This window comes from Pseudoalteromonas sp. BZK2, assembly GCF_014349195.1.
GTDB lineage: Bacteria > Pseudomonadota > Gammaproteobacteria > Enterobacterales > Alteromonadaceae > Pseudoalteromonas > Pseudoalteromonas simplex.
Map to the genome: position 1 here is coordinate 1 of NZ_JACSOG010000026.1, position 57,671 is coordinate 57,671.

The window sequence follows — 57,671 nt, forward strand, 5'->3', positions numbered from 1 at the left end:
TAATTCGAGCTGAAGAAATTATGGCTTAAAAAGTTAGGCAAGGATCAGTGCGTTTAACTTGACTGTGGGAGTCATACCAACGCCCGCATAAGTGGCGCATTAAAGCTTGGCTATAATAGCAACGAAGTGACGCAGCCAAGCTTTTTGCGTCCACCCTTAATGCGATTGTTATATGCCGTTCATCTAAAATGGTTTAGGTATATACTTTCGCAACATTTCTGGAATTAAAAACTCTTCGTACTGTTTTGGAATACGACCGTTAAAAGATTGAGCATAAAGACTAGCCCAATCAATAAAGTACCCCAATTTAATTGCATAATCTCTAGCTTCATCGAAATTCAATTCAAGATGTTGAGCAATATTTTCATAAATAGCACGGTACTCAAATGGTGGTTCATCATATGCCATTCCAAAAACAGCACTCTCAGTATACCAATTTTGATGGCTTACTTGCTCGTCCGAAACTTCACCATTGATATAAGACTTTGCTGTTTCTAACGCTATTTTAAAATATTCCTGAGGCAATAGCCCAATGTATGCTCTGCAACAATCAATATAGAATAGTTGCAATTCTTTGGTAAAACTGTCGAACTTTTGTTCATCGCTTTCTCTTAACGCATTCAGCATTGCTAATGCATTTTTACACGAATTCCACTCCAGGTTATTCATAGGCATATAACATGTTTATAGCGAGCAAATTGCGCGTTTTTCTTATTGGTTTATTTTTAACAAACTTGTTAACTAATTGCTAGTGTTATAAAAATCTAGTCGTGCTAGCTTTTTAACTGTATAAAACGAGCGAAAGGGTCGTTTCTTGACTATGCGAGTGATTAAATTGTAGCTTTACGTATATACAGTTAGAAGGATTGTAAATGAAAAACTCTCTCCGTATTTTAATTACATTGAGGACTATATACTCTATCGACAGTACTCATTAAGAACTACAAGTACTTAATTTAGATGATTTTACGGCGGAGGGTTATTCGCTATCTCAATTATGTTCCCCTATGGCTTTAGACAAAATAAAGGTTAGGGTTTCCTATCAACCTCCAATAGGTCCAAACGGTGAGCTGACATTGTGTTTATCTACTAAAGAATTTATGCTTTCGGAGTTGAGGGGTTTATAACGAGCCACTAAAAAAGATAAATAGTGTTTACCAAATTCTTGCAATGGTGTTTTACTTTCAGGAGATACAGTGAGATTTCTAGTATTTTTACTTTCATTAACTTCCTTTTTTAGTATTGCTTGCTCGACTGAAAATTCGAGTGGGGTATCAGCTTTTAAAACTCAAAGTATTTACGGTGAGATATCGCATATAGAAGTTTACTACCCTTTGGATTACGGCGACGCTCAAGCTTTTCGAACTGAAATTTCGTTTGAAAGCAATTTTGATCAACCTGTATTAACTGTTCCCACATTTGTTAATGAACCATTAGATCTAGAACACAGTCCAGAATTGAGACCTTATAGAGTTTCAACTTTCCAGCTTGCTACTAATATGCTAGATAAAGCTTCTATAGCCATTTATTATAAGTTTCCGAAAAGAGATGATGGTTTAATAACATTTTGTATGGGACCAAGAGTGATATACAAAATAAGTGACTTACCTGAAAAGTCTCTATAACAAACACATTAATAAATGAATGTTTATAGGCTAGCTTATGTATACAGAACGTTAACTTTAGCCAGTCATAGAGCATAAAGTGTTTTATAATTTTGATGGCATTAAATGATCTAACATTAATTTTTCTCACCTTTAGCGAGATTATTTTTCTGATTAGGGCTAGTTATAGGTTTTCGAACACTTACCGATTTTACTTTTAGTTTAGTTGATTGATTCGTTTAAAATGAAAATTACGCAATGATGAACACCCCATCAACTTGAGCCCTTGTCGATGGGATGTTTAGTTTTATTACTCAATGAGTGAATTGGCGTACATTAAACTTTTAGGTTATTGCTAGATTAAGGTTGTTGACGGGTAGGAGCAATCTGTAATTCACGAACACACACATGTTGTGGTTGCTCTTGAATAAATAGCGCAGCACGAGCGATATCATCAGCAATTAGTACTCCACCCATAGCTTTTTTCCATTCGTTGTAACCTGCTTTAATATCGTCAGATGTTGTGTGGCCAAGCAATTCTGTCTCAACGGCACCAGGGCAAATACTTGTTACGCGTACCCCAAAGTCGGCCACTTCTTCTCGAACATTTTCTGTAATTGCTGATACGGCGAACTTTGAGCCGCAATAAGCTGCATGATTAGCAAATGTCTTTTTACCAGCTATTGAACTAACGTTAATTATGGTGCCACTATTACGTTTTTTCATAGCAGGTAAAACAGCTTGCATACCATTTAGTAATGCTAAAACATTAACATCGAACATTTTTTGCCATTCAGTAGACTCTTGTGTATCTATTTGGCCTAATAACATGACACCTGCATTATTAATTAAGCACTCAACAGGGCCGTATTGTGCCTCAGCTTTTTCTATAGAATTAGAAAACGCTTCTTTATCAGTAACATCTACCTGTTCACAGATGCAATTTTGAAGATTCAAAGCCTTTAATTTTTCAACTCGTCTTGCAACAAGTAAGAGTGGGTAACCGGCTTCGCTAAAGTGCTTAGCAATAGCTTCACCAATGCCTGAACTTGCTCCAGTAATCACTACTAACTTTTTCATTTATTACTCCTCTAGGTGAAATTAATTTAAGTTTTAACTATCTATTTCTAATGATGTTTTTCTGAAGCTTATTTTATTTATTAAAGATTTGATGATATATAGTCATTAATTCACAATACTGTTTACAGATTTGAGCGAATCTATGTGGTTAAGTTGATTTTAATGGGTATAAAACATGAAAAAAGACATCAATTATGCTGATATCAATAGCTTTCTTATTTTGGTCGAAGAGGGAAGCTTTACAAAAGCAGCCAATAAATTAATGTGCTCTCGCTCACAAATTTCTAAACAACTATCTCAATTAGAGGCTGGTCTAGGTGTCAGTTTGTTAGTTAGGACGACGCGTACGCAACATTTAACACCATCTGGTGAGCTTTTTTACGATAAATGTAAAAAAGCTTTTGAGCGCATTGAACATGCTATAGATATAACATCAGATACTGCGTCACATACATCAGGTGAAATTAGAATAAATTGTGTCGGGGGGTACATTGGTGAAAATGTTATTGGCCCAATGGTTACTGATTTTATGCAGAAGTACCCACAAATTAATGTTGTGTTAGATTTTAGTAGTCGAAGAGTCGACTTAGTAGCAGGCGAATTTGATTTTGTATTCAGAATGGGAGACTTAACAGATTCATCATTAATCGCAAGAAAGTTAACTGAGCTTACAATAGGCATTTATGCGAGCCCAGAGTACATTAAAAAGCATGGAGAACCATTAAACCCAAAAGATTTAATTAATCACAAGTGTATAGCAGGTTCATTGAATACATGGACTCTATTAAGTGAGCATACAAATGAGAAGCAAGAGGTCATCGTCCAAGGTGATCTTGAGTGCAAAAATGGCAAAGTAATGGTGTATTCTGCATTGCGTGGTAATGGCATAATTCGAGTTCCAGAAGTTTACTGTAATTCGGAGTTAAATGACGGCACCTTGATCCCTGTTTTTAAGCATTGGCACCCTAAGGCAACGCCATTCTATTTGGTCTTTTTACGAGATAAACATCAACCAATGAGAATAAAAGTATTTAAAGAGTTTGTTTATAAAAACTTTATGCATTATCTAAATGGTGGCTCTGGCTCAAATTGCTAGCTCAGCTATTTTTAAGTGACATAGTTTACTGAATTTAGCAAAAGGGCTAATTGACAAGAAACTTTGGGCAACAAGACTGGTAGCTGTCAAGAATAAGGAAAGAGTTGTTTATGTCACCTTATGTAAATCATCCCCGTTATGGGTGTAAGCCGATTCGATCTGGATACCAATACTCTGTAACAGAAATAAAAAATTCTTATTGGCGATATAAACACGTTAAGTTTCTCGTTGGGACAGCTATACCTGCTAATACAGAGAAACAGAATTATGGGGTTTATCCGAGGGAGAAATACATTGATATAGAAGAGTTGTGTGAGGTATGTAATAGACCTTTTATTTTCTTTGCCTTGGAGCAAAAGTATTGGTTTGAGGTACTCAGATTTTATATTGATGCGCACTGCACAAAGTGTATTGATTGCCGTAAAAATGAACAAAAAATAAAGAGGTTACAAAAGTCTTATTGTGATTTAGTTACAAATAAAAACAGGACTTCAAAACAAAATGAAACATTAAAAAAATTGTTTGTAGAGTTAACTAGGCTCGGAATAATCAAACATAAAAATAACCCTAGTTTTTGAGATAAACTTTAACAATCAATTACGGAAACATTGCTACCTGGTAGATTAGACTTACGCTTAATATGGCAATTATAGGGATTTAGTTACAGAGTCTAGGGATGATATTTAACTATTCTAACAATATAAAAGCCCAGCTTAACTGGGCTTTGCACTCTCACAATTTAATGCTTTTTCATTTTACTCATTTCAGCATGACAACTTTGAATTGTCAGTAGGGTTTTTGATAACGCGGCTTCACAATCATGGGGTTGTGGCTTTTTAAGCGCGTGCTTGATTTCGGCTAGTGTTTTATCTTCAACTTCTTCAAGCTCGCTAACATAGGTGGCGTTTTTGTCGGCACCGAGTTTGGTGATAACTGATGTATAAGCTTTACGCACTTCTACAGCAAAGTCAGAACCATTTTCGCGCTCGCCATTTTCGTTAATAGCATAAGGTTGTAAGCGCTCAACACTTACTTTGCGAGCATCTATCATGCGTTGAAATAAGGCAATAATGCTTGGGTCGGTTACTTTTTCCTGAGCTTTTTCATAAAAATCGATACCGCTATTCATAACTTGGATGATATCTGCAATATGATGAACGTCTTGTCCTTGATGAGTATTCATAATGACCTCTTTTTGAATATTAAAAACAATGCAATTAGATACTTGCAAAGCATATTCCAGTTCATTACTTAAATATAAAGTTATTGTATTTCAGTTGGTTATTGGTTTTTAATAGGAGGATGCTGCTGATAAGCTAAGCTAACACCTTGCTTATCAGCAATAATTACAACTGGTTGGTAAAATCTTACTTAAGCTCGTCGGCTACTTCTGCAACCTTTTGGCGTAACCAAATATGGCTTGCATCACGGTGTAATAGCGGACTCCAAATCATATCGAGCTCAAACGGCGGAATAGGGAATGGCGGCTCAAGAATTTTCAGGCCCGGATCATCTAAATAAATATTTGCGGCTTTTGAAGGCAACGTTGCAACCAAGTTTTGTTCTTTCGCTAAGTGAATGGCTACGTGGTAGTTACGGGTAAAGGTGGCAATATTACGGTGTTTACCAAAGTGAGCGAGCGCCTCATCAACCCAACCTAGTTTTTGCACATCTTTAGGGTCCATACCAACACCTACACCAAAGCCTGTTTTACTTACCCAGATATGGCGGGCTTTTAAATAGCTGTCGAGGCTGAAGTCTTTGATAATCGGGTTATCTGCTTTTACTAAGCAGCAAAAGCTGTCTTTCCAAATTTGTTTGTAGTGAAACGATTGCGGTAAGTTTTCAAAGCGGTTGATAGCCATATCTACCTTACCGTTTTCAACGTCGTGGAAGGTTACATCACTTGGGGTCAAAATATCGAGTGTTGTATCGGGCGCTTCTTCGTGTAATTTACTTAATAAGCGAGGAGCAAGGGTACTTGCTGCATAGTCACTGGCCATGATACGAAAAACACGTTTACTTTGTGATGCTTCAAACTCGCGATTTGGGGCAAGTGTTTCTTCAAGGGTCATTAAAATGCCGCGGATCACCGGCTGTAGCTCTTTTGCGCGCTCTGTAGGTACCATACCTTCGCTGGTACGCACTAAAATAGGGTCGTTGAATAAATTACGGAGTCTTTTTAGGCCATTACTCATGGCAGGTTGCGTAATGCTTAGCTGGTTAGCAGCTTTAGTGACATTACATTCCCTTAGTAAAGTATCTAGGTAAACAAGTAAGTTTAAATCTATTTTACTTATATTCATTGTGTGTCCTTGGTGTTTACCAATAATGGATAAATCGTTGTGCAGCAGGGTATGGATAAATGTGGCTAACTACACCTTGCTTATAATTGTATTGTGCTTGTCGCCAATAGGCTGGATCTTCAAGCTCTGGGTGTGTACTCAATAAATATTGTTTATACACCGGGTTTGCTGTCACAAAGGTACATAATTGCTCTGGAAACACATCTTGTGGTGCCACAGAGTAACTTTGCTCATTGGTTAAGTAATCATCGTACGACTTTGCTTTTGGTAAGGCGCGAAAGTTCATGTCTGTTAGGTACTGAACTTCATCATAGTCGTAAAAAATAATGCGATTATGTTTACTTACCCCAAAGTTTTTCAACAGCATGTCGCCTGGGAAAATATTTACGGCGATCATTTCTTTTAAAGCTTGGCCATATTCTTCTATTGCTTCAAACGCTTGTTGTTCACTGGCATTTTCAAGATACAGATTTAACGGTGTCATGCGTCTTTCAATATACAAATGCTTGATGATTAACCATTCGCCTTCAATAACCATCGAAGAACCAATGGTTTTATGTAACTCTGCAAGTAATTTACTATCAAATCGGGCTAGTGGAAATACGACGTTCGAATACTCTATGGTATCGGCCATGCGGCCAACACGGTCATGACTTTTTACTAATTGGTAGCGTTTTAATACGGTATCGCGGCCAAAGGGTTTGCTTTCTCCAAAGGTGTCTTTAATGACTTTAAACACATATCCAAACGACGGCAGGGTAAATACCATCATCACCATACCCGGTGTTCCAGGGGCAATTACAAGCTGATCGTTTGAATGATCTAAATGACTTAAAAACTCTCGGTAAAACTCGGTCTTACCTTGTTTATGAAAACCTATTGCATTGTAAAGCTCTGCCAGGGTCTTGTTTGGCATAAGTTGATTTAAAAAGCGTACTAACGCAGATGGCGCGTGGGTTTCCACCATAAAATAAGCACGGGCAAAACCAAAGATAACCCGCATTTGCGATGATTTGGTGAGTAGGGCATCGAGGTATAACCCTTTGTCTTCATGGTGTAACACCGCAATAATAAATGGCTGTACGCCACTTTCTGATACCACACGGCCAACAATATAAGCCGCTTTGTTTCGGTAAAACGGGGCTTGCAGTATATCAAAGCGCATTTGCCATGCTTGGTGATGTGTATCGGGCGCTTGTTTATAAAAGGCTTTTACCAGCAAGCGAATATCGCGTTCTAAATCAACAAAGGGCGCTTTAAAATCAAACTGATTAATAATTTTGCGTATCGTGGGTCTTAAGCCATCAACAACAGGGTGGTAACTGCGGTATTCAACCTCCATTGGTAGTGCAGGGGCATCCGCAAGCGTCGCTTTTACAAAGATAAAGTCATTATTAAAATAACGACGATGAAATAAACGACAAAAAACAGAGTTGTAAAAGGTTTCGGCAAGTTCTGCCTGAGGGTGAAAGCGCAAAAATTGCTGATAGAGCTGTTTGGTTTCGAGCCAGCAGGTTTGATCTAAGGTAATAATTTGCTGCTCGTTGAGCGACTTGAGCTTAGCAATGGTTTCGTTAACCCGATCATCGTAATGGCTAATTCTAAGTTTGCTAATCTCATTTATCTTTTGCCAATCACGATGCGCAAACGCAAGTGGTGCTTTGGCTGTAATTGCTTGAAAGAGTTTATAGTGATTGCGAAACCCAGATAAAATTAACTCTGCAATGTGTTGTGGCTGCATATAAACTCCTTACTTATACCAATGTAGAGCAATAACTCTATTAGTGTTAAGAATATGTTATTTATTCTTCAAACCCAATAGTAAAGTGTATTTAATTATAGCGAGCGAGTTTTTTCTCTAGATTTGCGAGTTTCTTATTAACGCTTTTTACGTCGCGCCCGTATTGCTTGTTAATTGCTTTTAGTTGCTTGTTGATGTCTTTACTAATTTGTTTAGCTTCTTTATCAGACAAAATTCGGTTTAAGCGTTGCTCTTGATGGTACTGAGCTCGGTCTCGATCACGGCTTAAAATATCTAAACGGTGTTTATAGCTGCGAATTTCAGCTTCGAGGTTTCTGATAATTTGCTGGCGTTCAAGCTCGTTGAGCTCTTTAACAAAGTTTTGCGGTGCTTTTAAGTCTGGATCGGTTACTTGAATTTTATGTTTGGTTGCACGGCTACCACAGGGGAACTCACTAAATACCGTGCCTCTGTCTGTGACACATTTATAGTATTCTGTGGTGGCAGCAAGTGATGTGTTGGTAAAACAAAGTAGTGTAAGTGATATTAGATAAATGATTATGGCTTTCATGACGTCCGTGTCTCCTAATCAATTAAGGTGTCTAATATCTAAAGCTAGCTTGAAATAATGATTTATCAATAAGCGCTAGGGCGTATATCGCTTCAGCTTTTTAATGCTTTGCACTAAGAATGGAATATCGAGCCCTTGTTCAATGGCAAAGCCTTGTGCTGCTGAAATGTTTTTAAAATTACCGTCTGAATCAATCAGGGTAATTCTGTCTTTCTTGAATGCGATAAATACATTTTGCGAGTAATTAACACCCGTGTCGTCATGGCGTTTGTATAAGTTGCTACCCAACATGCTTTGTTTAGCTAGGGTTTTGCAACCTAAATAATGGCCTACGCTGGTGGCGATAATATCACTTGGTTGAATAAGGCCTTCGGTTTGTACAACTTTTTTATCTGAGCTGTATAAGCGAGAGGCTGTAACAATACCATTGCTCTGCTGTGCAAGACTAAAGGCAAACACGGCATTAGCAGATTCACGCGCTTGTGTTGTAGCGTCTGCGCGTACAAGGCGAACCGCTGGGTTTTGGTCGTCGTTATTAATAAACTCGAATTGCTCAAAACCATTAATTTGAATTGAGCGATTATCAGCAAGCCACACAGGCAGTTGCTGTTTGTCTAGAATAGGGGCTTTGTAAAATGCTGGCAGGCCATACACTAAACTAAATAACGTATCTTCTGTTTCTACAGGTTGTAAGAACAAGTCTGTTTTACGTAGTGCTGGCTCAGTGGCAACAAATTGCTCAAGGTCAGCATTATTTTCAAATACTAAAATATCGATAGTCGCACTCGACTCAGCTTTACACTCGGCAAGTGGAGTAGGTGCTAAGTAATCGATATTATGTGGGTCAAGCCTCACATCGTGCGCTTCTTTGTAGCTTTCTAAATCAAGCAAATCGTTTTTAGCTAATAAGCTTTTTGCTGTAGTAGGGTAAGACAACGGCAATACATTATCTTGTTTAGTGATATCAAATTTTAAATTGGCATCTGCCCAAATATGAATACTGTGGCTAAGTGCAAAGCACACTAAAATAGTGCTGGTTGCATAGCGCGGGAACTTATATTGCTTTAAACGCGCTAGGTGGTGCCAAGTGTAGTTACTGACTAATAACTGGAACGCTAAAATTAGCAGCACAATACCGCCCGCAAGAATCGTTGTTAATGCCGGTGAGTTTGTTAAGCGGTGCCACAACAAAGAAACGATTTCAGGTAGCGCAGACGTGTTTAAGTGATAACCCAAGTTAAAATAAACATAGGCATCAAGCGTTAAGAATGACGCGCCGAGGGTTGCAATAATGGCTGCCATCCCTCGGATATGCCGAGGGTATGGAAACACTAAGCTTAATGGAAATATCGTTAAAACAAAGGCAATAAAAGTAATAAAGCTGGTGTGGCTTAACCAGGTCACGAGCATGTATAAATAGCCCATGAAGGTTGTCGGTGCACTGTCTGCAACTAAGTAGCTTAAGCTAATAAATAGCACTAACCCTATGTTTGCAAAGGTGAACCAATGGCCCCAACTTAAAAGCTGACTTACTTTTGAAGAAAACTGACTTTGTTGCGATAAATTCATAAATCTTATTTAACCGACTGCGCTAATGCTTTGGCAAAGTTGTCGGCAACAGCTTGTCTTTTCTCTGATGGTACATGCTCTTTTAAAATATGCGTGATAGAATTTCCTAAACACATAAGGCTTAAATCAACAGGCGCTTTGTGCTCTGTTAGTACATCAATCAGCTGATCAACGATTTGTTCTACTTGCTCATTAGAATATTTTGATATGATAGGCATCAGTTGGTTCGATAAAAAGAGTTATATTCCCGTATTTTAACACCAGAGGCGTGAAAAACAAAGATGACAATAGATGTTAAAAAATTAGTCGTTCATTATGTAGACAAAAAAGATGACGATACAGATATTCATTTACGCAATGATGAGATGGTTGTTAACGATAAAGTAGCCGTTTTTATAGAGCAGCTACACCATGCATATAATGGTAAGCCTGGTAAAGGCTACTGTGCATTCAGCGGCGAGAAAAACAGCATTGTTGCTTCGGCAATGCAAAGTTACCGTAACGACGAACTTGGCTTTTGGCACATGACAGAGCAAGCAACGAATGTGCTAAAAGAAGAGTTAAATAAGTATGCCTTTAACGAAACGGGTTATTTAGTTTTTTGCCATTATCAATATGTTGCAAGTGACTTCTTGTTAATTGCGATGATCAATATTAAAGAGCATTACTCAATTACTTCTGAGCTTGATTTAGCTTCATCTCGTCACTTAGATATTTCGCGTATGCAACTAGCTGCACGTGTCGATTTAACTGCGTGGGATACGCAACCAGAAGATAATCGCTATGTGTCGTTTATTAAAGGTCGTGCAGGTCGTAAAGTAGCTGATTTCTTTTTAGACTTTTTAGGCTGCGAAGAGGGCATTGATCCTAAACAGCAAAGCCAAGTTATGCTTAGTGCTGTAGAAGATTATTTATCTGAGCAACAATACGACAAGTCAGAAAAAGATGAGCTACGTAAGCAAGTTTTTGATTACTGTAATGATTGCGTAACCACAGGTGAAGATGCCAGCGTTAAAGAGCTTTCTGCAACCTTATCGAAAAATGACGACAGTCCATTTGAAAGCTTCTGCCAAGAGCAAAGTTATGACTTAGAAGAGTCGTTCCCTGTTGATAAGAAAACAGTCACTAGCATGGTGAAGTTCTCTGGCATGGGCGGCGGTGTTAGCGTGAGCTTTGAACGTAAACACTTAGGCGAGCGCGTCATGTATAACGAAGCAACCGATACACTGGTGATCAAAGGTATTCCACCTAATCTTAAAGACCAGCTTCAGCGCTTTATGGAGCAAGACGAAGGTTAATCGGATTCAAGCTTCAAGTTTTAAGCTTCAAGCGATAAGATTATAAATACTCGTTTTATAGCCCAGCACTTGCTGGGCTTTTAGTTTTAGGTGCTTGAAAACACAATCACTACAGGAAGAAACGTTGCGTCAAACTATAAAGACATTTCGGTTTAGGGCCTTATACGAATGAAGAATTTACAGCTTTAGAATTTTAACTCGCTTTACCTAAGCTTAAGTAAAAATTTACTTCTAATATTTTCTTTGCTTTTATAGAAAAATTAGCAACCATGTTTCTAAGCTTCAAAATAGTAAAAGGATATTCAGTATGATTGTTTTAGCCATATTTTTAATTGTGATTGGTATTGTTAATTTTTTTAATGATCATCATTTAGCTTTTGCATGGCCAGCCCTAGTCGTGGGTATTTTGTTATTAGGGATAGGCATTTCTAGAAAATCGCCATCAAGTGGAAGCTCCTCCACAGGGAGTAGCTTTAGTTTATCAGACAGTTCATGTTCTGACGGCGGCGGTGATTGCGGTGGCGGTGATTGCGGTGGCGGAGATTAGATAAAGTACTTCCATTTGCCATCATTGATTTAGTAAAACATCTACTGATGGTTTTAAGCATGGTTAATATAAGAATTCGAATAGTGGAAGGCGTAAAAATGCTTTTCTTTTCCTTCTGTATCGCTTAGTTTTAAGACATTAAAGGTACAAATTCCCCCGATGGCTAAGGAGAGTCATAAATGAAACTTGCCCAACTAAATATTGCTCTTGCTAAATATCCATTGGATGCCCCAGAAATAAAAGACTTTGTTGATAATCTTGATTTAATAAATGGCGTTGCTGAAAACAGTGCAGGTTTTATATGGCGATTAAAAGACGAATCAGGCGATGCCACAAATATTAAATTGTTTGATGATAAGAATATGATAATCAATATGTCTGTGTGGGAAAGCGTTGAAGATCTTAAAAATTTTATGTTTCGCACCCACCACAGAGATTTCATGCGCAGAAAAGGTGAATGGTTTCAGCGCTTATCAGAAGATAGCTATGTTTTATGGTGGGTTGAAGATAAGCATATTCCAACACCTCAAGAGGCATTAGAAAGGTTGCAATATCTGCGAGATAACGGCGACACACCCTATGCTTTTACATTTAAAAGTAATTTTACGGCTGAAGAATTTAAAAAATATAAATAACAATAGACTGCAATAAAAATAAGGAAAAATTATGCATGTTGTATTAGGTGTTTTAGGTATTGTAGTGACCATTTTGGTGTTACTGAATCGACTTCAAGAAGGGGGGATAGATATTGGTTGGTTGAATCCTTTTAGCTGGTACCGACGTCGTAAATTCAGGAAACACCATGATTTAAATCCTGCATTTAAGTTAGATTCACCCATGGATGTAGCTGCGTTATATATGGTCGCAGTAGCCAAAATAGACGGTGAAATGAGTAAAGAACAAAAAGAAAAAATCTTATCACTTTTTAACAGCGAATTTCATTTAACTATGAAAGAAGCAACTGATTTATTACGCTCAAGTACGCATTTATTAGGGCATACTAGCGACGTTTACGATAAACCTCACAAAGTAATTGAGCGATGCTTAGATAAAGTAACAAAAGAGCAAGCAGCTTCAATTTGTTATCTCGTCGATGAGGTAGCGATTGTTGAAGGTGAACCGACTGCTCAGCAAAGAAAGCTTGTGGCAGAGATAAAAAATGCATGCCCTCCGGAGGCCTCAGGCAAGTGGTAACTCATCCACAAAACCAAACAGCTGAAAATTAAAATGACAATTATAACCCCTTAACTGATTTTGAAACGTTTTAGTGAATATCGTGAAGGTGTAACTACTTATCAAATCTTTAAAGGTGTTTATAAGGGAGTTTTTATGAAAAAACAGTTATCGGTGGCTTTTTTGGTTTTATCGTCTTTTGCTAACTCAACAACTTGGGGAGAGTTAGAAGTAGATGACCCAATAGTTAAGGATGCAAAATGCAAGGTTGCAGAGCCTGCAAGCTATGGTGGTTATATTTACAGTTGGCCATCAAAATATGATCAGGTGTTTTGGCCGCATACGGATAGAAATGGCATTTGGTTTTGCGAGACATCGGGTTTTATAGCTTTAATTGGTGATTTTGACGAACTTAAACCTGCAGAAATTGAGAGAATAACGGAATTTCTTGCGTCTCAACACATTTCGAAGCCAACTCTTGAGCAAAAGTTAGCTTTGCTCGAGCAAACTTACGCACTTCGCGAAAAAGATGAATTTTTTAAAAATAAGTTGCTAAGGATCCTTGCTCGTTGGCAGCAGTCTTTAGGGAACCTTGATAAGGCAAATAATTATCGAGCTAGAGCATTTAAAGATATTCAACATGCCCTTAATGGAGATTTAAATGGATATAAACGACTTGAATATCTTTATTTGGCGACGAACTACTCAAAGCAGTTTGCAGAGCAAAATAAAAATGTAGGTTACTTAGACGATTTGGAAACAGCATTGAAATCGGTGACTGATCCTGAGTTAAAACGCTATGCTGAGTACTTGTCGGAATTGATAAAGGACAGCCTTTATATCAACGAAGGCGGGAAGCTCGACCCTGACTTACCGAAACAGTAAAAATTAGAAGAAACATCAAGGATGAGGTAACAGATGAGGGACACGACTGTTATTAAACGTAACAAAGCTAATACTGGGCTATTTTTTTATCGGTGCTGCTATTGGATTTTCAATTTTCATTGCATACCGGCAACTGCTTATAGGTCTTTTATTTGCTGTAATAAGCGTTAGTGTTGCAATCTTAGTTGTTTCAAATAAATGGTCTATGTAATAAGTTATTTTACTATTGCTTTTACTAGGTGATGAAAAATGAGTTTATCTTTCACTACGAAAAGGTTAAATGTGATTGAAATAAACGCAAGCTCGTCAATGGTTGAGCATCATCAATTAACGATTGCCTTACCAGCGATATTAACACCTGCTGTAGTTGCAAATTTACCGGGTTATTTTCAGGGGATAGATTCTATAGCTGCTGCTGAAAAGTGGCTGGCTAACATGCTTGACGAGTGCCGTTTACTAATGCTGCAATCTCAACAGCAAGAAGTTGTTGGCCTTTTATTTATCTATACCGAAAAGCATGATGCTCATATCGGTTATTTGTTAGCTGAGCAATATTGGGGGCAGGGTCTTGCATTTGAATTATTGCAGGGATTTATAAACCTCGCTGGTACTCAGTCACAATGGCATAAGCTCATCGCAGGTGTTGATGAGTCAAATACACCATCAATTAAGCTTTTAAAAAAGTTGGCTTTTGAAGAGCAAGCATCTAAGGAAAATGGCATGTTGTTTTTTGAATTTAATTTAAAACAAGGCACACAATAATGACAATAACCGCATTTTTAGTTAACTCTTTTAGTGCAAATAATTCAGGCGGCAACCCAGCAGGTGTCGTGTTGAATGCAGATAAACTCACAAACGCAGAAAAACTGACGATTGCAAAAGAAATTGGCTATTCAGAAACCGCATTTGTGGCGCAAGATCATGAAGTTGATTTTGCTGTGTCATTTTTTACGACAACTGAAGAAGTTGATTTTTGTGGCCACGCAACCCTAGCTGTGTTTGCTACGCTCTTCGAACAAGGGTTATTAAAACCTGGCTATTACACTCAACAAACAAAAGCGGGCTTGTTAGGTGTAACAATTGCCGAAGATGGGCAAATTACCATGGAGCAAGCCTTGCCAAAATACCTAGGCAACTTTGCTTATGACGACCTTGCAGGCTTATTAGGGCTTGATGAAACGACTCTTGCAGAAACTGGCTTGCCGATCGATGTAATAACTACAGGATTGCCGGATATTATAGTCGCTGTGCCGAATGGCTACTTAGATAAAATTGTTATTGATGAGGCAGCGCTTAGCGAGTTCTGCCAACAGCATAATGTGATTGGTGTGCATGCCTTTGAATTATGTGAAGAGCAAAGTGAGCTGACCGCAAGTTGTCGTAACTTTGCGCCTTTGGTTGGTATACCTGAAGAGTCAGCAACCGGTAGCGCCAGTGGCGCGCTTGCATGCTACTTATCAAAACACGTATTTGTACAGCAAGAAAACCATTTCAAGTTTGAACAAGGCCGAGCAATGGGGTGCAGTTCACATATTTCTGCCAGTGTTTATTCGGATGAGCAGGGGGTTTATAAGGTTCTTGTAGGTGGCTATGCAAATCACCTAGGTATACAAAATATTGCTTTATAAGAAGAATACATACAAAAAAGCCGCGTTATAAACGCGGCTTTTTTACTTAAGCGACTAAATTAATCAGCCGCTAAGGTTTTTGCCATATCAGCACGGGCTCTGCCAGCAGGTTTAATTGAACCTGCACGAAGGCCGCTATCTGGAATAGCTGTACGCTTGTCATGCGCCATAGCCGCTGGTGTTGGCTCTGGCTCACTATCTGCAACTGGCGTAGGTTTTGCCATTGCAGCACTTGCTGAACCTTTTACTAAAATAGTTTTTTCATTTTTAGCAGGTTCTACAGCTTTCACTAACTCTTCAGCTTGTGCTGGCTCTTCAGCTTTCACTGGTTCTTCAGCTTTTACTGGCTCTTCAGCTTGTACTGGCTCTTCAGTTTTAACTGGTTCTTCAGCTTTCACTGGTTCTTCAGCTTGCACTGGTTCTTCAACTTTAACAAGTTCTTCAGCTTTAACTGGCTCTTCAGCTTTCACTGGTTCTTCAGTTTTAACTGGCTCTTCAGCTTGCGCAGGTTTTTCAGTTTTAACTGGCTCTTCAGCTTTAACTGGTTCTTCAGTTTTCACTGGTTCTTCAGCTTTAACTGGTTCTTCAGTTTTAACTGGTTCTTCAGTTTTAACTGGTTCTTCAGTTTTCACTGGTTCTTCAGCTTTAACTGGTTCTTCAGTTTTAACTGGTTCTTCAGTTTTAACTGGTTCTTCAGTTTTAACTGGCTCTTCAGTTTTAACAGGCTCTTCAGCTTTTACAGGTTCTTCAGTTTCAGCCTGAGCCTGTTTTGCCTTTAGCTCAGCTTCATATTCAGCAGCAGCTTGATCTGCTACAGGAATAAATGCTGGCGCATCAGCTTTGTCATCACTCGACTTTTCATCATGCTCAGGGCGACGGCGACGTTGACCAGCAGCACGTAAGTGGCGAGGTGAACGACGAGATCGTGTACGAGGTTGAGCTTGTTCTTCATCAGTTGATGTTTCAACTACCGATTCAGTTTGCTCTGCTTGTTTAGGTTCAGCCTCAGCTTTTACTGGTTCTGCAGGTACTTGCTTTTCAGCAACTGGCTGTTCTGCTTGTTCAGTTTCAACTGCTACTTTTTCTTTTGCAGGCTTAGCTGGTTTTTCAGCTTTAGGTGCTTGCTCAGTTGTTTCAGTTGTTTGTACTGCTTTTGCTTCATCTGCGCTTTCATCTGTTACGCGAACTTTTTTGCGTAAGTTGCGACGTTGACGACGAACCTTAGGTTTAGTTTCCTTTGGCTGCTCAGATTTCGTCTCTGGTGCAGTGTCTTTATTCGTTTGTTCTACATCATCATTACGTTTTTCATTACGTTTTCTGTTGTTAGAATTACGACGACGTTTGTTGCGATTCTCGTTACCTTCTTTTTGCTCAGGCTTATTTGAAGTATTTGTGTTTTCTTCTTTAGCTTGTGCATCGTCAGGGCGTTTATTACGAGAGTTGCGACGGCGTTGGTTGTTGCTACGACGACGGTTGTCGTTGTTGCGACGATTATTGCTACGTCTTTGTGCTGCTTTTTTCTCTTCTTGCTCTTTTTCAGCTTCTTCTTCGGCATTGCTGAATAACGACTTGAAGAACTTACCAATTGCAGCAAATAATCCACCTTCTGACTTTTTAGCCGAAGGAGTCGTTTGCTCAGCTTTTGGTGCAGCTTGAGGTGCAGGTGTAGTAGGCATAACAACACCTTTAAGAACCGGCTCTTCACGAACTGGTGCTGAAGGCGCTTTAGCCATTTCAAATGCTTCTGGCTCAGGAGCAACAACTTGCTCGTAGCTTACTGTTTCGATTGTTTCGTCTTTACGTAAGCGAACTACTTCGTAATGTGGCGTTTCCATGTGTTGATTAGGAATGATCACAACATCAACGTTATGGCGTTTTTCGATGCGTTGCACGCTACGACGTTTTTCGTTTAATAGGTAAGCGGCAACAGCCACAGGCACTTGTGCATTTACTTGTGATGTGTTGTCTTTAATTGCTTCTTCTTCGATTAAACGAAGGATAGACAGTGCAATTGATTCGTTAGAACGAATCGTACCTTGACCATTACAACGAGGACATGGACCTTGGCTTGCTTCACCTAATGAAGGGCGTAAGCGCTGACGCGACATTTCAAGCAGACCAAAGCGTGAGATCTTACCAATCTGAACACGGGCACGGTCAGGACGAGCAGCGTCTTTTAAACGATTCTCTACTTCGCGTTGGTGGCGTGGTGGAGTCATATCGATGAAGTCGATAACAATAAGACCACCTAAGTCACGTAAACGTAATTGACGGGCGATCTCGTCTGCTGCTTCTAAGTTAGTATTAAGTGCTGTTTCTTCGATATCACCGCCTTTAGTGGCTTTAGATGAGTTGATATCGATAGACGTAAGTGCTTCAGTTGGGTCAATTACAATTGAACCACCTGATGGTAAGCGAACTTCACGTTGGAAAGCAGATTCAATTTGGCTTTCAATTTGGTAGTGAGTGAATAGTGGTACATCGCCCTGATAAAGCTTAACGCGGCTCATGAAATCTGGACGGAAACGCTCAATATGCGCTTTCGCTTCTTCAAATACACGTGCTTTATCAATTAAAATTTCACCAATATCACGACGTAAATAGTCACGGATTGCGCGGAAAATTACGTTACTTTCTTGGTGAATTAAGAACGGAGCAGGGCCGCTATCAGCAGCTTGCTGAATCGCTTGCCAATGCACTAATAGTGCTTTTAAGTCGTACTCTAGTTCTTCAAATGATTTACCAACACCTGCTGTACGAACAATTAAGCCCATGCCTTTAGGTAGTTCTAAACGGCTTAGTGCTTCTTTAAGTTCAGTACGCTCATCACCTTCGATACGGCGAGAAATACCACCGGCACGAGGGTTGTTAGGCATAAGTACTAAATAGCTACCTGCAACGCTGATAAAAGTCGTTAACGCAGCGCCTTTTTGGCCACGCTCTTCTTTATCAACTTGCACAATGACTTCTTGGCCTTCTTTGATCACGTCACGGATATTTGGACGACCTTGGAATGTATAGCCTTGTGGGAAGTAGGTGCGAGCTATTTCTTTAAGAGGAAGGAAACCGTGTCTTTCAGCGCCATAATCAACAAAGGCAGCTTCTAATGACGGTTCGATACGGGTAATTTTACCCTTGTAAATATTTGCTTTTTTTTGTTCGTGACCTGGGCTCTCTATGTCTAAATCATACAGGCGCTGGCCATCAACCAGTGCAACGCGCATTTCTTCTTGCTGCGTCGCATTGATTAGCATACGTTTCATATTGTTACTCTACTAATTCTGTCGCTGACATGACGGTATAAACTCGTCTGTTCAGTGGTTTCTGACGGTTGTTTTTGTGCAGTCTCACGACTGGGTAAAGTCAAAACCTGAAGTTGTTTGCTTACATTGAGCATCACTAAGTGTGGCTGACAATAACATGTTGTCACGTTATTAAATTCTTATAGGTGTCAAAACTGCCGCCAATTCTGCGGTTTTAATTTACGAGTTTTGTCCCGAAGTCGACCATGTTCAAATTTTTATTCAATGTCTTGCTACAACAGCTGCTTCTGAATGACGTTGCTACGTCGTCACTATCAGTCAATTTATCTTGTTCAATTGCTTTTTATGTTCATTAATCAACATTCGTGCTCAAATTATTCAGGCAATATATTACGCGCATCGCCGATAATTGAACGCTCGTGTTGGCTGGGTAATTATAAAAGCTTTGGAAAACTTAGCGCGGATCTGTATGATCGGCAACCCAGAATATGCTTCACGAATGTATTAATGTGATAAAAGCACCGTTGTTACTTGCAAACTTATGTTCGCGACGGTGATTATCCCACTATTACAGTCGCGTTAGCAACTAAATTATTTACTTAAATCAGTGATTAGGCAATGTCAGAAAAAACCGGCTTACAAGTTTCGTTTGTTACCATAGGTGAAGACCATCTAGGTCAACGTATTGATAACTTTCTTATTACTCACCTAAAAGGTGTGCCTAAAAGTGCAGTTTATAAAATCCTTCGTAAAGGCGAAGTGCGAGTAAATAAAAAACGCATAAAACCTGTCTACAAACTACAACTAAACGATGTGATTCGTATTCCACCTATCAAAGTGGCCGAAAAAGAAGAGTTTGTGCCAAAGAAACTCGATAAAGTAAAACAACTTGAAGACGCCATTTTGTTTGAAGACAAGTATTTAATGGTGATCAACAAGCCTTCGGGTATGGCTGTGCATGGTGGCAGTGGCCTAAGTTATGGCTTAATCGAAGCACTTCGCGTACTTCGTCCTGAAGAGCGTAGTTTAGAGCTTGTACACAGACTAGACCGTGACACATCAGGTTGCTTGCTTATTTCTAAACGTCGTTCAGTGTTAACTGATTTACATAAACAGTTACGTGAAAAAACCATGGAGAAAAACTATTGGGCATTAGTTGATGGTCAATGGGATTCTAAAACGAAAAACGTTACCGAAGGACTTCGTAAAAACACCTTAAAGTCTGGTGAGCGTGTGGTGCGTGTTGATAATACTGAAGGTAAACCATCGCACACGCGTTTTCGTGTGCTTGAGCGATATGCTGAGTGCTCATTAGTACAAGCGTCGCCGGTAACGGGGCGTACTCACCAAATTCGTGTGCATACGCAATGTAAAGGTCATCCAATTGCTTGTGATGATAAATATGGCGTTGCAGAGTTCGATCAATACGTGAATAAACTGACTGGTTTAAATCGTTTGTTTTTACATGCCCACGATTTACGTTTTATGCACCCTAAAAATGAAACAACCATGCATGTTGAAGCGCCACTCGATAATGCACTTCAAAATTGTATCAAAAAGCTACGTGCAGATAATGAACAAGTTTAAGCTGGTTATTTTTGATTGGGATGGCACAGTGATGGACTCTGTGCCAAAAATTGTTACCTGCCTGCGAAATACTGCGCGAGACTTAGGTATTCCTGTTCCAACAGAGCAACAAGCAAAAGACGTTATTGGTTTATCGCTGGCAAAAGCCACTGAAGTTCTTTTTCCGGCGCATTTACATTTAAGCGACGAACTCGTTGCAGGTTACAAAGCACAGTACCGTGAGTTAGATGTTACACCTACACCTTTATTTAAAGATGTAGAATCCGTTTTAAAGCAGTTAAGTGATGCAGGCATGCAATTGGCAGTGGCTACCGGTAAAGGACGTGAAGGCATCGATAGGCTTCTTAATGAGTCAGGCCTTGTGAAGTATTTTGTGAATGTAAAATGCTCTGACGATGCTGAGTCGAAGCCATCTCCAGATATGCTTGAGCAAATTTTACTTGAGCAGGGCATCGCAAAAGGTGATGCTGTGATGATTGGCGATAGCCAATTGGATATGGCAATGGCTAATGCCGCAGGTATTACTTGTATTGGAGTGAGTTTTGGTGCCCATAGTCCGGCGCAGTTACAACAACATACGCCGTTATGTGTTGTTGATTCATACCAACAACTTTTGCAGGTTTTAACTACGCCCCTTGCAGCGCTAACACGTCAACACCAAACTCAGCCAGCACTTTAGTTAATGTGATCAGTGGCAGGCCTATCAATGTATTAGGGTCATCGCCACTGAGCTTTTCAAATAAACAGATGCCTAATCCTTCACTTTTAAAGCTACCTGCACAGTTGTATGGCTGCTCTGCATCGCAATAAGCATTGATCTGTTCAAGTGTGAGTGCTTTAAATGTCACATCAAATGGTACTACTGTGGTAATTGCTTTATCGCTTTGTATATCAAATACACTTAAACCCGTTAAAAAGGTCACTGTATGGCCACTAAACGATAAAAGCTGCTTAATGGCATTCTCTTTAGTATGAGGTTTACCTAAAATTGTATCGTTGAATACCGCAACTTGATCAGAGCCAATTACCAAACCTTCACTATAATGTTGTTTGGCAACACGGGCTTTTTGTTCGCTTAAACGAGCAACTAATTGCTCTGGCGTTTCAGCTGCGATAGGGGACTCATCAATATCTGGAGAAAAACTTTGAAAAGGTAAGTTAAACTTAGTTAATAATTGCTGTCTAAATGGTGAGCTTGACGCTAATATAAGTGTTGGTTTCATAATAAATTCTGGATGAAAATTGTATTTTGCCAAGGATAAGCCACAATGAATCCGAAAACAAAGCAGAAGATCGTTAAAAACCTACCAAAATTGGTTTTTTACTTTGACTAACTTACTAACTATCTATATGATGCAGCCCCTATGCAAAAGGTGAAAATTCCCATCACTCTTCATCCCAGCAAAGCAGCTCAACATCGTTTAACGTATGACGGTATTGTCCCGCTTGAAAAACTTTCTCGTTTAGAGCAAGTTGTGCAGGAGGAAGCAGGTGAAATAGCGGTAAAGATTCATTGCAAAATTGACGAGCAAGGTTTAGTGGTAATAAGTGGTAACTTATCAACACATGTAACTGTAACTTGCCAACGCTGTAATGGAGAATTAGGGTTGGATTTGGAACAAGACTTTGTGTATTCGCCAATTGGTTTGGATGCAGAGTCAGATCATCTACCTGAAGGTTACGATGAAGTAGAGCTGGACGAAAACGGTGAAATCAACGTATTTGAGTTAATCGAAGACGAACTGATTTTAGCTATTCCAATAGTGCCTACTCACAACGAAGCTTCATGCAGTTATTCATCAGAGCCTACTAGCTTTGGTAAATTAGCAGCAAAAGATGACAAACCAAATCCATTTGATATTTTGAAACAACTTAAGAAAGATTCTTAGGAGAAGACTAATGGCTGTACAAAAAAGCAAAAAGTCTCGTGCAAGACGCGGCATGCGCCGTTCACACGATGCGATCAGTGGTCCAACTTTAACTGTAGATCAAGTTTCTGGTGAGACTCACCGTCGTCACCACGTAACTGCTGACGGTTACTACAAAGGCGTTAAAGTAATTTCTAACTAAGAGATTGCTATATGCTGACCAATCTAACCATAGCGTTAGATATGATGGGGGGCGATTACGGCCCCCGTTCATCTATCCCCGCTGCCGTGCAAGCGGTAAATGCTAATACCAACTTAAGACTCATCTTATGTGGTAATCAGCAAGTTATTCTAAAAGAACTCGAAGCACTCGATTCTGTTTCACACCCTCGTTTAATTATTCGCCATTGTAGCGAAGTCGTCACAAATGCGTGTGAACCTGCTTCAGCGGTTCGTTCTAAAAAAGATTCATCAATGCGAGTTGCCCTCGATTTAGTTAAATCGGGTGAAGCGCAAGCGTGTGTAAGCTCTGGTAATACAGGCGCGTTATTTTTTATGGCGCATTATGTATTAAAGATGCTTCCAGGCGTAAAACGTCCTGCATTAATCTCTGCTGTTCCAACCGAACGTAAAAATCCTGTTTATTTACTTGATTTAGGCGCTAATGTGCATTGTGATGCACAAACCCTTTATCAATTTGGCATTATGGGTTCTGTGGTAGCAGGGCAGGCACTTGGGTGTGATAACCCAAGAGTTAGTTTATTGAATATTGGCTCTGAAGACATCAAAGGGCATGAAGGAATAAAACAAGCTGCACAGTTAATGCAGCAGTGTGAATATCTCAACTACACAGGTTACAGTGAAGGTAGTGATATTTTCAGCGGAAAAGCCGATGTTATTGTGTGCGAAGGGTTTGTTGGTAATGTGGCATTAAAAACCTGTGAAGGTATTGCCAAACTGATCATGCATAAACTCACCAAAGCCTTACACAAACATTTCTTATACAAAAGTTTAGCGTTTTTATTGCGTCCAGTGATAAAAAAACTCTACAAGCGGGTGAACCCCGACCAGTATAACGGCGCAAGTCTGGTAGGATTGCGCGGTATTGTTGTTAAAAGCCATGGCAATGCCTCACCAAAGGCGTTTCATGCTGCTATTGATGAAGCCGCGCGGGAAGTCGAACGCCAACTCCCTGAAAAAATCGCTGCGATTTTTGAGCAAACACATCCAACAACAAAGTAGTGCAGCATATCTAAAACTTGTTATGCTGCCTGCTACAGAATATTTTTTTGTTTAATTATAAGAGCAAAGTATGGCACATAAAATTGCACTCGTATTTCCAGGTCAAGGCTCACAAACTGTGGGCATGTTATCTGAACTATTAGCTGATTCACAAATTGCTAAAGCAACATTCGCTGAAGCATCTGAAGCTCTTGGCTATGATCTAGCTGCACTTGTACTAAATGGTCCAGAAGAAGAATTAAATCAAACCCATCGTACACAACCAGCACTTCTTACTGCTAGTGTTGCTATTTACCGTCAATGGTTAGACGCAAACCCTGATGCCGATGTTGTTATGGCTGGTCACAGTTTAGGCGAGTATTCAGCATTAGTTTGTGCTGGCGTTGTAAGCTTAAGCGAAGCAGTTAAACTAGTAGAAAGTCGTGGTTTATATATGCAAGAAGCAGTACCTGCGGGTGTTGGTTCTATGGCTGCAATCATCGGCTTAGGTGACGACGAAATCAAAGCAGCGTGTGAAGCATCAGCAAATGGTGAAGTTGTTTCACCAGTAAACTACAACTCACCAGGTCAGGTTGTTATCGCTGGCCACAAAGCGGCAGTTGAGCGTGCATCAGAAGCATGTAAAGAAGCAGGTGCTAAACGTGCTTTACCACTTGCAGTAAGCGTACCTTCTCACTGTGAACTAATGAAACCAGCTGCTGAGAAATTAGCTGCTGATTTAGCCGCTTTAACATTTAATACACCTAAGTGTGATGTAATCAACAACGTTGATGTAAAAGCTGAGCAATCAAGTGAAGCAATTAAAGATGCATTAGTACGCCAACTATACAGCCCAGTTCGCTGGACTGAAACTGTACAAGCATTAGTTGCGCAAGGTATCACACAAAGCTATGAGTTTGGCCCAGGTAAAGTATTAACGGGCCTTGCTAAACGAATTGATAAAGCAATGGTATGTGGTGCGGTTAATACGCAAGCTGCTATTGATGAAGCGAAATAAGTAGGAATAGAATGACAAATTTATTTTCTCTTGAGGGCAAGGTTGTCCTAATCACTGGTGCAAGCCGTGGTATTGGTAAAGCGATTGCAAATACGCTAGTTGCACAAGGTGCAAAAGTAGCGGGTACTGCAACAAGCGAATCAGGTGCTGCTAAAATCAGTGAATATCTAGGTGACAACGGTAAAGGTTATGCCCTTAACGTTACAGATCCTGAATCGATTGAGGCGACACTTGCTGCGATCAAGGCTGATTTAGGCGATATCGACGTATTAGTTAACAATGCAGGTATTACTCGCGATAACTTATTAATGCGTATGAAAGACGGTGAGTGGGATGACATCATCGACACGAACCTAAGCTCAATTTTCCGTTTATCAAAGGCTGTTTTACGCCCTATGATGAAAAAGAAAAATGGTCGTATCATTAATATCGGTTCTGTAGTGGGCACTATGGGTAATGCGGGTCAAGCTAACTATGCTGCAGCGAAAGCGGGTGTAATTGGTTTTACTAAGTCATTAGCACGCGAAGTGGCATCACGTGGCATCACAGTGAACGTTGTTGCACCGGGTTTTATCCAAACAGATATGACAGACGAGCTGACTGAAGACCAAAAAGCAGCTACGCTTGCAAATGTACCTGCAGGGCGTTTAGGTCAACCTGAAGAAATCGCTGCTGCGGTATGCTATTTAGCATCTGACGCTGCTGCGTATGTATCAGGCGAAACATTGCACGTAAATGGCGCGATGTACATGGTTTAATGAAAGTTAGCAAAAATTTGCTAGCGAAAGATTATCGAAAATTGTTGAAATTTTTGTGATCTTGCTTTAAACATACTTGAATTCGCTATGAAAATAAGCGATAAATGAACAAATACTATTCGAGAGGTTTGACCAGATAAGTAATTATCAGCAAATCCTTGAATCACAGAATTATGCGGCGTAAACTACGCCGCAATCTGAAAATAACGCATTGGCGTTTTTAATAAAGGAAAGAAGAATGAGCGACATCCAAGAACGCGTAAAGAAAATTATCATTGAGCAACTAGGTGTTAAAGAAGAAGAAGTAAAACATGAAGCTTCTTTCGTTGACGACTTAGGTGCTGATTCACTTGACACTGTAGAACTAGTAATGGCTCTTGAAGAAGAGTTCGACACTGAGATCCCAGACGAAGAAGCTGAAAAGATCACTACAGTTCAAGCTGCAATCGATTACGTTACAGCTCACGCTGAGTAATTTTACGCATTTTGATTTTAAGGGCAGCATTAAGCTGCCCTTAGTCTATCTATAGAATGATACTAATAAATTTGGTATACACCCCACCTAAAATAATTTCCTTATTGGAGGCAACCCGTGGCTAAACGTCGAGTCGTCGTAACTGGCTTAGGAATGTTGACACCGCTAGGTAATGATGTTGAATCTACTTGGCAAGGTTTGTTAAACGGTAAAAGTGGTATTCAAACTATCACGCATTTCGATACCTCAAGTTTCGGCACCAAATTCGCAGGTTTGCTGAATGACTTTGATGCATCAGCTTACATGTCACCGAAAGATGCAAAGAAAATGGATTTGTTTATCCAATATGGCATTGCAGCGGGTGTACAAGCACTACAAGATTCTGGTCTAGAGATCACTGAAGAAAACGCCACTCGTGTTGGTGTAGCAGTGGGTTCTGGCATCGGTGGTTTAACTTTAATTGAAGAAAACCACATCAAACTATTAAATAGCGGCCCGCGTAAGCTTTCTCCGTTTTACGTGCCTTCGACCATTATCAATATGATCTCTGGTCATTTATCGATTATGCACGGTTTACGTGGCCCTAATATTTCAATCGTTACAGCCTGTACTACAGGTCTACATAACATTGGTCATGCTGCGCGTATGATTGCATACGGCGATGCAGATGCAATGGTAGCCGGTGGTGCTGAAAAAGCATCAACACCAATTGGTATGGGTGGCTTTAATGCGGCACGTGCATTATCAACTCGAAACGACGATCCACAAGCAGCATCTCGTCCTTGGGATAAAGACCGTGATGGTTTTGTTCTTGCTGATGGTGCTGGTGTTATCGTACTTGAAGAATATGAGCATGCTAAAGCACGTGGCGCGAAGATCTACGCTGAACTCGTTGGTTTTGGTATGAGTGGCGATGCATATCACATGACATCTCCACCTGAAGACGGTGCAGGCGCAGCTCTAGCGATGGAAAATGCCCTAAACGATGCACAAGTTAATGCAGACCAAGTTGGTTACATTAATGCTCACGGTACATCGACGAATGCAGGCGATAAAGCCGAAACATCCGCTGTTAAAACTATTTTTGGCGATGCAGCGAAAGATGTGATGGTAAGTTCATCTAAATCAATGATGGGTCACTTGTTAGGTGCAGCAGGCTCGGTAGAGTCAATTATTACTATCTTGTCACTTGTTGACCAGAAAGTAAGCCCTACAATCAACCTTGATAACCCAGATGAAGGCTGTGATTTAGACTACGTACCGCACACTGCACGTGACGCTAAATTGGATTACGCACTATGTAATTCATTTGGTTTTGGTGGTACTAATGGCTCGTTGCTATTTAAAAAGGTATAATTCTTTTTAACAACGGACTAAAAAGAAGAGCCCAGTTGTTTAACTGGGCTTTTTTGTATGAGTAAATTAAAACAAACAATAAAAATAGTCACACCAGACACCACAATAAGCACGCAAGATCGTGGCTTAAATTATGGTGACGGCTTTTTTACCACTGCCTCGGTGGTGAATTCTGTCGTTGAGCACTGGGATTTACACAAAGCGCGTTTAGAAGAATGCGCGCAAAGACTATTTTTCCCCGAATTAGATTTAACCGCAATTGAGCGTGAAGTTAACCACGCAATCAGTGATACACAAACCGGTATTTTAAAAATAGTTGTCACCCGTGGTGCAGGTGGGCGTGGTTATGGCTTACCAAACACACCAAGTATCCAAGTGCTGATCAGTACCATGCCTGCAGTTTCACACTATAAAAGTTGGCAACAGCAGGGTGTAAACCTAGCGGTCAGCGACGTGAAACTTGCACATCAACCTTTACTTGCAGGCTTAAAAACCTTGAATCGTTTAGAGCAAGTGCTTATCAAAAAGCAAATGAGCAGCCTTGAATGTGATGACGTTGTTGTACTTGATTATGATAACAATGCGATTGAATGTTCGGCTGCAAATATTTTTGCTATTAAAGATGGTCAAGTTATATCACCTAAGTTAGACCGCTGCGGCATCACTGGGGTTTATCTCAGCGCTTTATGTGATAAGTTAGCCATTGAATTTAAAGCAATCCAACTAGATGAGCTTTTAGCTATGGATGCCGTATTTATGTGTAACAGTTTAATGGGCGTGGTGCCCGTTGCACGAATTGCTGATACACAGTTTGATATTGAATGCAGTAAAGCGCTATTAACGGCGCAGTTTGCCAAGGAGAGTGTGTGATAAAAGTCATTGTTAGCGTGCTGTTATTAGCATTGCTATGTTGTGGTATTGGCTATCAACAACTTCAATCAGCATTAAAAATGCCGTTAAAAGTTGAAAATAGTACTTTATTTAAAGTGGAGCGTGGCACCGGCTTTAATCAACTTTGCCAAGCATGGCAAACAAAGCAGTGGGTTGATAGTTGTTTTAAATTTCAGGTACTCGCTAAATTAGATCCTACGCTTACTGATTTAAAAGCGGGTCTTTATGAGCTGGATACCAGCGCCGTTATTGATAATATTCGTCGTATCAATCAAGGTGCACAAGCGAGCTTTAGCTTCACAATTATTGAAGGTCAGCCACTTCGTGACGTTGTTGCTAATATTCAAAAACAAGCGCATTTAAGCCAAGACTTAGATACAGAAAATTTAGCGACGCAGATAAGTAACACGCAAGAGAATTTAGAAGGCTGGTTGTTCCCTGATACCTATCACTACCACAGCGAAGATAGTGCCAGCGGCTTATTAAAACGCGCATACAACAAAATGCAGCAGGAATTAGACACCGCATGGCAAACTAGAGCGCCAGATTTAGTATTAAGTTCACCGTATGAAGCGTTAATACTGGCTTCTATCATCGAAAAAGAAACGGGTCTTGCTTCTGAGCGACCATTAATTTCTGCGGTATTTACCAATCGTTTAAAAACCAATATGCGCTTACAAACCGATCCAACGGTTATTTATGGTATTGGTGCTGATTTTGATGGCGATATAAAACGAAAAGATTTAACAACCTATACACCGTATAACACGTATAAGATAAAAGGCTTGCCGCCAACACCCATAGCCATGCCTTCGAAAGCAGCGATTTTGGCCGCGGTTAATCCACCTGAGTCTGAATATGTGTATTTTGTTGCGAAAGGGGATGGCAGCCATCAATTTTCGAAAACATTGCAAGAACATAATCGAGCGGTAAAGCAGTACCAATTAAACTAACAACCAGAATTGAGTCATATGACAGCGAAATTTATAGTGATTGAAGGCCTAGAAGGGGCCGGAAAATCAACGGCTATTGCCGTATGCCAAGCTTATTTAGAAAACAAGCAAGTCGATTATATTAATGTACGTGAGCCTGGCGGTACAGCTATGGCTGAAGAGCTGCGTAATATCGTCAAACAGGCTCACCAAGAAACAGTGACCGGTGAAACAGAGCTGTTAATCATGTATGCAGCACGCTCGCAATTGGTTGCTAATGTTATTAATCCGGCACTTGAAAAGGGCACTTGGGTTTTAGGTGATCGCCATGATCTTTCATCACAAGCATATCAAGGTGGTGGTCGTGGTATTGAACAAACTAAACTCTCTTTTTTAGCTAATATGGTGCTAAATGGTTTAAAGCCTGATTTAACTATTTATTTAGACATTGACCCAGCTGTGGGTCTTGCCCGTGCAAAAGGCCGTGGTGAACTTGATCGTATCGAACAAGAAGCATTAGGCTTTTTTGAGCGCACTCGCGAACGCTACCTTGAAATAGCTAAAACTGATAGCAGTATCAAAACAGTGGATGCAAACCAAACAATGCCAGAAGTACATGCGGCAATCACAACCGTGCTTGATAACTTTTTTGCAGGTTTAAATTAATATGCCTTTGCCATGGCTTGAAGGGCTTTATCAGCAACTTGCGCAAAGTTTTGCACAGCAACGCTTTCATCATGCACAGCTATTTAATGGTGATAAAGGTGTTGGCAAGCAACGTTTAGTCGATTCGCTCGCTGATGGGCTACTTTGTGCGTCACCTGTAAACTTAAAAGCCTGTGGCAATTGTAAAAGCTGCCAACTAAATCAAGCGGGTACTCATCCTGATAAACGCGTTGTAAAGGTAGAAGGCCAAACAATAGGCGTTGATGAAATTCGGGAGATCAGTGATTTTATCAACCATTCAGCAGCGCAAAATGGTAACAAAGTAGTGGTGCTTGAGCAGTGTCATAAAATGACCACTGCAGCGGCTAATGCTTTATTAAAAACCCTTGAAGAGCCAAGTTTGCGCCGTTATTTATTGTTAACGTGCGAACAAACAGCATTATTACCTGCAACAATTTTAAGTCGCTGTGCGGTACACGAAATAAAGGTTAACCCAGAATATACAACACAATGGTTAGCATCACTGAACATTGCTAATTATTCATGGTTAGAGTTATTTGCTAGGCAGCCACTGCTTGTTCAGCAGTGGCAAAATGATAACCAACTTGAAGCTATTGATTCACTCTTTAAATTTGCAACTAAGCTAAAAGACAGCCATAATTTCAGTGCGTTAGTCGACATCCTTAATAAAGATCATAGCTTGGTTAATGTATTTGCCTTGTTTTTAACAGAGCATCTTAAAACGCAATTAGTATTAGGAATGGACTTTTTCAATTATCAAAAAGCACAATCTGCTATTTCAGAGTTTCTTTATAACAGTTCGCATGTGCTTGGCTTAAATATGGATCTAGCCATTTCACAATTAGCGTTTACTTTACGTGAAAGTCAAAATTAGGATATATCGTGCAAGAATTATTAGTAGATATCGAAGACTTAGATGAATTATATCGCTGTTACATGCCTTATCTAAAAAATGGTGGTTTGTTTGTTCGCACTAATATGCGCTTTGAAATGGGTCATTCATTGGCTTTAAAAGTCACATTACCAGATGCACTCGAAGATGATGTAGTAACGGGTAAAGTTGCTTGGATCACACCACAAGGTGCACAAAGCTCAAACCCACCAGGTATCGGTGTTAATTTTATCGATGATAAAACCAATTTAAATGCGAAAATCGAAAAACTACTCGGTACTATGTTAAACTCAGGCAATCCGACCTATACCATGTAATAAAAGTAGTACCATGATTGTAGATTCTCATTGTCATTTAGATCGTTTAGATTTTGATAAACTCGACTTAGACTTAGACCAAGTACTCGATAATGCTCGTGCAAAGAAAGTAGAACACTTTTTATGTGTAAGCGTAACTTTAGATCAATTCCCAAGTATGCTGGATAAAATTAAGAACTATCCAGATGTTTCTGCATCATGTGGTGTGCATCCACTCGATCAAAAAGACGCACTCGATAAGCAAAAGCTTATTTCACTTGCAAGCCACGACAAAGTGGTAGCAATTGGTGAAACGGGTCTTGATTACTATTACTCAAAAGACACTCATATTGTTCAGCAAGAGAGCTTCGTCGGTCATATCGACGTTGCCAATGAGCTAAATAAGCCGCTTATTATTCATACACGAGATGCCAGAGAAGACACCATCAACTTAATGCGCGCTCACAATGCCGAGAAGTGTGGTGGTGTATTGCATTGCTTTACAGAAAGCTGGGATATGGCCAAAAAAGCCATTGATATGGGCTTTTATATTTCGATTTCGGGCATTGTTACGTTTAAAAATGCCGTAGAGTTAAAAGACGTTGTAAAGCAAATTCCGCTAGATCGCTTACTAATCGAAACAGATTCACCGTATTTAGCGCCTGTTCCATATCGTGGTAAAACAAATCAACCAGCCTATGTTGAAGATGTGGCTTACTACATCGCTGAGTTAAAAGGACTTACTTTTAACGAGTTAGCTGAAGCAACAACCAACAACTTTTACTCGTTGTTTAATCAGGCTAAAAGGGCGTAATGGTGCACGGCGTATCGAATTTACCTCAGTTAGTAATGGGGCCAATGGTGCGCCGAGCAGATGCAGGGCGAGTGTGCTTTCAATTTGTTACAACTAGGCCTTGCCACTACCGAATTGAGTTTAGCGGAGTTGAAACATACTCGAACTTAGAGTCCATCCAATTAGGGCAACAGCTTTACTTAAATTTCATCAATGTCATGCCTGTCAATGGCCAGTTTGCAGTTGATTCACTGATCTATTATTCGTTACATGATGAAGAAAAAAGCCTTGATTTGTCGTCTTTTTGCTATGAGCGTGCCGAATCTCCTGCATTTGTGATCCCCAATCGACTCGATAGAATTCTGCATGGTTCGTGTCGTAACCCTCATCACCCTGCAAAAGATAGCCTTGTAGCTGCAGATAATTGGCAAAATGTTCAGCGCCAGTCACTTAATGCTGGTGCTGACCTATTATTGTTATCTGGCGACCAAATATATGCGGATGATGTCGCAGGGCCTATGCTGCTCGCGATTGAAAAAGTGATTAGTCTATTTGGTGTGTTTCAAGAGCCAGCGCTTGATTTAGATTTACCAGAAGAGTTTGAGCAGCAACTTTATCAGCGCCATTTACACTTACCTAAAGTACCTTGGCAAAAACGGAGCAAATTTGGTGTTGGTTATTGGCTTAAAAAAGATGAGCCACACTTCTCAAGCTTAAAAGCTGAAAACCACTTAATTCATTTTCAAGAATTTATAGCGCTTTATTTATTAAACTTCAGCGCTGTTACTTGGCAGTTGATTGAGTTTGAATCAATTGAATGCCCAGCATTAGCCCCTAAATACGCTAACCTATTTAAACTTGAAAAGGACGCACTGGTTGGCTTTGCAAATGGCCTTCACAGTGTTGAAAGGTTATTCGCCAATGTGTCGACATTAATGATGTTTGACGATCATGATGTCACCGATGACTGGAACTTAACCGCAGGGTGGGAGCAGGCTATTTATCAGCACCCAGCTAGCCGTCGTATTGTAAATAATGGCCTGATTAGTTATTGGTTAATGCAGGGGATTGGTAATGATGCAGGTGATAACACTTTGTCTTTATTACCTAGTTTTAAACAAAGCCTGCAACAACAGAGCTGGCATTTTAAAGACTTTGATAAGCTAATACTCAATTTTAACCATTGGCATTACGAGCTTAATACCATCCCAAAAGTTGTGGTTCTCGATACCCGAACCCATCGCTGGCGTAATGAGCAAAATTTCAATGAGCCATCAGGCTTACTTGATTGGGAAAGGCTCACTGAATTAGAAGAAAGCTTATTGTCTCACGATAAAGTGATTATCGTATCTCCAGCACCGGTGTTTGGTGTTAAATCGATTGAAGCAATCCAAGCTATTTTTAATTTTTGCGGGCAGCCATTGTTGGTTGATGTTGAAAACTGGATGGCCCATGAAGGTTCTGCTAAAAAACTGCTAGATACTTTTCGCCGTGAAGATACGCCAAAAGAAACCTTGATCCTCTCTGGTGATGTTCATTATTCATTTTGTTTTTCAGTTCAAAAGCGCTTTGGTAAACATAAAAACCGAATTTGGCAGTTGACTGCCAGTGGCATTAAAAATGAGTTCCCACGCAAACTTATTAATGTACTCGATAAACTCGACTCAATTTTATATGCGCCGAAAAGCCCACTTAACTTTTTCACTAAGCGTTGGCAAATGGAAGTTGATAAACACCAAACCATAGGCGAAGGGCAAAAGTATTTGGTCAGTAATGCGGCTATCAGCTTAATTGAGCTCAATGATGGTTTACTAGCTAAATATGAACTTATACACGCTGATAACCAAATAACTGAATTCGATTTAAACGATAATTAATCGAATGCTTTTGAATAAAAAAACGCCCAGAACGAATCCGCATTGTTCTGGGCTTAGGGGGTGGCTCGTGTGAGCCTGCGCTAACTATAAAAAAACACCTTCTAAATTCAGTAGGGAGAAGTAGAAAGTACTTTTAAGTGTAGTTAATCAACAGGAAATTGCACGGTAAATGTACAAATTTTATACTGGTTTAAAATCAGTCTGTTACAGCTTTTTACCTAAATTAGCGCCTTATTTATACAGTCTTTATGCGCAACTTATACCCAAGTTATCAACTGGGCATTTTGGACCAAATCACGAGGTAATGAGTTCTTAATTTTATTCTTTTGCCACTTACCTAGGCCTACCGGACAACCACATAACATTAAAACTACTTCACCATTATCTTGCGTTGGTTTTTCGAGCCTAATATCTTTACCGTTAAAGTAATCGTTTGCTTGGCAAGCAGACATCTCAAAGGTATTTTTATCGCAATCTTGGCCAAAGACAGTGGCAAACTCGTGAGTTAAGCGAACACCGCCTTTGTGGATCACACCAAGTTGAATACCTAAACGTGAGTATTTAATTTTATCTTGCAGTTCATCAAAGCCATCAGGAAACAACCAAAGCTCTTTATCACGTTGCATTAAGGTGCCTTGAAGTGATTTTAGACCGAACTGTTTTTTAATTGTTTGCATAAACGCTTGGCTTTGCTTTTTATAAAATTGAGCAAACGGAAATGCGCCTTTTTTAACTTTTTGATTTGGGTTATCGCTTGATGCTACTTTCTTAAATTTAGCGATGAAGAAACCTTCACTGTCGTAAGTTTGCGGCCAAACATGTAAATAACCTTCACTGGTTGTCGCTTTGTCTGCGCCATCAAACAGGCTGTCGAGCGGTTGTACTTCGATGCAATCAGGGAACTCTGCTAATAGATACTCACACACTTGTTGGTTTTCAAGGGGTGTTAAAGTACAGGTCGAATAGACTAATGTGCCGCCTGGTTTTAAGGCATAAAAGGCACTTTTGATAAGGGCTTTTTGCACAGCAGCAATATCAATATTAGATTCGATTGACCAATTTTTTAGGGCGTCTGCATCTTTACGAACCGTGCCTTCACCTGAACACGGGGCATCTAGCAAAATGCTGTCGAAGCACTCATACATGTAATCCCCGAATATCACACCGTCAAAATGTGATAATGCACAATTACCCACACCCATACGTTTGAGGGTTGCAGCCAATACTTTTAAGCGTGACGATGACAACTCATTGGCCACTAACACGCCACTATTATCCATCATGGCGGCGATTTGTGATGTTTTTGAACCCGGTGCCGATGCCATATCAAGTACTGCATCGCTTTGCTTAACTTCGGCTCTTAGTGCTACCGGCGGTAACATTGAGCTGGCTTCTTGCACATACATAGCACCACTTAAGTGTAAATCGGTATTACCGATTGCAAGGGCGGCTTCTTCGTCGCTTGGGCGTGTTAGCCAGAACCCTTCTTCGCACCATGGAATTGCTGTTAACTCCCATCCTTTTTTGGCACATTGACGCTGAAATTCTGCGACTGACATTTTTAATGTATTTACGCGAACAGATCGTCTTAGTGGGCGGCGACAGGCTGCAATAAAGTCGTCTAATGATAAATGTTCAGGAAGGTAGCTTTTTACATCATCAATAAATGAGTCAGGAATATATGTATTAGCGTCCACTAAATGGCTCTCACATCACGTAATAATAGCTGGATCATACCATTTATAGCGCTATCAGGGGATATTTTTAGCTTTTTAACAGTGAGATTGAAGTGTCGACATATTACTAATATAAATGTTCTTTATAGCCATTATTTTTGATAAATATCAATTTATGTCGACATTTTGCTGGTTTTTTAGTCTGTTTTTCCGATCTCAAGGTTGACAGTTTCAATGATAGGGCGCATAGTGAACGCGCAAATTGTCGACAATCTTAATTTAGTACTTTGATAGACCTATTATGACAGAGCAAAAAGCCAACGATAACTACAACGATATCACGATAACAACAGCATCAGACCAAGTGTTTGTCGACATGCGTCGTGAAATTGTCCAAGGCACCATCGTGCAGGGTAGCAAAATTTCTGAGCCAGAACTTGCTAAACGCTATGGTGTAAGCCGTGCCACCTTACGTGAGGCACTAAATCGTTTAGAGAGCTGTTATTTGGTAGAGCGTAAAGCGAATGTCGGTTGTCGTGTTGTTGCGCTAACCGCCGAGCGTTTAATCGAAGTCTATCAGGTTCGTAGTGCCTTAGAAGGGCTAGCTTGTCGGTTAGCTGCCGACAACATGGAACCTGAAGAAGTACAGGGTTTAAAACAGTTATTGAATCAGCACTTACAAACACAGCGTGTAAAAGAAGGTGAATCATACTACCAAGAAGCGGGCGACCTTGATTTTCATTATCGCATCATTAAAGGGTCGAAAAACGCACACTTAATTCATCTGTTATGTAATGAGTTGTACCAGTTAATTCGTATGTACCGTGTACAAATGGGGATGGTTGGGCCACGTGTATCAAAAGCGTTTGATGAACACTTGGCTATTATTAATGCCATTGAAAACCATGACGGTGAATTAGCCGAAATGCTTATGAAACGCCATATTAGTGCGTCTCAGGCAAATATTCAGACGAAGTTTGACTTACTCGCAGCAAAAAATCAGTAGCGCCGTAGTTAAACAGTCACAATTTAGATTTAAAAAATAGAGTTAGCCAAAGAGCTGAAACCGTTCAAAGATAGGAGTTATCCAATGTCAGCAGGATTAAAATTCAAACAGGCAATCGCCAACAACAAGCCATTGCAAGTGGTTGGCACCGTCAACGCGTACTGCGCAATGATGGCAGAGAAAACAGGCCACCAAGCACTTTACCTCTCAGGTGCGGGTGTTGCTAACGCATCATACGGCATGCCAGATTTAGGTATGACTAGCCTTGATAACGTACTTGAAGATATTCGTCGAATCACCAGCGCTACCGACTTACCGCTTCTTGTTGATGCTGACACAGGTTGGGGCGGTGCTTTTAATATTGCTCGTACCGTTAAAGAAATGACCAAAGCAGGCGCAGCGGGCTTCCATATTGAAGACCAAGTAGCACAAAAACGTTGTGGTCACCGTCCTAATAAAGAAATCGTGTCTAAAGATGAAATGGTTGACCGTATTAAAGCTGCGGTTGATGCCAAAACAGACAGTGATTTTTATATTATGGCGCGTACTGATGCATTCCAAAAAGAAGGCTTAAATGCCGCGATTGACCGCGCAGCAGCGTGTGTTGAAGCTGGTGCAGACGCTATCTTTGCAGAAGCGGTACATGATTTAGCAGATTACCAAGCGTTTGCTAAAGCTTTAAATGTGCCAATTCTTGCGAATATCACTGAATTTGGCCAAACGCCACTTTATACAAAAGAGCAATTGAGCGAAGTGGGTGTTGAAATTGTACTTTATCCACTTAGTGCATTTAGAGCGATGAACAAAGCCGCACTTAATGTGTATTCGTCTATTCTTAGCGAAGGCTCGCAACAAAGCCAAGTAGACAATATGCAAACACGTGCGGAATTATATGAGTTTTTAGATTATCACTCATATGAAAACACACTCGATAACCTTTTCTCAGCTAAAAAATCATAACGACAACATATAAGGAGAACACTCATGGTAGATAAAGCATTAGGCGGCGCAGGTTTACGTGGTCAAGTAGCAGGTGAAACAGCTCTGTGTACAGTAGGTAAGTCAGGTTCAGGTTTAACTTATTGTGGTTATGATATTAGTGAATTAGCAGATAAAGCGCAGTTTGAAGAAGTGTCTTTTTTACTGTCGCGCGGTGAATTACCAACAGAGTCTGAGCTGACTGAATATAAAGCAAAGCTAAAATCACTACGTGGTTTACCAGATGCACTTAAAACAGTGCTTGAAAACATTCCTAAAGACGCGCATCCAATGGATGTAATGCGTACGGGTTGTTCTATGCTAGGTAACCTAGAAATGGAGCAAGACTTCTCTGAAGCTAATGATGCGATTGACCGCATGGTTGCTGTATTCCCAAGCATTATTTGTTACTGGTATCGCTTTAGCCATGACGGCGTTCGTATTGAAACTGAAACAGATGATGATTCGGTAGGTGCACACTTCTTACGTTTATTACATGACGAAGCACCATCAGCACTGTTTGAGCAAGTAATGAATGTGTCTTTAATTCTTTATGCAGAGCATGAGTTTAATGCATCAACATTCACTGCGCGTGTGTGTGCATCAACATTGTCTGATATTCACTCTTGTGTAACGGGTGCGATTGGTAGCTTACGTGGTCCATTACATGGTGGTGCGAACGAAGCGGCTATGGATATGATTGAAGGCTTTACTAGTGCAGACCAAGCTGAAGATGCGCTGATGGGTATGCTTGACCGTAAAGACAAGATCATGGGCTTTGGTCACGCTATTTACCGTGAATCAGATCCACGTAACGTGATCATCAAAAAGTGGTCAGAAAAACTGGCAGCAGAAGTGGGTGATGATGTGCTTTATCCAGTGTCTGTTCGCTGTGAAGAAGTTATGTGGCGTGAAAAGAAATTATTCTGTAATGCTGATTTCTTCCATGCATCTGCGTATCACTTCATGGGTATTCCAACTAAGTTATTCACGCCAATTTTCGTGATGAGCCGTGTAACAGGTTGGACAGCACACGTGAAAGAGCAACGTGCTAATAATCGTATTATTCGCCCAAGTGCAGATTATACGGGCCCAGAAGCGCGCAGCTATACGCCAATTTCTGAGCGTTAATCGTTAATTAAATCAGTGATAGGGGTAGCTTAGCTGCCCCTTTATGAAGGGGCGAAATAAATACAAAAACAATCAGCCCACCATTGTTCACCGTCACCAAGTACAAGTAGAATCATCATGAATACAAATTTTAGAAAACCATTAGCAGGCACCGGCGTCGATTACTTTGATACGCGCGCTGCTGTTGATGCAATTAAACCGGGCAGCTATGCCACACTTCCTTATACATCGCGAGTACTTGCCGAAAACTTAGTTCGTCGTTGTGACCCTGAAATGCTAAATGATGCACTGTCGCAATTGATTGACCGCAAGCGTGATTTAGATTTTCCATGGTTTCCTGCGCGCGTTGTGTGTCACGACATCTTAGGTCAAACAGCGTTAGTTGATTTAGCAGGCCTGCGTGATGCCATAGCTGCAAAAGGCGGCGATCCTGCAAAAGTAAACCCTGTGGTACCGACACAGTTAATTGTTGACCATTCATTAGCGGTTGAACACGCAGGTTTTGAACCTGACGCATTTGAAAAAAATCGTGCTATTGAAGACCGTCGTAACGATGACCGATTCCACTTTATTAATTGGACGAAAACAGCATTTAAAAATATTGATGTGATCCCGCCGGGTAACGGCATAATGCATCAAATCAATTTAGAGAAAATGTCGCCTGTGATCCAAAAACGTGACGGCGTAGCATTCCCAGATACATTAGTTGGTACAGATAGCCACACACCTATGGTCGATGCATTAGGTGTTATTGCAGTCGGTGTAGGTGGTCTTGAAGCTGAAAGCGTGATGCTTGGCCGTGCATCTTACATGCGTTTACCTGATATTGTGGGTGTTGAGCTCAAAGGCAAGCCACAACCGGGTATTACTGCAACCGATATCGTATTAGCGATCACCGAATTTTTACGTAATGAAAGAGTTGTATCGACCTACCTTGAGTTTTATGGCGAAGGTGCCGATGCACTTACATTAGGCGATAGAGCAACTATTTCTAATATGACGCCGGAGTTTGGCGCAACAGCTGCGATGTTCTACATCGATGACAACACGCTTGATTATCTACGTTTAACAGGCCGTGAAGAAGAGCAAGTTCAACTCGTCGAAACTTACGCAAAAGAAACTGGCCTTTGGAGTGATAGCCTTAAAACGGCAGAATATGAGCGTGTGTTAACCTTTGATCTATCATCAGTTGGTCGCAATATTGCGGGCCCTTCAAATCCACATCGCCGTGTTGCAACAAGCGAACTTGATAAAGCGGGTATCACTGGCGTTGTTGAGAATGAAGAAGGCTTAATGCCAGATGGTGCCTGTATCATTGCTGCAATCACAAGTTGTACGAATACTAGTAACCCACGTAACGTTATTGCTGCAGGTTTACTTGCGCGTAATGCTAACGCTAAAGGGTTAACTCGTAAGCCATGGGTTAAAACATCACTGGCACCGGGTTCTAAAGCGGTTAAGTCTTACTTAGAAGAAGCAAATTTATTACCTGAGCTTGAACAACTAGGTTTTGGTATCGTTGCCTTTGCATGTACAACCTGTAACGGCATGAGTGGTGCGCTTGATCCAAAAATTCAGCAAGAAGTGATTGACCGCGACTTATACGCAACCGCTGTACTTTCGGGTAACCGTAACTTCGATGGCCGTATTCACCCTTATGCTAAACAAGCATTCTTAGCTTCACCGCCGCTGGTTGTTGCTTATGCTATCGCCGGTACTATTCGTTTTGATATCGAAAAAGATGTATTAGGGCATGATCAACAAGGTAACGAAATTCGCCTTATGGATTTATGGCCAACAGATGAAGAAATTGATGCAGTGATCAAACAAAGTGTTAAACCTGAACAATTTAAAAAGGTTTACGAGCCAATGTTTGACTTAAGTGTAGATTACGGTGAAGACAACGATCCACTTTACCAATGGCGTCCACAAAGTACTTATATTCGCCGACCTCCTTATTGGGAAGGCGCATTAGCGGGTGAACGCTCTCTGAGTGATATGCGTGCATTAGCTGTGTTGGGCGACAACATCACTACTGATCACTTATCACCTTCGAATGCGATTTTAGCGTCAAGTGCTGCTGGTGAATACCTGGCTAAAATGGGTCTCCCAGAAGAAGATTTTAACTCCTATGCTACTCACCGAGGTGACCATTTAACAGCACAGCGTGCTACATTCGCTAACCCTAAGTTATTGAATGAAATGGTTAAAGAAAATGGTGAAGTGAAGCAAGGTTCATATGCTCGCATTGAACCAGAAGGCAAAGTGACGCGTATGTGGGAAGCTATCGAAACCTACATGCAGCGCAAACAACCGCTTATCATTGTAGCTGGTGCCGATTATGGTCAAGGTTCGTCACGTGACTGGGCTGCAAAAGGTGTTCGCCTAGCTGGTGTTCAAGTGATTGCAGCCGAGGGCTTTGAGCGTATTCACCGCACTAACTTAATTGGTATGGGTGTATTACCGCTTGAGTTTAAAGCAGGCACGACACGAACTACGCTAGGTATTGATGGTAGTGAGAGTTTTAGTGTCAAAGGTGAGCCAACACCAGGTGCAACACTGACATTAGTAATTACTCGTGCCAATGGTGAAACCGTTGAAGTACCAATGACGTGTCGATTAGATACCGCTGAAGAAGTGTCAATTTATTCAGCGGGTGGTGTACTGCAACGTTTCGCGCAAGATTTTTTAGAATCTGAGGAGCACTAAGCGATGGCGTTTAAACCACAAATTAAGGTGCCAGCGACCTATATGCGTGGCGGCACCAGTAAAGGGGTTTTCTTTAACTTAACTGACTTACCTGAGCCTGCCCAAGTGGCAGGTGAGGCGCGCGATAACCTGTTGTTACGTGTGATTGGTAGCCCCGATCCTTACCAAAAACAAACTGATGGTATGGGCGGTGCAACCTCAAGCACCAGTAAGACGGTAATATTATCAAAAAGCGCGAAACCTGATCACGATGTTGATTATTTATTTGGTCAAGTAGCTATTGATAAAGCATTTGTTGATTGGAGTGGTAACTGCGGAAATTTAACTTCTGCAGTCGGAGCCTTTGCTGTGTCGAACGGCCTTGTTGATGCCAGCAAAATTCCAGACAACGGCGTTGTCGAAGTTAAAGTTTGGCAAGTCAATATTAGTAAAACCATTATAGTACATGTGCCAATTACTAACGGCGAAGTGCAAGAAACCGGTGATTTTGAGCTTGATGGCGTGACCTTTCCAGCCGCTGAAGTAAAACTTGAATTTATGGACCCTGCAGATGGCGAAGGGGCCTTATTCCCAACAGGTAACTTAGTCGATGAGCTAGAAGTGCCGGGTATTGGTATGTTGTCTGCAACGATGATCAATGCGGGTATTCCTACAGTTTTCATTAACGCCAGTGAAGTTGGCTACGATGGCACAGAGCTTCAAGAAGCCATAAATGGTGACGCATCGGCACTTGAAAAATTAGAAACAATTCGCGCCTATGGGGCGTTGAAAATGGGGCTAATTTCTCATATTGATGAAGCAAAGGCACGCCAACATACGCCAAAAGTAGCTTGGGTAGCACCTGCTAAAACGTATCACGCATCAAGCGGTAAAGTTGTCAGTGATACAGATATTGATTTAGTGGTACGTGCTATGTCGATGGGTAAATTGCACCATGCTATGATGGGCACGGCTGCGGTAGCAATAGGTACTGCAGCTGCCATACCTGGAACTTTAGTAAATCTTGCGGCAGGCGGTGGTGAGCGACAAGAGGTAAACTTTGGTCATCCTTCTGGCACTTTAAAAGTCGGCGCTGCTGCAACACTTGTTGATGGCAATTGGCAAGTCACTAAAGCAAGTATGAGCCGAAGTGCGCGTGTGTTGATGGAAGGTTGGGTTAGAGTGCCCGAGTAGTACTCAATCGCGTACTGATATAATCAAAATAAAGCGGCGGTTACGCCGCTTTGTCTGATCCGTAGCACTGTTGTTTCATTCTTTCAATATATTCATCAAACTTGCCGCTTTGTTGCATCAGTTCAATTTCATCATTTAAATCTTGTAAAACTTTTTGCCAGTGCGGCGTTGATTTACTAATAGAATAATAAAGCGGTTTGTATTCAAGCTTTGGTTCTAGCGCGACCAGTGATTCTAAAATTTGTCGTTTGCCGCTAATTGATAATTCAGACTTATAAACACTGGCTTTAAGAACTTCAAGGTCCGCCACAATCAGACTTACTCGATTACTTAGTAAAAGATGGATTAACTGGTATTCATTATTTGCGACGATTGTATCGATTTCTTTATTATCAATCATAGCATCGAGTTTTTTGGTATTTTTATAAGAGCGGACTACACCAATAGGTAAATTCTCAACTGATTTTAAATCACCATTGAAAGGGATTTGATTTCCTTTTAACGCCACGAATGATAGATCTCCACCAGGTATTTCATGACTTAAAGCAAGTAAATTGTTGCGAGTTTTACTAAGAAAATTATCTGATACAACATCATCTTCAATGAAGTACTCAGGAAAAAGAATATCAGCGCGACCTAATTCAGCTTCTCTTACGGCACGCGCCCATGGGTAGAAACCAATGTGTATGCCATAACCTTTTTCAAGAAGTGAGCTGACAGTAAATTGATAGAGCCAGCCCTTGTTACACAAGTTTTCGTCAATATAAGGAGGCCAATCTAAAGTGACGAGCTTTAAAACATGTTTGGCACTTAGGTTATAACCGTATCCGCCGTTGAAACGCACCGCTTCTTCAGTGACGATTTCACCATTTTTTTCAAAACTAACAGGTGTTAGACCCGCAAGGGCTTGATATGAGGCGAATAAAAAGAGCACTGTTAATAGTTTCATAAATTGTTTAAGTTTTTGTTATTTATCTAAAGCTTAGCCTTTTGTCGTAAATATACAACCTAGGAACTGTAACAATATCTAACTTATGGAGTACATTTTTCGGTCACAGCTTATAGTTGTAGACTCGAGTGACAAAAAGTTTGCATTTGTATTATGATAACACTTAACGCTTTTGCAACTTAAGGATAACAACAATGATAAAACTAAGTCTCTATATATCACTTCTCACAAGCTCTATGCTTGCTCACGCACAATTACCGCTTAGCGTTACAAGCCCTGATGGACAAATAACTGTAAAACTCGAAAAACAACAAAACCAGCTTGTTTATAGCGTAAATTATGGCAATCAGGTTTTTTTGCAGCAATCAGAGCTTGGTTTAAATACCAACCTAGGTGATTTTTCACAAATCCTCAAATATAAAAGCCATACAACCGCTTCGGTCAATAAAAGCTATAAATTGCATAATGCGAAGGTGAGTGACGTAAATTACACAGCGAATACACTCAAAGCGCAATTTGAAAACCAAGACGGCAGAATACTTGGCGTCGAGTTTAATGTGTCTGATAGCGATGTTGCATTTCGTTATCAGATATCGGGAGCTGAAACAGATACCCGTATCAAGGTGTTAGCTGAATACAGTGCTTTTAACCTACCAGATAATGCAACTACATTTATAAGCCCACAAGCCTTACCTGAAACGGGCTGGATGCAAACAAAACCAAGTTACGAAGAGCCTTACACCTTTAACGAAGCCCTTGGAACACCGTCAGCGAATGGCGTGGGTTATACCTTTCCTGCATTATTTAAAAATAGCGACAAAGGCTGGTTATTAATTTCAGAAACCGGTGTTGATAGCCATTATGTTGGCTCAAAATTAAGCGAAGGCACGAAAGACGGTGTATATCGTATTTCATTTCCTCAGGCCGGTGAAAACAATGGCATTGGTGCAACTTATGCCACTATGGCAATGCCAGCAACCACACCTTGGCGTACCATCACGTTAGGAACAAGTTTAAAACCAATTGTTGAATCAACCGTGGCATTTGATTTGGTTAAACCACTTTATCAAGCAAGTCAAAATTATAAAATGGGTCGATCAACATGGAGCTGGATTGTTTGGCAAGACCCAAGTATCAACTACGATGACCAAATCAAATTTATTGACTTAGCTGCATCATTAAATTTTGAATATGTATTAATCGACAATTGGTGGGATAAAAACATTGGCCGCGAGAGAATGGCTGAATTGGTTAAGTACGCCAATGGGAAGAACGTTGATGTTATTTTGTGGTACAACTCAAATGGCTGGTGGAATGATGCACCACAGACCCCACAAAATAGAATGAACAGTGCACCTGCACGTCGAAATGAAATGGCGTGGCTGCAAAGCATTGGTGTAAAAGGGCTGAAAGTAGACTTTTTTGGTGGTGATAAACAAGAAACCATTAAACTGTATGAAGATATTCTTACAGATGCAAATCAGTATGGTTTAGTAATCACCTTTCATGGCAGCACCATCCCGCGTGGCTGGGAAAGAATGTATCCTAACTTCGTTACTTCTGAAGCGGTACTGGCATCGGAGAACCTTGTTTTTCATCAAAATTCGTTAGATTTACATGCCTATAACGCGACTATTTTACCATTCACTCGTAATGCTATTGGCGCTATGGATTTTGCCCCTGTGTTTTTAAACAAACGCTTATCGCAAGATCAAACAGTCGGCACTATTCGTAAAACCACAGATACATTTGAACTGGCAACAGGTGTGCTTTATCAATCACCAGTGCAACATTTTGGGCTGACGCCAAATAACCTTGCAGAGCAACCCCAATTTGTTATTGATACTTTAAAGGCGATGCCAACGGTATGGGATGAAACACGTTATATTGCAGGTCAACCGGGTCAAGATGTAACGATCGCAAGGCGTCATCAACAAACATGGTGGGTAGCAGCCTTGAATGGTGAAAATAAAACCAAAAAATTCGATATCGATTTACCTATGTTAGCGGGTAAAAAAATCACCCTGTTGTTTGATAAAAAAGATGGCAGCGCTGGTACTATGCAAGTCACAGTAAGTAACAGTGGCAAGTTAACCTTAAACTTATTAGCTCAAGGTGGCGCACTGATTATTGGTCGCCAACTGTGAGTTTATAGGCGACGAATAAAAGCCAAGTATAAAAAAGCGAGCAGATTGCTCGCTTTTTTGTGGCTATAGTTGCCTTGATAATTTGGGCGTGCTAAATTGCGCCGTGTGTGGTGATGTGCTACACCGCTTTGAGGACGACCTTAAAGTTGAAATTAAATTCGGGGACGACCCCATAAAGAGGTCGACCATGAATTGGATCCTACTTATTGCTGCTGGCTTACTTGAAGTCGCTTGGGCTTATGGCTTAAAACAATCAGACGGTTTTACAAAACCCCTCATTTCATTCTTTACAATCTTAACCATGGCTGCCAGCTTTTATTGCTTAAGTGTGGCGCTCAAATCATTACCACTTAGTTTGGCTTATGCGGTTTGGGTTGGTATCGGCGTTATTGGCTCAGCAATAATAGGCATGACACTATTAGCTGAAGGCGTGAGTCTATTAAAAATAGCCAGCTTGCTACTGATCGCCCTTGGCATTATTGGTTTGAAACTCGCCAATTAATAAATTTTTTACTGCTCCTACTCAGTTTCATAACGTTAATTCAGGGTATGAGACTGAGAGCAAACGATTGAAGCAGTAGTGCGTTAAACAACTGAACTACATATTTTAAATTTGGAAAATTAAGAATTGGTACGACCGACTGGATTCGAACCACCGAATTTGGCGTGGGTCATAGAGAGCGGTAGTGTTCTAACCAACTGAGCTACAGATATTTTAAATTTGGAAAATTAAGTATTGGTACGACCGAGTGGATTCGAACCACCGATTTTGGCGTGGGTCATAGAGAGCGGTAGTGCTCTAACCAACTGAGCTAGAGATGTTTTAAATTTGGAACATTAAGAATTGGTACGACCGAGTGGATTCGAACTATTGACCTTTGGACCGAGCCGATAAGAGTGGTAGTGCTCTAACCAACTGAGTTTCAACTGTATAATATTGATTTTAGGATAATAAAATTATGAGGAATTTGAATAAATTGGTACGACCGAGTGGATTCGAACCACCGACCTCTACCATGTCAAGGTAGCGCTCTAACCAACTGAGCTACGGTCGTACTGAGATGTTAAAATCAAGATTGGTACAACCGAGTGGATTCGAACCACCGACCTTTGGACCGGGCCATTAAGAGTGGTAGTGCTCTTTCCTTTGGTTATACCTAAATCATGGTACAACCGAGTGGATTCGAACCACCGACCCCTACCATGTCAAGGTAGTGCTCTAACCAACTGAGCTACGGTTGTATTTTGATTTAAAACTGTTGTTAGCATGGCTAAACAACGGAGGCTAATATATAGCGACTGGTTGTGTGAATCAAGCAGCTTTAGCTATTTTTGTGCTAAGTGCTGGTTTTTTATTCATAACGGACTAATTTCGCACGTTCTGTAAAAACCTTGCCACCAAGCAACATGCCTTTTCGCAGAGTGCTTAAGACTTTGTAAAATTGCGTCATTACTGTCGTTATCTACAAACTGGGCCAATTCTGTGTCACGCCATATTTGCTGGTAAAGAGGTTGTAGAGTTTCTAATCGACCCACTAAGAATGATTGATAAGGCTGTAGTTGCTCTAAATAAAACTTTTTAAACACATTACTCAACGTTTGCGCTTTTTGTTTATTCTTGTTTGCAGGGCAGAGATCATCTTTTGAATACTTCATGAGCAGCGCTGTTAATTGTTGATTGTAATGTGTTTGCACACGAGCCGCAGAAATGAGTAGCTTGTTGTATTTAAAACGATTTAATACTTCGAGTTGGTTGATGATTTGCTCTGGCTCTATAGCGTTTATTTTGCCGGTATTAATTTGATTGTTTAACTTAGCAATTTGCTCCATCGCGCTCACGGTTTCGCTAAAACCTGCGGTGTTTTCATCAATGTGTGTCGAGCTTAGCTGCCAGCTTTGCTTAAACTCGCTTTCGTTGAGCAGCATAGCTCTAAAGTAGTTAGCAAGGTTTGCTTGTTTTTGTATTGCGGTGAGTTTTATTTTTTCAAATAATTCATCTCGTTCATCAAAGCTTTCTAAGCACTCATTTGCGCTTTGAATAAACTTAATTTGATAACTAAGAACATTAGCAGGCGTTGCTGTTTTGCCAAGCTGGTTATTATGTTCAGCAATAAGAGTTGCGAGTTTACATTGACGTAACTGGGCAAGTTCAAGCATGCCAATGGTTGCTTTAACTTCAGTATTTTCAGAAAAGTGGTTAACAGTGAGTGTACTTGGTTTAGAGAGTTTAAAACTTTCGGTTTTAAGTACGTTTTCTAATCTTTGCGCGTAGGTGTGATTTACATCACCGGAGGAGGGCGTGCAGGCAATAAGTGCCACACACGCTGTTGCGATGATAGAGTTTAAAAGGCTATTGGTTTTGCAAAAAAGGTGCATGTTTAAATCGCCTATGAACAGTGAACATCAACATAATTGCTGCGGCACTTAACCCCACAATAATGCCTATCCAAAAGCCATGAGGGCCCAGTGCTGGAACAATTAAATCTGTACGAGCAAGTACGAAGCCAAGCGCAAAGCCGATCAACCAATAGGATACAAAGGTGATATAACCAATCGGTGCCGTGTATTTTAATCCCCGTAAAATACCATTGGCAGAAACTTGCAGGGCATCTGGTAACTGGTAGATACAAGCAAGTACCATGATTGAAGAAGCAAGAGCTAATACTTCAGGGTTGTCAGAATACAATTGGCTTATAATATCTCGAGCAAAAAAGGTCACACTTGCCAGTAAAAAAGCAATAATTGCCGCGAGAATATAACTCGTTTTAACGGCATTTTTTAACTGCTGATAGTGTTGTTGGCCAAACAAATTGCCTATTCGAATGCTAATGGCAATTGAGAGGCTTAACGGCATCATAAACAGTAATGTCGTCACACTGGCTGCAATTTGGTGACCGGCAACAGCAACTGCACCTAAGTGTGCTATAAACAAAGGAATACAAGCAAATAGCGTTACTTCAAAAAAAGTAGCTAATGAAATTGGAATACCTACTTTGGTGATAGTCCACAAAGTAGCGGGCTTTGGCGCTTCGAAATTGGCTAGCAATGCTTTGGCATCAATCTTTTTATTAAAGTGGCAATAAATAACCTGAGTTAACGCCATTGCTGTAAATACCAGCGCCGTGGCAATACCACAGCCCGCGCCACCGTAGGCTTGAAAACCTAATTTACCATGTATAAATACGTAGTTGGCCGGAATATTAACTGCTAAGCCAATTAAACTAATGTAAAAAGCAGGTTTGGTCATTCCCATACCTTCAGTGATATTGCGGTACACACTGAAAAGTAAAAAACCAAAAATACCCCATTTAACAAAATGAATGTATTGCTCAGCTAAGTGGGTAATAGACTGTGAAGTATCTAATTGACTAAGCACAGTATCAGCAAGGCTTGCCAGCCCTAAACCGATTATGGCAAGTACTAACGCCAGATACAGGCCCTGTTGAAAATAATGACTAATACCTTGTTTATCGTTTGAACCAGCAAACTGCGCAATGATACCGGTTAACGCCAATAATATGCCTTGCAACGCAAGCATTAACGGATTCCAAATACCTGTTGCAATAGAAAGTGCCGCCAAATCTGTTGCACTCACTTGGCCTGCCATCACGGTATCAACAACCGTCATTAAAATAAGGGTTACCTGTGCCAAAAAAACAGGAATGGCTAACGAAATTAACCTTTTGGCTTCCCAACTACAAAAAGACATAAATTACACGACTAAATAAACAGACAGCCATTGTAATCTATTCATAGATCAATAAAAATCGCAGTTATCTATTTAATGAAGAAAAGAGAAAGCGATGTTCACTGGAATTGTGCAAACGCAAGCCGTTGTGGTTGATGCTACTAACCAAGTCGGTGTACTAAGGCTAGCTTTACAAGTAGAGCAGCAATATGCTGAAAACCTGAATATCGGCGCAAGCATAGCCATTAATGGTTGTTGTTTAACCGTGGTGAAGTTTGCATCAGACACGAAAGGCTGCTGTGTAATAAATTTTGATGTGATTGATGAAACATTGAAGTTAACCAACCTTGGTATGCTTGCTGTCAATGATACGGTGAATTTTGAACGTTCAGTGACTTTTGGTACTGAACTAGGTGGGCATATCGTGTCTGGTCACATTCATTGTATGGCAGAGATACTTTCAATTAACCATCATCAAGATAACTGTAAAATGCAATTAGCATTAGCAAAAGAGTGGCAAAAATACGTGCTGTACAAAGGGTTTGTCAGCGTTAACGGGGCAAGCCTCACTGTAGGTGAAGTTGATGAGCAGGGCTTTTGGCTACACCTGATCCCAGAAACACTCTCAATTACCAATCTCGATAACTACCATGAGGGTGATAAGTTAAATATCGAAGTTGATCAACAAACTTATACCATTATCAACACGGTCGAAAATTATCTCTCGCAACAAGCAAAATAAATACAATAAACGAGCTAGATAAGTATAAAAACGAGCAAATTAAAAAATTTGCTCGTCGTCACTATCGACATGTAATTCGAGTTTGTTGTGTGCGTAATCGATATGCATATTCAAATGAATGGGATTGCAACATGCTGCGCAATCTTCATAGTAATCTTGGTCACCGTCGCTTGCATCAAGTGCAACATGAATGTGGTGGCCACAGTGAGGGCATGAAATCCGTTGTGTGTATTGGTCTTTCATCAGCTTTTACCTTAATCAGGCATGCCTGAGTTCGTTAAATTGCAATCTTCATTAAACCCTAACTCATCAAAAATGAATCTAGATTTAATTAGATTGATATAACTCACTAACCGAATAGATGTAAGCGTAGTGCTACCAATTCGGTTAGCATCTTTATTAATACGCTTTATAAGCTAAATATAGCTGTGTTTAGCTGTTTGTGACATTCCTTTTACAGTGATTTTTAGCTTATTTCAGGAGCTGATCAATTTGTTGTTTTGCTTCAGTAAGATAGTGCCCTGCAAAGATATTGGCATTATTGAGCATAGGGTATAGTTGGTAGATGGCTCTACGTTGCTCGTAGCCTACCTGCAATGGGTAGATATCGTTATAGGCGTCATAAAAGCTATCGGGAAGTGGTGCATAAAGCTCACTCATTGCGATATCGCATTCTCGATCACCATAATAACAAGCAGGGTCAAACACACTGGGCACATTATTATAAAAGCCCATATTTCGACGCCAAAAGTCACCGTGTAATAACGAAGGCTCTACAATATGGCTATGCAGTGCGTCTTTAACAAAAGCGATGAAGGTGTCTTGATTAACAAGCTCAATGCCTTTTTCTTGTAATAACTGTAATTGCCAACCAATGCGTTCTTCAGCAAAAAATACATCCCATTTTTTGTGCCAACGATTTGGTTGTAGAGTAGGGCCAAGGAAGTTGTCGTTATCTAAGCCGAACATGGCTTGGGTATGCTTTTGGTGTAAATGAGCAAGGTGTTCTCCCATTTCATGCCAATGGGTATGGGGCTGTTTATCAAGTTCTAACCATTCAAGCACGATAAATGAAAACTCAATATTGCAACCTGTGGTGATGCAATCTGGGATCATAAATAAGCTTTCTTGAGTTAACAGCTCTAGATTAAAGGCTTCGCACTCTAAGCGCTCCAGATCACTTAAGTGAGCGACTTTCACAAAGAAGTGGTGTAAATCATCGCCAATTTGGAAGTATTTATCGTTATTGGGTGATTGTAATTGGCGCTTAAAGGTATGCTTAAAATCAAAATGCATCGCTTGGCTAATCTGTTCATTCACCGAATTCCACATAATTTTGTTCACCTTTTAACCATATAATTAAACTATGGCAAAAAGACGATGAATTAACAAACCCATAGCGTTAATATTGTTAAAGTTTATCGAAGTATTTATGAGGGGTCAGATGAATAAAAGTCTCATTACTAACTTAGTGGCACTTGCCTTAGTATTAGTCGGATTTTTATTTGAACAAGCAATTGTGCTTTCTGTTGGTTTATTTGCGTTATCGGGCGCAGTAACAAACTGGCTTGCTATTCACATGCTATTCGAAAAAGTACCATTTTTATACGGCTCTGGTGTTATAACATTAAAGTTTGCGTCTTTTAAGGTGGCGATTCGTAACTTGGTAATGACCGAGTTCTTCGCTGAAGAAAAAATCGATCAGGTCATGGCGCTCGCTAAACCAAATATTGAATTAGAGCCTGTGATCAGTGAAGTTAATTTAAGTCCGGCTTATGACTCTTTAATTGAGGTTATTGAAAACTCTCAATTTGGTGGCATGCTGTCGATGTTTGGTGGCCGTGATGCGCTCGAGCCAATGCGCGAACCTTTCATTGAAAAAATGAAAGCGGCGGTTATTGATATTTCGAAGAGCGACGAATTTAAAACCATTCTTGATGAAAAGCTATTTGCAAAATCTCACCTTGGTGGCTCATTACACAGTACAGTTAAGCGTTTAGTTGATGAACGATTGAATGAGCTTACACCAACCATGGTAAAAGATATTATTCAAACCATGATCAAAGAACATTTAGGTTGGTTAGTAATTTGGGGTGGGGTGTTTGGCGGCTTATTTGGCCTGATAGCTGCGCTAGTCTAATGAAGAAGGAATTTGTAGCAGGCCTTCAAAGACCTGCTACTGTGTATTCATCATTATTTTGAGCCTGCAATTACAATCACAGTGTCATCAGATACGTTAGCGATATCTTGAATACTGGTTTTTGTTGCTATGTCAAAATTTAAGTATTTCGCAGAGTTATGCAACCCATAAGTGCTAACAAACTTATTAGTTGGCATATCATTGCAAAATAGTTTTTCTGTCATTACTCGTTTACTTAAGCGTAAATCGCGCATAGTTCCGATTACATTGAGTGGCTTATTTGATGCAATAGCCATACACGCTTGAGTGCCAACTGAGTTATCTGCTGCGACAAATTGGGCTGCACTTGCATCAGTTGCTGCTAGTGAAGAACCTAAAATTATTGCTGTACCTAGTGCTGTAGTTAACGTATTCATCTTTCTCTCCAGTTGTTGTCTATAACGTAACATTTGTGCGACCTGGCTATTATGGATACTGCACACTTCCTGTTTGCTGGGCACATTTAAAGTATTACGCTAAACAAAAACAATTGCTGTTAATGAAAATCGACAAGATGTAAGTAAGTATGTAGATGTGAACAAACAAAACTAACCGTTTGATAAGTGCTATTTTAAAGTGTGAATGTTGACACAATTAGCCTTAAAATTTTTTAATTAATTTTTAAAAATCCTGTATTAGCTCGTATTTAAGACTTGATATTTACGTGGCTGTTACATTTAAGTATTAACTCTAGCTTTTCTTTAAAAGGCTAATCAGAGTATAAGGAGCATCAGTGACCACAAAATTAGCAGGCTATTATCAACAAGCCTATGCATCTGAATCAAAACACTTTAATCAATGTTTTTATTGTGGTTGTGAAGCAACTGAGCGAGATTTTTGTCCGCCACTGCATATGCTGCAAAGCATTATAGATTTAGGCGAAGAGGCCGAATTTATATCAATTCCAGCATGTTATGAGTGCTTTGCATTACTGCATAACGAACGAGTGCTAACTATTGATGGGCGAGTGACAAAGCTAAAAAAGAAACTTTCTGCAAAATATGCAAAAGCGCTGAGAATTTATCACATGTGGCATGAAAGTGAACTTCACGATATGAGTGATGAGTTTGTGCACAGTATTAAAGCAGGCATGAAGTTAGGTGCAGAGGCGGCAGAGCGATTAGCATTTCAAGGTTATAGTTATGCAACTGAAGATGCCAGTGTCACTATTCGCGAGAAACGTGCCGAATTTGATGTGCAAGGCAAAGTCTTTTATGACTTTAAAGACGCGCTTAATTACTGCATTAATGATTTACAAGTCGACAGAACAGAATTCTATAAGCTGGTGGTCGAAGATTATAATGGTGATTTTAACCGTGCATTGAGTCAATACCGCCATCGACACGAAAAAATAACCGCAGCTAACGATGCAGATTCACTGATTAAAAGTTTTGCCAAGCAGCACAAGCAAAACTCAGACTTTGTAACTCGAACTGTGAAACATTTTATCAACAAAGATCCGAGCTTGACGACCGAAGGTGCGTTAGAGCAGTTATATAACAACTACATAAAGAAATAGTGCTCTGTGAGGCTGGTTGTTCGTCTTGAATATTGGTGACTGGCCTCGTTTACTCGCATTAGAATTAACAATTAGTTAAAGTAATTAAATAATAAAAAAGAGGAACGTAAGAATGCAAAAATTTGCACCATCCTTGTTGGTTATGGCGCTTGGTGTCGCGTTAGCGGGTTGTCAAGACAATGGCCCACAAGATCCAAAAGTCTCAATTAACAAAAACCCATACCCAAGCACTTATCAGCCACTTGCATCACAAAGTACGTTAATCACTAATGCCACTGTTTTAACCGGCACAGGTGAGCGTTTAGATAACGCAGATGTATTCTTTGTTGATGGCAAAGTACAACAAGTAGGTAAAGACCTTTCTGTACAAGCTGATAAAACAATTGATGCAGAAGGTAAATGGGTAACACCGGGTATTATTGACGTGCATTCACATTTAGGTGCATACCCAACTCCATCAGTGGCATCTCACCAAGATGGTAATGAAATGACCAGCCCTGTGACTGCAGAAGTATGGGTTGAGCATTCAGTATGGCCACAAGATCCTGGCTTTAACCGTGCTCGTGAAGGCGGTATTACGTCATTACAAATTCTACCTGGTTCAGCAAACTTAATTGGTGGCCGCGGTGTAACGCTTAAAAACATTCCCTCGCACACGATGCAAGGTATGAAGTTTCCTGAAGCACCATATGGTTTAAAAATGGCATGTGGTGAAAACCCGAAACGTGTTTATGGCCGCAAAGGTGTTTTACCATCAACGCGTATGGGTAACATGGCGGGCTATCGCACAGCGTGGATTGAAGCGACTGAGTACAAACGTGAATGGGATAAGTACGAAAGTGATTATGCCGCAGGTAAAAACCCTGCAGCACCTCACCGCGACATTAAGCTAGATACGCTAGCTGGCGTGTTAGAAGGTGACATATTAATCCATAACCACTGTTATAAAGCAGAAGAAATGGCCATGATGATCGACCTTGGTAAAGAGTTTGGTTATCACTCAGGCACTTTCCATCACGGTGTTGAAGCATACAAAATTGCTGACTTACTGGCTGAAAACGGTAACTGTGCGGCACTTTGGCCAGATTGGTGGGGCTTTAAAATGGAAGCCTACGACATGGTTCAAGAGAACGTAGCAATTGTAGATGCTGTTAAAAATTCATGTGCCGTTGTTCACTCTGATTCTGATACAACGATTCAACGCTTAAATCAAGAAGCCGGTAAAGTGATGTATCGCGCGAATGATGTGGGTTACGACATCTCTGAGCAACACGCAATTAAGTGGATCACTTCAAACGCGGCTAAATCACTGGGGATTGATGATAAAACAGGTTCACTTGAAGCAGGTAAGCAAGCTGATGTGGTTATTTGGAACCAAAACCCATTCAGTGTTTATGCGAAAGCTGAACAAGTATTTATCGATGGTGCCAAAGTTTATGATCGTAACGATGATAAATACCAAGCACAAAGTGATTTCATGCTAGGTCAAAAATAGGAGTAACATTGATGACAAAATTAACTAAATCATTAAAGCTGTCACTTGTTGCTGCTGGCTTATTTTCTGCGACAGCAAGTGCTGCATCAGTAGCGATTGTAAATGCAACACTACACACTTCAACAGAGCAAGGCGTACTTGAAGGCGCAAGCGTTGTTATTGAAGATGGCAAAATTGTTGCTATTAACCCAGCGACTGTCAACGCGGATACAACCATTGATGCAAAAGGCCAAATCGTGACTGCAGGCTTTATTGGTACTATGAACCAATTAGGCTTAGTAGAAGTGGGTGCTGTTGCAGGGTCGCGTGATGGTGGTGATGACAAAGCGGGCATTGATTTTGATCCAAGCCTTGCATTCAACCCACGCAGTAGCTTAATTCCTTATGCACGCAAAGGCGGTATTACTCAAGACGTGATTGTACCAAACGGCGGTGACAGTATCTTTGCGGGTCTTGCATCTGTAGTTGATCTATCAGGTAGCTTTGAAAGCATAAATAAAAAGCAAGTTGCACTTGTTGTTCACCTAGGCGAAAAGAGTAAAGGCTCACGTGCTATGTCGATGAAAACACTTATCGACAAGCTTGAAGGCGAAAAGTCAGCTAAAAAAGATGACAAAAAAGAGCCATCAACAGAGCAAAAAGTTTTAGCAGCTGTGCTTGCTGGTGATATGCCACTTATTGCCAGTGTTCAACGCGCATCTGACATCTATGAACTTGTTAAGTTAAAAGAAAGCTATGGCATCAATTTAGTGATTCATGGCGGTGATGATGCTGTTGTGGTTGCGGATGCTCTAGCTAAAGCGGATGTACCTGTAATCATCAGCTCTATGGCTAACTTACCGGGTAGCTTTGACTCTATGCATGCAAATCTTGCTAACGCAGGTAAGCTTGAAAAAGCGGGTGTAAAAGTCATTATTGGTGTTGCTGGTGACTCAAGCCACAATGTATACCAATTACGTTTTGATGCAGGTAATGCTGTGTCATACGGTATGAGCCAACAAGGTGCACTTAGCGCAGTTACCAGCAATATTGCTGATGTTTTTGGTTTAAACTCAGGCGCAATTGCCAAAGGTAAACGTGCAAACCTAGTTATGTGGTCTGCTGATCCATTTGAGCTTAACTCACACGTAAGCAAAATGTGGATCAACGGTGAAGAGGTTTCAACCGAAGCGCGTCAAGACAAACTACGCGACCGTTATACAACTGATTCAGCGATGCCACGCGCTTATACTAAATAAGTGCTCAACATATAAAAAGGCCGCAAATTTGCGGCCTTTTTTTAATACATATTTTCAAACTAAAAGCTAAAAAATTAGATTGCTTAGTTTATAAAGGCTAAGGCCAAATATAAGCAGTATTACTGGCACAATTACAAGGTTAAGTAAAAGCGAATTAGTGTATCCTTTCATCACCGATTTTTGATTCACTAACCAAACAAGGTAACAGGTAACAATTGGAAGTAATAATCCATTGGCAGCTTGCGCAAAGATGATAACCGCAACCGGATCAAGCCCAAGCGATGCGACCAGTGCACCGAAAACAAGGATAGTGATAGCAACCAGTTTAAAACGTGTATCACTCATTTGTGTTGACCAACCAAGCATGCCGCAAACAGCGTAAGCACCCGCAAGCGGTGCAGTTATTGCGCTAGTAAGCCCGGCCGCACATAAACCGATAGCAAAGAAATAATGAGCCATACCACCTAGAAGGGGCTCAAGTTGCACAGCCATATTGGCCGCTGAAATTTTACCTGCATCGGTACCATAAAATGCCACAGAGGCTGTTGATAAGATAGCTAACGTGATTATGCCACCTAAAGTTATCGAAATACCGGTATCAAGGTTTGTTTCTTTGATTACTTTGTCGATATTTTTTGAACTATCGTGTTTTTCTGCAAGTACCCCAGAGTGTAAAAACAGGTTGTAGGGCACAATGGTTGTACCTATCAAGGCAAGTACCGTGGTAATTGAATTATCAGGTAAGCTAGGTATAAATCCTTTTAGCACTTCACCAAGTGGCGGAGCCGCCATCACCAGCGTTGAAATAAACACTAAACTCATCAAGACTACTAAAACAATTAACGCCCCCTCAATGACTTTATGTTTGCCAGTGTACAAGAGCACTGCACTTAAAATTGCAATAAGGGGAGTCCAGAGTAGTGGACTCACTGAAGGGAGTATTTCTTGCAGTCCTAAACTGGCACCAGTCAGATTGCCTGCTTCATAAGCTGCACTGCCAATACCAATTGCACTGATCACTAATATGGCAGCCAGGGCTTTAAAAATCGGTGTTTGAATGGTGGTTCTGAGTGCAGATGCTAAATCTAGCCCTGTCGCCACACCTAGACGAGCAGCCATTGATTGCAACAAAATAGTTGCTACAACTGAGAACAATAACGTCCAAATAAGAGCAAAGCCAAAATTAGCACCTGCAACACTTGCCGTGGTGATGGTACCTGGTCCAATAAAAGCTGCGGTGACTAGCAGTCCGGGCCCTAAACGCATAATAAAACCTTTTATTATTATTTTTATACATTAACTATTAGCAAAGCAGCTAATGTTATAGAAAACAGACCATATAGAGTATAGACAGACTTAGTATGGGTAAAGTAAAACAGGTGAATCGCTTAAAGTTAGCGAGTTGAACTTAGACCAATCCACACTGTAATTTTTATATACAGTACGTAGTAATGGCAGAGTACGCATAACGAAATAAAAGTAAATACACCTAAAATCAATGGTTTGCTTTGATTTTTGGCTTGGTAGGTATCTTGCAAAGTGTAAGTCTATATGCTTTTAACTAAAGGAAATGAAAATGCCTGAACTTACTCTTTCAGCATATGCGGCCGTGTATGTTTACCTGATTAT

The 57,671-nt window shown here is 40.4% G+C and carries 57 protein-coding genes and 2 tRNA genes (1 of these 59 running past the window's edge); 39 read left to right on the forward strand and 20 right to left on the reverse strand.

Annotated elements, in window-relative coordinates; translation table 11 throughout:
• Positions 1-183: 183 nt before the first annotated feature.
• On the reverse strand, positions 184-669 hold the full coding sequence (locus tag BIZ38_RS15200) for a hypothetical protein (RefSeq protein ID WP_187490652.1): 486 nt from the start codon (positions 667-669) through the stop codon (positions 184-186).
• A 527-nt stretch (positions 670-1,196) separates the two neighbouring features.
• Here BIZ38_RS15200 and BIZ38_RS15205 point away from each other — a divergent pair.
• On the forward strand, positions 1,197-1,625 hold the full coding sequence (locus BIZ38_RS15205) for a hypothetical protein (protein WP_187490653.1): 429 nt from the start codon (positions 1,197-1,199) through the stop codon (positions 1,623-1,625).
• Between the two features lie 339 nt (positions 1,626-1,964).
• Here BIZ38_RS15205 and BIZ38_RS15210 read toward each other — a convergent pair whose 3' ends face one another.
• Entirely contained in the window at positions 1,965-2,684 is a 720-nt protein-coding gene (locus BIZ38_RS15210; protein WP_054554694.1) for an SDR family oxidoreductase, read from the reverse strand.
• Positions 2,685-2,859: 175 nt separating this feature from the next.
• Between BIZ38_RS15210 and BIZ38_RS15215 the strand changes: the two genes are divergently transcribed.
• Both BIZ38_RS15215 and BIZ38_RS15220 read left to right on the forward strand, forming a co-directional pair.
• The gene (locus BIZ38_RS15215; RefSeq protein WP_054554695.1) at positions 2,860-3,780 is read left to right on the forward strand and encodes a LysR family transcriptional regulator; all 921 of its coding nucleotides are present in this window, start codon (positions 2,860-2,862) and stop codon (positions 3,778-3,780) included.
• Between the two features lie 110 nt (positions 3,781-3,890).
• Positions 3,891-4,358: a zinc-ribbon domain containing protein gene (locus tag BIZ38_RS15220; RefSeq protein ID WP_187490654.1), complete on the forward strand. Its 468-nt coding sequence runs from the start codon at positions 3,891-3,893 to the stop codon at positions 4,356-4,358.
• A 161-nt stretch (positions 4,359-4,519) separates the two neighbouring features.
• Here the strand turns inward: BIZ38_RS15220 and BIZ38_RS15225 are convergent, their stop codons facing one another.
• The 6 genes from BIZ38_RS15225 to BIZ38_RS15250 form a co-directional block, all read right to left on the reverse strand.
• Positions 4,520-4,963, reverse strand: coding sequence for a ferritin-like domain-containing protein (locus BIZ38_RS15225; RefSeq protein ID WP_138618242.1), 444 nt, complete (start codon positions 4,961-4,963; stop codon positions 4,520-4,522).
• A gap of 184 nt (positions 4,964-5,147) precedes the next feature.
• Positions 5,148-6,086 carry a LysR family transcriptional regulator gene (locus BIZ38_RS15230; protein ID WP_054554698.1) on the reverse strand — a complete coding sequence of 313 codons (939 nt, stop codon included), beginning with the start codon at positions 6,084-6,086 and terminating at the stop codon, positions 5,148-5,150.
• A 16-nt stretch (positions 6,087-6,102) separates the two neighbouring features.
• Positions 6,103-7,827, reverse strand: coding sequence for a bifunctional isocitrate dehydrogenase kinase/phosphatase (gene aceK, locus BIZ38_RS15235; RefSeq protein WP_187490655.1), 1,725 nt, complete (start codon positions 7,825-7,827; stop codon positions 6,103-6,105).
• Positions 7,828-7,918: 91 nt separating this feature from the next.
• A complete protein-coding gene (locus tag BIZ38_RS15240) occupies positions 7,919-8,398 on the reverse strand; it encodes a DUF4124 domain-containing protein (protein WP_187490656.1) in 480 nt (159 codons plus the stop codon).
• Between the two features lie 75 nt (positions 8,399-8,473).
• On the reverse strand, positions 8,474-9,967 hold the full coding sequence (locus tag BIZ38_RS15245) for a DUF3413 domain-containing protein (RefSeq protein WP_187490657.1): 1,494 nt from the start codon (positions 9,965-9,967) through the stop codon (positions 8,474-8,476).
• Positions 9,968-9,972: 5 nt separating this feature from the next.
• Complete coding sequence (locus BIZ38_RS15250; protein WP_036967930.1) at positions 9,973-10,185, reverse strand: DUF1414 domain-containing protein; 213 nt, start codon at positions 10,183-10,185, stop codon at positions 9,973-9,975.
• 63 nt (positions 10,186-10,248) lie between these two features.
• On the opposite strand from BIZ38_RS15250, the gene yejK reads away from it, so the two are divergent.
• The 7 genes from yejK (at position 10,249) to BIZ38_RS15285 (ending at position 15,498) form a co-directional block, all read left to right on the forward strand.
• Positions 10,249-11,265: a nucleoid-associated protein YejK gene (gene yejK, locus BIZ38_RS15255; protein ID WP_187490658.1), complete on the forward strand. Its 1,017-nt coding sequence runs from the start codon at positions 10,249-10,251 to the stop codon at positions 11,263-11,265.
• Between the two features lie 307 nt (positions 11,266-11,572).
• Entirely contained in the window at positions 11,573-11,812 is a 240-nt protein-coding gene (locus tag BIZ38_RS15260; protein WP_187490659.1) for a hypothetical protein, read from the forward strand.
• Between the two features lie 179 nt (positions 11,813-11,991).
• On the forward strand, positions 11,992-12,447 hold the full coding sequence (locus BIZ38_RS15265; RefSeq protein ID WP_187490660.1) for a DUF3291 domain-containing protein: 456 nt from the start codon (positions 11,992-11,994) through the stop codon (positions 12,445-12,447).
• Between the two features lie 31 nt (positions 12,448-12,478).
• Positions 12,479-13,006, forward strand: a complete 528-nt coding sequence (locus BIZ38_RS15270) for a TerB family tellurite resistance protein (protein WP_187490661.1) — start codon at positions 12,479-12,481, stop codon at positions 13,004-13,006.
• 60 nt (positions 13,007-13,066) lie between these two features.
• The gene (locus tag BIZ38_RS15275) at positions 13,067-13,870 is read left to right on the forward strand and encodes a hypothetical protein (RefSeq protein ID WP_187490662.1); all 804 of its coding nucleotides are present in this window, start codon (positions 13,067-13,069) and stop codon (positions 13,868-13,870) included.
• Between the two features lie 249 nt (positions 13,871-14,119).
• A complete protein-coding gene (locus BIZ38_RS15280) occupies positions 14,120-14,632 on the forward strand; it encodes a GNAT family N-acetyltransferase (RefSeq protein WP_187490663.1) in 513 nt (170 codons plus the stop codon).
• Positions 14,632-15,498, forward strand: a complete 867-nt coding sequence (locus BIZ38_RS15285) for a PhzF family phenazine biosynthesis protein (RefSeq protein WP_187490664.1) — start codon at positions 14,632-14,634, stop codon at positions 15,496-15,498. The genes BIZ38_RS15280 and BIZ38_RS15285 overlap by 1 nt, the downstream gene beginning before the upstream one ends.
• Before the next feature lie 59 nt (positions 15,499-15,557).
• On the opposite strand, the gene rne is transcribed toward BIZ38_RS15285, so the two are convergent.
• Positions 15,558-18,761 (reverse strand): ribonuclease E, encoded by a 3,204-nt coding sequence (rne, locus tag BIZ38_RS15290; protein WP_187490665.1) that lies wholly within the window; start codon positions 18,759-18,761, stop codon positions 15,558-15,560.
• Positions 18,762-19,379: 618 nt separating this feature from the next.
• On the opposite strand from rne, the gene rluC reads away from it, so the two are divergent.
• Positions 19,380-20,348, forward strand: a complete 969-nt coding sequence (gene rluC / locus BIZ38_RS15295) for a 23S rRNA pseudouridine(955/2504/2580) synthase RluC (RefSeq protein ID WP_054554708.1) — start codon at positions 19,380-19,382, stop codon at positions 20,346-20,348.
• Positions 20,335-21,027, forward strand: coding sequence for an HAD family hydrolase (locus BIZ38_RS15300; RefSeq protein ID WP_187490666.1), 693 nt, complete (start codon positions 20,335-20,337; stop codon positions 21,025-21,027). Before rluC ends, BIZ38_RS15300 begins: the two co-directional genes overlap by 14 nt.
• Here BIZ38_RS15300 and BIZ38_RS15305 read toward each other — a convergent pair.
• Positions 20,975-21,571: a Maf family protein gene (locus BIZ38_RS15305; protein WP_187490667.1), complete on the reverse strand. Its 597-nt coding sequence runs from the start codon at positions 21,569-21,571 to the stop codon at positions 20,975-20,977. The two genes, BIZ38_RS15300 and BIZ38_RS15305, sit on opposite strands and share 53 nt — an antisense overlap.
• A gap of 141 nt (positions 21,572-21,712) precedes the next feature.
• Between BIZ38_RS15305 and yceD the strand changes: the two genes are divergently transcribed.
• The 14 genes from yceD (at position 21,713) to BIZ38_RS15375 (ending at position 33,412) form a co-directional block, all read left to right on the forward strand.
• On the forward strand, positions 21,713-22,237 hold the full coding sequence (yceD, locus tag BIZ38_RS15310) for a 23S rRNA accumulation protein YceD (RefSeq protein ID WP_054554711.1): 525 nt from the start codon (positions 21,713-21,715) through the stop codon (positions 22,235-22,237).
• 10 nt (positions 22,238-22,247) lie between these two features.
• Entirely contained in the window at positions 22,248-22,418 is a 171-nt protein-coding gene (rpmF, locus tag BIZ38_RS15315; RefSeq protein WP_036967969.1) for a 50S ribosomal protein L32, read from the forward strand.
• Positions 22,419-22,429: 11 nt separating this feature from the next.
• Entirely contained in the window at positions 22,430-23,458 is a 1,029-nt protein-coding gene (gene plsX / locus BIZ38_RS15320; RefSeq protein WP_054554712.1) for a phosphate acyltransferase PlsX, read from the forward strand.
• Between the two features lie 70 nt (positions 23,459-23,528).
• On the forward strand, positions 23,529-24,455 hold the full coding sequence (gene fabD / locus BIZ38_RS15325; protein ID WP_187490668.1) for an ACP S-malonyltransferase: 927 nt from the start codon (positions 23,529-23,531) through the stop codon (positions 24,453-24,455).
• An 11-nt stretch (positions 24,456-24,466) separates the two neighbouring features.
• Positions 24,467-25,213, forward strand: coding sequence for a 3-oxoacyl-ACP reductase FabG (gene fabG, locus BIZ38_RS15330; RefSeq protein WP_054554714.1), 747 nt, complete (start codon positions 24,467-24,469; stop codon positions 25,211-25,213).
• A 238-nt stretch (positions 25,214-25,451) separates the two neighbouring features.
• Entirely contained in the window at positions 25,452-25,688 is a 237-nt protein-coding gene (gene acpP, locus BIZ38_RS15335; protein ID WP_016707440.1) for an acyl carrier protein, read from the forward strand.
• A gap of 117 nt (positions 25,689-25,805) precedes the next feature.
• Positions 25,806-27,044, forward strand: a complete 1,239-nt coding sequence (gene fabF, locus BIZ38_RS15340; protein WP_054554715.1) for a beta-ketoacyl-ACP synthase II — start codon at positions 25,806-25,808, stop codon at positions 27,042-27,044.
• Between the two features lie 57 nt (positions 27,045-27,101).
• On the forward strand, positions 27,102-27,914 hold the full coding sequence (gene pabC / locus BIZ38_RS15345; protein WP_187490669.1) for an aminodeoxychorismate lyase: 813 nt from the start codon (positions 27,102-27,104) through the stop codon (positions 27,912-27,914).
• Complete coding sequence (gene mltG, locus BIZ38_RS15350) at positions 27,911-28,888, forward strand: endolytic transglycosylase MltG (RefSeq protein WP_166339272.1); 978 nt, start codon at positions 27,911-27,913, stop codon at positions 28,886-28,888. Before pabC ends, mltG begins: the two co-directional genes overlap by 4 nt.
• Positions 28,889-28,906: 18 nt before the next feature.
• Entirely contained in the window at positions 28,907-29,533 is a 627-nt protein-coding gene (gene tmk / locus BIZ38_RS15355) for a dTMP kinase (RefSeq protein WP_187490670.1), read from the forward strand.
• Between the two features lies 1 nt (position 29,534).
• Positions 29,535-30,428: a DNA polymerase III subunit gene (locus BIZ38_RS15360; protein WP_054554719.1), complete on the forward strand. Its 894-nt coding sequence runs from the start codon at positions 29,535-29,537 to the stop codon at positions 30,426-30,428.
• An 8-nt stretch (positions 30,429-30,436) separates the two neighbouring features.
• On the forward strand, positions 30,437-30,763 hold the full coding sequence (locus tag BIZ38_RS15365) for a PilZ domain-containing protein (RefSeq protein WP_187490671.1): 327 nt from the start codon (positions 30,437-30,439) through the stop codon (positions 30,761-30,763).
• 13 nt (positions 30,764-30,776) lie between these two features.
• Positions 30,777-31,556: a TatD family hydrolase gene (locus BIZ38_RS15370; protein WP_187490672.1), complete on the forward strand. Its 780-nt coding sequence runs from the start codon at positions 30,777-30,779 to the stop codon at positions 31,554-31,556.
• Positions 31,556-33,412, forward strand: coding sequence for an alkaline phosphatase D family protein (locus tag BIZ38_RS15375; RefSeq protein WP_187490673.1), 1,857 nt, complete (start codon positions 31,556-31,558; stop codon positions 33,410-33,412). The genes BIZ38_RS15370 and BIZ38_RS15375 overlap by 1 nt, the downstream gene beginning before the upstream one ends.
• Positions 33,413-33,669: 257 nt before the next feature.
• Here the strand turns inward: BIZ38_RS15375 and rsmF are convergent, their stop codons facing one another.
• Positions 33,670-35,109, reverse strand: coding sequence for a 16S rRNA (cytosine(1407)-C(5))-methyltransferase RsmF (rsmF, locus tag BIZ38_RS15380; RefSeq protein WP_187490674.1), 1,440 nt, complete (start codon positions 35,107-35,109; stop codon positions 33,670-33,672).
• A gap of 280 nt (positions 35,110-35,389) precedes the next feature.
• Here rsmF and BIZ38_RS15385 point away from each other — a divergent pair, with 280 nt between their 5' ends.
• The 5 genes from BIZ38_RS15385 to prpF all read left to right on the forward strand — a co-directional run bounded on the left by BIZ38_RS15385 (position 35,390) and on the right by prpF (position 42,085).
• A complete protein-coding gene (locus BIZ38_RS15385) occupies positions 35,390-36,094 on the forward strand; it encodes a GntR family transcriptional regulator (protein WP_187490675.1) in 705 nt (234 codons plus the stop codon).
• 84 nt (positions 36,095-36,178) lie between these two features.
• Positions 36,179-37,054 (forward strand): methylisocitrate lyase, encoded by an 876-nt coding sequence (gene prpB, locus BIZ38_RS15390; protein ID WP_054561375.1) that lies wholly within the window; start codon positions 36,179-36,181, stop codon positions 37,052-37,054.
• Positions 37,055-37,078: 24 nt separating this feature from the next.
• Positions 37,079-38,203 carry a 2-methylcitrate synthase gene (gene prpC / locus BIZ38_RS15395; RefSeq protein WP_187490676.1) on the forward strand — a complete coding sequence of 375 codons (1,125 nt, stop codon included), beginning with the start codon at positions 37,079-37,081 and terminating at the stop codon, positions 38,201-38,203.
• Positions 38,204-38,320: 117 nt separating this feature from the next.
• Complete coding sequence (gene acnD, locus BIZ38_RS15400) at positions 38,321-40,912, forward strand: Fe/S-dependent 2-methylisocitrate dehydratase AcnD (RefSeq protein WP_187490677.1); 2,592 nt, start codon at positions 38,321-38,323, stop codon at positions 40,910-40,912.
• Between the two features lie 3 nt (positions 40,913-40,915).
• Positions 40,916-42,085 carry a 2-methylaconitate cis-trans isomerase PrpF gene (prpF, locus tag BIZ38_RS15405; RefSeq protein ID WP_166339258.1) on the forward strand — a complete coding sequence of 390 codons (1,170 nt, stop codon included), beginning with the start codon at positions 40,916-40,918 and terminating at the stop codon, positions 42,083-42,085.
• Positions 42,086-42,125: 40 nt separating this feature from the next.
• Here the strand turns inward: prpF and BIZ38_RS15410 are convergent, their stop codons facing one another.
• Complete coding sequence (locus tag BIZ38_RS15410) at positions 42,126-43,034, reverse strand: substrate-binding periplasmic protein (protein WP_166339256.1); 909 nt, start codon at positions 43,032-43,034, stop codon at positions 42,126-42,128.
• 194 nt (positions 43,035-43,228) lie between these two features.
• Between BIZ38_RS15410 and BIZ38_RS15415 the strand changes: the two genes are divergently transcribed.
• A complete protein-coding gene (locus BIZ38_RS15415; protein WP_187490678.1) occupies positions 43,229-45,181 on the forward strand; it encodes a glycoside hydrolase family 97 protein in 1,953 nt (650 codons plus the stop codon).
• Between the two features lie 187 nt (positions 45,182-45,368).
• A complete protein-coding gene (locus BIZ38_RS15420) occupies positions 45,369-45,683 on the forward strand; it encodes a DMT family transporter (RefSeq protein WP_054554730.1) in 315 nt (104 codons plus the stop codon).
• 476 nt (positions 45,684-46,159) lie between these two features.
• Here BIZ38_RS15420 and BIZ38_RS15425 read toward each other — a convergent pair.
• From BIZ38_RS15425 to BIZ38_RS15440, 4 genes are all read right to left on the reverse strand, one after another.
• Positions 46,160-46,236 (reverse strand) — tRNA-Val (locus BIZ38_RS15425).
• A 110-nt stretch (positions 46,237-46,346) separates the two neighbouring features.
• Positions 46,347-46,423, reverse strand: a tRNA-Val gene (locus tag BIZ38_RS15430).
• A gap of 114 nt (positions 46,424-46,537) precedes the next feature.
• A complete protein-coding gene (locus tag BIZ38_RS15435) occupies positions 46,538-47,557 on the reverse strand; it encodes a DUF3080 family protein (RefSeq protein WP_187490679.1) in 1,020 nt (339 codons plus the stop codon).
• Positions 47,532-48,890, reverse strand: coding sequence for an MATE family efflux transporter (locus BIZ38_RS15440; protein WP_054561383.1), 1,359 nt, complete (start codon positions 48,888-48,890; stop codon positions 47,532-47,534). Before BIZ38_RS15440 ends, BIZ38_RS15435 begins: the two co-directional genes overlap by 26 nt.
• Positions 48,891-48,984: 94 nt before the next feature.
• On the opposite strand from BIZ38_RS15440, the gene BIZ38_RS15445 reads away from it, so the two are divergent.
• Positions 48,985-49,611 (forward strand): riboflavin synthase subunit alpha, encoded by a 627-nt coding sequence (locus BIZ38_RS15445; protein WP_187490680.1) that lies wholly within the window; start codon positions 48,985-48,987, stop codon positions 49,609-49,611.
• 39 nt (positions 49,612-49,650) lie between these two features.
• Here BIZ38_RS15445 and BIZ38_RS15450 read toward each other — a convergent pair whose 3' ends face one another.
• Together BIZ38_RS15450 and BIZ38_RS15455 are read right to left on the reverse strand one after the other, a co-directional pair.
• Positions 49,651-49,854 (reverse strand): CPXCG motif-containing cysteine-rich protein, encoded by a 204-nt coding sequence (locus BIZ38_RS15450; RefSeq protein ID WP_054561385.1) that lies wholly within the window; start codon positions 49,852-49,854, stop codon positions 49,651-49,653.
• A 228-nt stretch (positions 49,855-50,082) separates the two neighbouring features.
• A complete protein-coding gene (locus BIZ38_RS15455) occupies positions 50,083-50,943 on the reverse strand; it encodes a fructosamine kinase family protein (RefSeq protein ID WP_187490681.1) in 861 nt (286 codons plus the stop codon).
• Between the two features lie 112 nt (positions 50,944-51,055).
• On the opposite strand from BIZ38_RS15455, the gene BIZ38_RS15460 reads away from it, so the two are divergent.
• Positions 51,056-51,751: a DUF445 domain-containing protein gene (locus BIZ38_RS15460; protein ID WP_187490682.1), complete on the forward strand. Its 696-nt coding sequence runs from the start codon at positions 51,056-51,058 to the stop codon at positions 51,749-51,751.
• Between the two features lie 53 nt (positions 51,752-51,804).
• Here the strand turns inward: BIZ38_RS15460 and BIZ38_RS15465 are convergent, their stop codons facing one another.
• Complete coding sequence (locus tag BIZ38_RS15465; RefSeq protein WP_054554737.1) at positions 51,805-52,167, reverse strand: DUF3718 domain-containing protein; 363 nt, start codon at positions 52,165-52,167, stop codon at positions 51,805-51,807.
• 356 nt (positions 52,168-52,523) lie between these two features.
• Here BIZ38_RS15465 and BIZ38_RS15470 point away from each other — a divergent pair, with 356 nt between their 5' ends.
• The 3 genes from BIZ38_RS15470 (at position 52,524) to BIZ38_RS15480 (ending at position 56,042) form a co-directional block, all read left to right on the forward strand.
• Entirely contained in the window at positions 52,524-53,309 is a 786-nt protein-coding gene (locus BIZ38_RS15470; RefSeq protein ID WP_138601849.1) for a hypothetical protein, read from the forward strand.
• 112 nt (positions 53,310-53,421) lie between these two features.
• The gene (locus tag BIZ38_RS15475) at positions 53,422-54,804 is read left to right on the forward strand and encodes an amidohydrolase (RefSeq protein ID WP_187490683.1); all 1,383 of its coding nucleotides are present in this window, start codon (positions 53,422-53,424) and stop codon (positions 54,802-54,804) included.
• Between the two features lie 11 nt (positions 54,805-54,815).
• The gene (locus BIZ38_RS15480; RefSeq protein WP_187490684.1) at positions 54,816-56,042 is read left to right on the forward strand and encodes an amidohydrolase family protein; all 1,227 of its coding nucleotides are present in this window, start codon (positions 54,816-54,818) and stop codon (positions 56,040-56,042) included.
• Between the two features lie 66 nt (positions 56,043-56,108).
• Here the strand turns inward: BIZ38_RS15480 and BIZ38_RS15485 are convergent, their stop codons facing one another.
• On the reverse strand, positions 56,109-57,308 hold the full coding sequence (locus BIZ38_RS15485; protein ID WP_138601855.1) for an Nramp family divalent metal transporter: 1,200 nt from the start codon (positions 57,306-57,308) through the stop codon (positions 56,109-56,111).
• 310 nt (positions 57,309-57,618) lie between these two features.
• Here BIZ38_RS15485 and BIZ38_RS15490 point away from each other — a divergent pair, with 310 nt between their 5' ends.
• Positions 57,619-57,671, forward strand: partial view of an MAPEG family protein gene (locus tag BIZ38_RS15490; RefSeq protein ID WP_138601857.1) — the beginning only. 364 nt of this gene lie beyond the right edge of the window; 53 of the gene's 417 nt are visible here — the first part of the coding sequence; it begins with the start codon at positions 57,619-57,621; the stop codon falls past the right edge of the window.

Excerpts from the sequence above, each read along its gene's own strand:
- BIZ38_RS15200 (WP_187490652.1), bottom strand. The coding sequence starts at position 669 with ATGAATAACCTGGAGTGGAATTCGTGTAAAAATGCATTAGCAATGCTG.
- BIZ38_RS15210 (WP_054554694.1), bottom strand. The coding sequence starts at position 2,684 with ATGAAAAAGTTAGTAGTGATTACTGGAGCAAGTTCAGGCATTGGTGAA.
- BIZ38_RS15215 (WP_054554695.1), top strand. The coding sequence starts at position 2,860 with ATGAAAAAAGACATCAATTATGCTGATATCAATAGCTTTCTTATTTTG.
- BIZ38_RS15220 (WP_187490654.1), top strand. The coding sequence starts at position 3,891 with ATGTCACCTTATGTAAATCATCCCCGTTATGGGTGTAAGCCGATTCGA.
- BIZ38_RS15225 (WP_138618242.1), bottom strand. The coding sequence starts at position 4,963 with ATGAATACTCATCAAGGACAAGACGTTCATCATATTGCAGATATCATC.
- BIZ38_RS15230 (WP_054554698.1), bottom strand. The coding sequence starts at position 6,086 with ATGAATATAAGTAAAATAGATTTAAACTTACTTGTTTACCTAGATACT.
- aceK (WP_187490655.1), bottom strand. The coding sequence starts at position 7,827 with ATGCAGCCACAACACATTGCAGAGTTAATTTTATCTGGGTTTCGCAAT.
- BIZ38_RS15240 (WP_187490656.1), bottom strand. The coding sequence starts at position 8,398 with ATGAAAGCCATAATCATTTATCTAATATCACTTACACTACTTTGTTTT.
- BIZ38_RS15245 (WP_187490657.1), bottom strand. The coding sequence starts at position 9,967 with ATGAATTTATCGCAACAAAGTCAGTTTTCTTCAAAAGTAAGTCAGCTT.
- BIZ38_RS15250 (WP_036967930.1), bottom strand. The coding sequence starts at position 10,185 with ATGCCTATCATATCAAAATATTCTAATGAGCAAGTAGAACAAATCGTT.
- yejK (WP_187490658.1), top strand. The coding sequence starts at position 10,249 with ATGACAATAGATGTTAAAAAATTAGTCGTTCATTATGTAGACAAAAAA.
- BIZ38_RS15260 (WP_187490659.1), top strand. The coding sequence starts at position 11,573 with ATGATTGTTTTAGCCATATTTTTAATTGTGATTGGTATTGTTAATTTT.
- BIZ38_RS15265 (WP_187490660.1), top strand. The coding sequence starts at position 11,992 with ATGAAACTTGCCCAACTAAATATTGCTCTTGCTAAATATCCATTGGAT.
- BIZ38_RS15270 (WP_187490661.1), top strand. The coding sequence starts at position 12,479 with ATGCATGTTGTATTAGGTGTTTTAGGTATTGTAGTGACCATTTTGGTG.
- BIZ38_RS15280 (WP_187490663.1), top strand. The coding sequence starts at position 14,120 with ATGAGTTTATCTTTCACTACGAAAAGGTTAAATGTGATTGAAATAAAC.
- BIZ38_RS15285 (WP_187490664.1), top strand. The coding sequence starts at position 14,632 with ATGACAATAACCGCATTTTTAGTTAACTCTTTTAGTGCAAATAATTCA.
- rne (WP_187490665.1), bottom strand. The coding sequence starts at position 18,761 with ATGAAACGTATGCTAATCAATGCGACGCAGCAAGAAGAAATGCGCGTT.
- rluC (WP_054554708.1), top strand. The coding sequence starts at position 19,380 with ATGTCAGAAAAAACCGGCTTACAAGTTTCGTTTGTTACCATAGGTGAA.
- BIZ38_RS15300 (WP_187490666.1), top strand. The coding sequence starts at position 20,335 with ATGAACAAGTTTAAGCTGGTTATTTTTGATTGGGATGGCACAGTGATG.
- BIZ38_RS15305 (WP_187490667.1), bottom strand. The coding sequence starts at position 21,571 with ATGAAACCAACACTTATATTAGCGTCAAGCTCACCATTTAGACAGCAA.
- yceD (WP_054554711.1), top strand. The coding sequence starts at position 21,713 with ATGCAAAAGGTGAAAATTCCCATCACTCTTCATCCCAGCAAAGCAGCT.
- rpmF (WP_036967969.1), top strand. The coding sequence starts at position 22,248 with ATGGCTGTACAAAAAAGCAAAAAGTCTCGTGCAAGACGCGGCATGCGC.
- plsX (WP_054554712.1), top strand. The coding sequence starts at position 22,430 with ATGCTGACCAATCTAACCATAGCGTTAGATATGATGGGGGGCGATTAC.
- fabD (WP_187490668.1), top strand. The coding sequence starts at position 23,529 with ATGGCACATAAAATTGCACTCGTATTTCCAGGTCAAGGCTCACAAACT.
- fabG (WP_054554714.1), top strand. The coding sequence starts at position 24,467 with ATGACAAATTTATTTTCTCTTGAGGGCAAGGTTGTCCTAATCACTGGT.
- acpP (WP_016707440.1), top strand. The coding sequence starts at position 25,452 with ATGAGCGACATCCAAGAACGCGTAAAGAAAATTATCATTGAGCAACTA.
- pabC (WP_187490669.1), top strand. The coding sequence starts at position 27,102 with ATGAGTAAATTAAAACAAACAATAAAAATAGTCACACCAGACACCACA.
- tmk (WP_187490670.1), top strand. The coding sequence starts at position 28,907 with ATGACAGCGAAATTTATAGTGATTGAAGGCCTAGAAGGGGCCGGAAAA.
- BIZ38_RS15360 (WP_054554719.1), top strand. The coding sequence starts at position 29,535 with ATGCCTTTGCCATGGCTTGAAGGGCTTTATCAGCAACTTGCGCAAAGT.
- BIZ38_RS15370 (WP_187490672.1), top strand. The coding sequence starts at position 30,777 with ATGATTGTAGATTCTCATTGTCATTTAGATCGTTTAGATTTTGATAAA.
- BIZ38_RS15375 (WP_187490673.1), top strand. The coding sequence starts at position 31,556 with ATGGTGCACGGCGTATCGAATTTACCTCAGTTAGTAATGGGGCCAATG.
- BIZ38_RS15385 (WP_187490675.1), top strand. The coding sequence starts at position 35,390 with ATGACAGAGCAAAAAGCCAACGATAACTACAACGATATCACGATAACA.
- prpB (WP_054561375.1), top strand. The coding sequence starts at position 36,179 with ATGTCAGCAGGATTAAAATTCAAACAGGCAATCGCCAACAACAAGCCA.
- prpC (WP_187490676.1), top strand. The coding sequence starts at position 37,079 with ATGGTAGATAAAGCATTAGGCGGCGCAGGTTTACGTGGTCAAGTAGCA.
- acnD (WP_187490677.1), top strand. The coding sequence starts at position 38,321 with ATGAATACAAATTTTAGAAAACCATTAGCAGGCACCGGCGTCGATTAC.
- prpF (WP_166339258.1), top strand. The coding sequence starts at position 40,916 with ATGGCGTTTAAACCACAAATTAAGGTGCCAGCGACCTATATGCGTGGC.
- BIZ38_RS15410 (WP_166339256.1), bottom strand. The coding sequence starts at position 43,034 with ATGAAACTATTAACAGTGCTCTTTTTATTCGCCTCATATCAAGCCCTT.
- BIZ38_RS15415 (WP_187490678.1), top strand. The coding sequence starts at position 43,229 with ATGATAAAACTAAGTCTCTATATATCACTTCTCACAAGCTCTATGCTT.
- BIZ38_RS15420 (WP_054554730.1), top strand. The coding sequence starts at position 45,369 with ATGAATTGGATCCTACTTATTGCTGCTGGCTTACTTGAAGTCGCTTGG.
- BIZ38_RS15435 (WP_187490679.1), bottom strand. The coding sequence starts at position 47,557 with ATGCACCTTTTTTGCAAAACCAATAGCCTTTTAAACTCTATCATCGCA.
- BIZ38_RS15440 (WP_054561383.1), bottom strand. The coding sequence starts at position 48,890 with ATGTCTTTTTGTAGTTGGGAAGCCAAAAGGTTAATTTCGTTAGCCATT.
- BIZ38_RS15445 (WP_187490680.1), top strand. The coding sequence starts at position 48,985 with ATGTTCACTGGAATTGTGCAAACGCAAGCCGTTGTGGTTGATGCTACT.
- BIZ38_RS15450 (WP_054561385.1), bottom strand. The coding sequence starts at position 49,854 with ATGAAAGACCAATACACACAACGGATTTCATGCCCTCACTGTGGCCAC.
- BIZ38_RS15455 (WP_187490681.1), bottom strand. The coding sequence starts at position 50,943 with ATGTGGAATTCGGTGAATGAACAGATTAGCCAAGCGATGCATTTTGAT.
- BIZ38_RS15460 (WP_187490682.1), top strand. The coding sequence starts at position 51,056 with ATGAATAAAAGTCTCATTACTAACTTAGTGGCACTTGCCTTAGTATTA.
- BIZ38_RS15465 (WP_054554737.1), bottom strand. The coding sequence starts at position 52,167 with ATGAATACGTTAACTACAGCACTAGGTACAGCAATAATTTTAGGTTCT.
- BIZ38_RS15475 (WP_187490683.1), top strand. The coding sequence starts at position 53,422 with ATGCAAAAATTTGCACCATCCTTGTTGGTTATGGCGCTTGGTGTCGCG.
- BIZ38_RS15480 (WP_187490684.1), top strand. The coding sequence starts at position 54,816 with ATGACAAAATTAACTAAATCATTAAAGCTGTCACTTGTTGCTGCTGGC.
- BIZ38_RS15485 (WP_138601855.1), bottom strand. The coding sequence starts at position 57,308 with ATGCGTTTAGGGCCCGGACTGCTAGTCACCGCAGCTTTTATTGGACCA.